44 protein-coding genes and 1 pseudogene (1 of these 45 running past the window's edge) are annotated in these 57,671 nt (G+C 68.3%); 29 read left to right on the forward strand and 16 right to left on the reverse strand.

Annotated features, from left to right (window positions below; all coding sequences use genetic code 11):
* Window positions 1-1,257, forward strand: a 1,257-nt coding sequence (locus PKD06_RS00005; RefSeq protein WP_324376466.1) for a heavy metal translocating P-type ATPase, incomplete at its 5' end; no start/stop codon positions are given.
* 567 nt (window positions 1,258-1,824) lie between these two features.
* On the opposite strand, the gene PKD06_RS00010 is transcribed toward PKD06_RS00005, so the two are convergent.
* Window positions 1,825-3,192, reverse strand: a complete 1,368-nt coding sequence (locus PKD06_RS00010) for an MFS transporter (RefSeq protein WP_324376468.1) — start codon at window positions 3,190-3,192, stop codon at window positions 1,825-1,827.
* Window positions 3,193-3,298: 106 nt separating this feature from the next.
* Between PKD06_RS00010 and PKD06_RS00015 the strand changes: the two genes are divergently transcribed.
* A complete protein-coding gene (locus PKD06_RS00015) occupies window positions 3,299-4,180 on the forward strand; it encodes a LysR family transcriptional regulator (RefSeq protein ID WP_324376470.1) in 882 nt (293 codons plus the stop codon).
* Window positions 4,181-4,413: 233 nt separating this feature from the next.
* On the opposite strand, the gene PKD06_RS00020 is transcribed toward PKD06_RS00015, so the two are convergent.
* Both PKD06_RS00020 and PKD06_RS00025 read right to left on the reverse strand, forming a co-directional pair.
* A complete protein-coding gene (locus tag PKD06_RS00020) occupies window positions 4,414-6,690 on the reverse strand; it encodes a S8 family serine peptidase (protein ID WP_324376472.1) in 2,277 nt (758 codons plus the stop codon).
* 88 nt (window positions 6,691-6,778) lie between these two features.
* Entirely contained in the window at window positions 6,779-8,002 is a 1,224-nt protein-coding gene (locus tag PKD06_RS00025; protein ID WP_324376474.1) for a hypothetical protein, read from the reverse strand.
* 327 nt (window positions 8,003-8,329) lie between these two features.
* Here PKD06_RS00025 and PKD06_RS00030 point away from each other — a divergent pair, with 327 nt between their 5' ends.
* From PKD06_RS00030 to PKD06_RS00040, 3 genes are all read left to right on the forward strand, one after another.
* Window positions 8,330-9,613, forward strand: coding sequence for a tyrosinase family protein (locus PKD06_RS00030; RefSeq protein WP_324376476.1), 1,284 nt, complete (start codon window positions 8,330-8,332; stop codon window positions 9,611-9,613).
* A 37-nt stretch (window positions 9,614-9,650) separates the two neighbouring features.
* The gene (locus PKD06_RS00035) at window positions 9,651-10,466 is read left to right on the forward strand and encodes a hypothetical protein (protein WP_324376478.1); all 816 of its coding nucleotides are present in this window, start codon (window positions 9,651-9,653) and stop codon (window positions 10,464-10,466) included.
* Window positions 10,467-10,528: 62 nt separating this feature from the next.
* A complete protein-coding gene (locus PKD06_RS00040; protein ID WP_324376480.1) occupies window positions 10,529-11,620 on the forward strand; it encodes an SCO family protein in 1,092 nt (363 codons plus the stop codon).
* A gap of 54 nt (window positions 11,621-11,674) precedes the next feature.
* On the opposite strand, the gene PKD06_RS00045 is transcribed toward PKD06_RS00040, so the two are convergent.
* Window positions 11,675-13,150 carry an amidase gene (locus PKD06_RS00045; RefSeq protein ID WP_324376482.1) on the reverse strand — a complete coding sequence of 492 codons (1,476 nt, stop codon included), beginning with the start codon at window positions 13,148-13,150 and terminating at the stop codon, window positions 11,675-11,677.
* Between the two features lie 265 nt (window positions 13,151-13,415).
* On the opposite strand from PKD06_RS00045, the gene PKD06_RS00050 reads away from it, so the two are divergent.
* Genes PKD06_RS00050 through PKD06_RS00080 form a run of 7 tightly spaced genes read left to right on the forward strand, consistent with a single transcriptional unit; the run spans window position 13,416 to window position 20,657 of the window.
* Window positions 13,416-14,837, forward strand: coding sequence for an amidase (locus PKD06_RS00050; RefSeq protein ID WP_324376484.1), 1,422 nt, complete (start codon window positions 13,416-13,418; stop codon window positions 14,835-14,837).
* 11 nt (window positions 14,838-14,848) lie between these two features.
* A complete protein-coding gene (locus tag PKD06_RS00055) occupies window positions 14,849-15,796 on the forward strand; it encodes an ABC transporter permease (protein ID WP_324376486.1) in 948 nt (315 codons plus the stop codon).
* Entirely contained in the window at window positions 15,793-16,650 is an 858-nt protein-coding gene (locus tag PKD06_RS00060) for an ABC transporter permease (RefSeq protein WP_324376488.1), read from the forward strand. Before PKD06_RS00055 ends, PKD06_RS00060 begins: the two co-directional genes overlap by 4 nt.
* A 1-nt stretch (window position 16,651) precedes the next feature.
* Window positions 16,652-17,635 carry an ABC transporter ATP-binding protein gene (locus PKD06_RS00065; protein WP_324376490.1) on the forward strand — a complete coding sequence of 328 codons (984 nt, stop codon included), beginning with the start codon at window positions 16,652-16,654 and terminating at the stop codon, window positions 17,633-17,635.
* Window positions 17,628-18,470: an ATP-binding cassette domain-containing protein gene (locus PKD06_RS00070; RefSeq protein WP_324376492.1), complete on the forward strand. Its 843-nt coding sequence runs from the start codon at window positions 17,628-17,630 to the stop codon at window positions 18,468-18,470. The genes PKD06_RS00065 and PKD06_RS00070 overlap by 8 nt, the downstream gene beginning before the upstream one ends.
* Window positions 18,467-19,966 carry an ABC transporter substrate-binding protein gene (locus tag PKD06_RS00075; RefSeq protein ID WP_324376494.1) on the forward strand — a complete coding sequence of 500 codons (1,500 nt, stop codon included), beginning with the start codon at window positions 18,467-18,469 and terminating at the stop codon, window positions 19,964-19,966. Before PKD06_RS00070 ends, PKD06_RS00075 begins: the two co-directional genes overlap by 4 nt.
* Window positions 19,967-19,985: 19 nt before the next feature.
* On the forward strand, window positions 19,986-20,657 hold the full coding sequence (locus tag PKD06_RS00080; protein ID WP_324376496.1) for a GntR family transcriptional regulator: 672 nt from the start codon (window positions 19,986-19,988) through the stop codon (window positions 20,655-20,657).
* Window positions 20,658-20,746: 89 nt separating this feature from the next.
* Here the strand turns inward: PKD06_RS00080 and PKD06_RS00085 are convergent, their stop codons facing one another.
* The 9 genes from PKD06_RS00085 to PKD06_RS00125 all read right to left on the reverse strand — a co-directional run bounded on the left by PKD06_RS00085 (window position 20,747) and on the right by PKD06_RS00125 (window position 35,071).
* Window positions 20,747-22,657: a RyR domain-containing protein gene (locus PKD06_RS00085; protein ID WP_324376498.1), complete on the reverse strand. Its 1,911-nt coding sequence runs from the start codon at window positions 22,655-22,657 to the stop codon at window positions 20,747-20,749.
* Complete coding sequence (locus PKD06_RS00090; protein WP_324376500.1) at window positions 22,654-23,328, reverse strand: VWA domain-containing protein; 675 nt, start codon at window positions 23,326-23,328, stop codon at window positions 22,654-22,656. The genes PKD06_RS00085 and PKD06_RS00090 overlap by 4 nt, the downstream gene beginning before the upstream one ends.
* Before the next feature lie 61 nt (window positions 23,329-23,389).
* Window positions 23,390-24,823, reverse strand: a complete 1,434-nt coding sequence (locus tag PKD06_RS00095) for a PrsW family glutamic-type intramembrane protease (protein WP_324376502.1) — start codon at window positions 24,821-24,823, stop codon at window positions 23,390-23,392.
* Between the two features lie 47 nt (window positions 24,824-24,870).
* Window positions 24,871-26,352 carry a PrsW family intramembrane metalloprotease gene (locus tag PKD06_RS00100; RefSeq protein WP_324376504.1) on the reverse strand — a complete coding sequence of 494 codons (1,482 nt, stop codon included), beginning with the start codon at window positions 26,350-26,352 and terminating at the stop codon, window positions 24,871-24,873.
* A 121-nt stretch (window positions 26,353-26,473) separates the two neighbouring features.
* Window positions 26,474-27,298, reverse strand: a complete 825-nt coding sequence (locus tag PKD06_RS00105) for a PP2C family serine/threonine-protein phosphatase (RefSeq protein ID WP_324376506.1) — start codon at window positions 27,296-27,298, stop codon at window positions 26,474-26,476.
* Complete coding sequence (locus PKD06_RS00110) at window positions 27,295-28,674, reverse strand: serine/threonine-protein kinase (RefSeq protein ID WP_324376508.1); 1,380 nt, start codon at window positions 28,672-28,674, stop codon at window positions 27,295-27,297. The genes PKD06_RS00105 and PKD06_RS00110 overlap by 4 nt, the downstream gene beginning before the upstream one ends.
* A 9-nt stretch (window positions 28,675-28,683) precedes the next feature.
* Window positions 28,684-33,288, reverse strand: a complete 4,605-nt coding sequence (locus PKD06_RS00115; protein ID WP_324376510.1) for a PQQ-binding-like beta-propeller repeat protein — start codon at window positions 33,286-33,288, stop codon at window positions 28,684-28,686.
* Window positions 33,289-33,476: 188 nt separating this feature from the next.
* The gene (locus PKD06_RS00120) at window positions 33,477-34,253 is read right to left on the reverse strand and encodes an SDR family oxidoreductase (RefSeq protein ID WP_324376511.1); all 777 of its coding nucleotides are present in this window, start codon (window positions 34,251-34,253) and stop codon (window positions 33,477-33,479) included.
* Between the two features lie 56 nt (window positions 34,254-34,309).
* Window positions 34,310-35,071: a GntR family transcriptional regulator gene (locus PKD06_RS00125; RefSeq protein WP_324376513.1), complete on the reverse strand. Its 762-nt coding sequence runs from the start codon at window positions 35,069-35,071 to the stop codon at window positions 34,310-34,312.
* Between the two features lie 95 nt (window positions 35,072-35,166).
* On the opposite strand from PKD06_RS00125, the gene PKD06_RS00130 reads away from it, so the two are divergent.
* The 15 genes and pseudogenes from PKD06_RS00130 (at window position 35,167) to PKD06_RS00200 (ending at window position 52,169) form a co-directional block, all read left to right on the forward strand.
* Window positions 35,167-36,417, forward strand: coding sequence for an ABC transporter substrate-binding protein (locus PKD06_RS00130; protein WP_324376515.1), 1,251 nt, complete (start codon window positions 35,167-35,169; stop codon window positions 36,415-36,417).
* 259 nt (window positions 36,418-36,676) lie between these two features.
* On the forward strand, window positions 36,677-37,552 hold the full coding sequence (locus PKD06_RS00135) for a branched-chain amino acid ABC transporter permease (RefSeq protein ID WP_324376517.1): 876 nt from the start codon (window positions 36,677-36,679) through the stop codon (window positions 37,550-37,552).
* Window positions 37,552-40,071: a branched-chain amino acid ABC transporter ATP-binding protein/permease gene (locus PKD06_RS00140; RefSeq protein WP_324376519.1), complete on the forward strand. Its 2,520-nt coding sequence runs from the start codon at window positions 37,552-37,554 to the stop codon at window positions 40,069-40,071. Before PKD06_RS00135 ends, PKD06_RS00140 begins: the two co-directional genes overlap by 1 nt.
* 31 nt (window positions 40,072-40,102) lie before the next feature.
* Entirely contained in the window at window positions 40,103-41,041 is a 939-nt protein-coding gene (locus PKD06_RS00145) for a 3-hydroxyacyl-CoA dehydrogenase (protein WP_324376521.1), read from the forward strand.
* A complete protein-coding gene (locus PKD06_RS00150; RefSeq protein WP_324376523.1) occupies window positions 41,038-41,478 on the forward strand; it encodes a hypothetical protein in 441 nt (146 codons plus the stop codon). Before PKD06_RS00145 ends, PKD06_RS00150 begins: the two co-directional genes overlap by 4 nt.
* A 48-nt stretch (window positions 41,479-41,526) precedes the next feature.
* Window positions 41,527-42,453, forward strand: coding sequence for a 3-keto-5-aminohexanoate cleavage protein (locus PKD06_RS00155; protein WP_324376525.1), 927 nt, complete (start codon window positions 41,527-41,529; stop codon window positions 42,451-42,453).
* Between the two features lie 189 nt (window positions 42,454-42,642).
* Entirely contained in the window at window positions 42,643-44,073 is a 1,431-nt protein-coding gene (locus PKD06_RS00160) for an FAD-linked oxidase C-terminal domain-containing protein (protein ID WP_324376527.1), read from the forward strand.
* The gene (locus PKD06_RS00165) at window positions 44,070-45,263 is read left to right on the forward strand and encodes an FAD-binding protein (protein WP_324376529.1); all 1,194 of its coding nucleotides are present in this window, start codon (window positions 44,070-44,072) and stop codon (window positions 45,261-45,263) included. The genes PKD06_RS00160 and PKD06_RS00165 overlap by 4 nt, the downstream gene beginning before the upstream one ends.
* A gap of 143 nt (window positions 45,264-45,406) precedes the next feature.
* On the forward strand, window positions 45,407-45,790 hold the full coding sequence (locus PKD06_RS00170) for a VOC family protein (protein ID WP_324376531.1): 384 nt from the start codon (window positions 45,407-45,409) through the stop codon (window positions 45,788-45,790).
* 86 nt (window positions 45,791-45,876) lie between these two features.
* Window positions 45,877-46,986, forward strand: coding sequence for an acyltransferase (locus tag PKD06_RS00175; RefSeq protein ID WP_324376533.1), 1,110 nt, complete (start codon window positions 45,877-45,879; stop codon window positions 46,984-46,986).
* A gap of 149 nt (window positions 46,987-47,135) precedes the next feature.
* Window positions 47,136-48,342 (forward strand): annotated as a pseudogene (locus PKD06_RS00180) (acetyl-CoA C-acetyltransferase).
* A gap of 58 nt (window positions 48,343-48,400) precedes the next feature.
* Window positions 48,401-48,670, forward strand: a complete 270-nt coding sequence (locus PKD06_RS00185; protein WP_324376535.1) for a type II toxin-antitoxin system Phd/YefM family antitoxin — start codon at window positions 48,401-48,403, stop codon at window positions 48,668-48,670.
* Window positions 48,670-49,113 carry a PIN domain-containing protein gene (locus PKD06_RS00190; RefSeq protein ID WP_324376537.1) on the forward strand — a complete coding sequence of 148 codons (444 nt, stop codon included), beginning with the start codon at window positions 48,670-48,672 and terminating at the stop codon, window positions 49,111-49,113. Before PKD06_RS00185 ends, PKD06_RS00190 begins: the two co-directional genes overlap by 1 nt.
* Before the next feature lie 54 nt (window positions 49,114-49,167).
* Window positions 49,168-51,378, forward strand: a complete 2,211-nt coding sequence (locus PKD06_RS00195) for an FAD-dependent oxidoreductase (protein WP_324376539.1) — start codon at window positions 49,168-49,170, stop codon at window positions 51,376-51,378.
* 104 nt (window positions 51,379-51,482) lie between these two features.
* The gene (locus tag PKD06_RS00200; protein WP_324376541.1) at window positions 51,483-52,169 is read left to right on the forward strand and encodes a fumarylacetoacetate hydrolase family protein; all 687 of its coding nucleotides are present in this window, start codon (window positions 51,483-51,485) and stop codon (window positions 52,167-52,169) included.
* 142 nt (window positions 52,170-52,311) lie between these two features.
* On the opposite strand, the gene dnaA is transcribed toward PKD06_RS00200, so the two are convergent.
* The 3 genes from dnaA to panC all read right to left on the reverse strand — a co-directional run bounded on the left by dnaA (window position 52,312) and on the right by panC (window position 55,813).
* Window positions 52,312-53,730 carry a chromosomal replication initiator protein DnaA gene (gene dnaA, locus PKD06_RS00205; protein WP_324376632.1) on the reverse strand — a complete coding sequence of 473 codons (1,419 nt, stop codon included), beginning with the start codon at window positions 53,728-53,730 and terminating at the stop codon, window positions 52,312-52,314.
* A 799-nt stretch (window positions 53,731-54,529) separates the two neighbouring features.
* Entirely contained in the window at window positions 54,530-54,799 is a 270-nt protein-coding gene (gene rpsT, locus PKD06_RS00210; RefSeq protein ID WP_324376543.1) for a 30S ribosomal protein S20, read from the reverse strand.
* A 165-nt stretch (window positions 54,800-54,964) separates the two neighbouring features.
* A complete protein-coding gene (gene panC, locus PKD06_RS00215) occupies window positions 54,965-55,813 on the reverse strand; it encodes a pantoate--beta-alanine ligase (protein ID WP_324376545.1) in 849 nt (282 codons plus the stop codon).
* Between the two features lie 352 nt (window positions 55,814-56,165).
* Here panC and PKD06_RS00220 point away from each other — a divergent pair, with 352 nt between their 5' ends.
* Together PKD06_RS00220 and PKD06_RS00225 are read left to right on the forward strand one after the other, a co-directional pair.
* Window positions 56,166-56,738, forward strand: coding sequence for a YbjN domain-containing protein (locus tag PKD06_RS00220; RefSeq protein WP_324376547.1), 573 nt, complete (start codon window positions 56,166-56,168; stop codon window positions 56,736-56,738).
* A 288-nt stretch (window positions 56,739-57,026) separates the two neighbouring features.
* Window positions 57,027-57,671, forward strand: partial view of an aspartate-semialdehyde dehydrogenase gene (locus PKD06_RS00225; RefSeq protein ID WP_324376549.1) — the 5' portion only. 390 nt of this gene lie beyond the right edge of the window; the window shows 645 of its 1,035 coding nt (coding positions 1-645); its start codon is at window positions 57,027-57,029; its stop codon lies off the right edge, out of view.

Here is a 57,671-nt window from a genome sequence, read left to right on the forward strand (position 1 = left end):
GCCGACAACACCATCGCGCGGGTCGTCAAGCTGGTCGAGGAGGCGCAGGAGGCGAAGGCGCCGACCGAGCGCTTCATCGACCGCTTCGCGACCTACTATACGCCGGCCGTTGTCGCGGTCGCGGCGCTGGTCGCCGTCCTGCCGCCGCTCCTGCTCGGGCAATCCTGGAGCGAATGGATCTACAAGGGGCTGGCGATCCTCCTCATCGGCTGTCCCTGCGCCCTCGTCATCTCGACACCGGCCGCCATCGCTGCAGCGCTCTCGGCCGGCGCGCGGCGCGGTCTGCTCATGAAGGGCGGCGCGGTGCTGGAAGGGATCGGGCGCATCGATACGATGGCGCTCGACAAGACCGGGACGCTGACGGCGGGCAAGCCGAAGGTGACCGACATCGTGGCCGTCGGCCGCCCCGAGCGGCAGCTCCTGTCGCTCGCCGCCGCTCTCGAGACAGGATCGAGCCATCCGCTCGCCCTTGCAATCCTCGATCGGGCCTGGGAAGCAAGCGTTCCTATCCCGCCTGCGGCGGATGCCTCCGCCATCGGCGGCAAGGGCGTGGCAGGGCGCGTCGGCGGCGAGCGCATCTTCCTCGGCTCGCCGGCCGCCGCGTCGGAACAGGTCGCCATCTCGCCCGAGCAGATAGCCCGCATCGAGGCGCTGAACGGGGAGGGAAAGACGGTCTCCGTGCTATTGGCGGACGATGCACTCGCCGGCTTCATCGCCATGCGCGACGAGCCTCGGCCGGACACGAAGGCCGGTCTCGACGCTCTCAAGGAGGCCGGCATCGCCCCTCTCATGCTGACGGGAGACAATCGCCGCACGGCGGAGGCCATCGGCGCCGATCTCGGCATCGAGGTCCGAGCCGAGCTGCTGCCGCAGGACAAGCAGCGGATCGTCCGCGAGCTTCAGACTCTGGGCCGCAAGGTCGGCAAGGTCGGCGACGGCATCAACGACGCCCCGGCCCTGGCCGCCGCCGATATCGGCATCGCCATGGGAGGCGGCACCGACGTCGCCCTGGAGACGGCCGACGCGGCTGTGCTGCACGGCCGCGTCCTCGACCTCGCCCGGATGGTCGATCTGTCGCGCCGCACGATGGCGAACATTCGCCAGAACATCGCTCTCTCGCTCGGCCTGAAGGCGGTCTTCCTGGTCACGACGATCATCGGCGTCACCGGCCTCTGGCCAGCCATCCTCGCCGACACCGGCGCCACCGTCCTCGTCACTGCCAACGCCATGCGGCTCCTCGCTTGGCGCGGAAGATAGGTGTCATCTCCGTTAGCGCGAAAACGCACACAGGCCGCTTGCAGCGAACCGGACCATGAAGCGAACCCTCCTGAAACCTCCAATCGTCGGAAGCGGCCGCAACCGAACCATTGTGCTCGCGCCCGCTCTCGGGCAGATACTTGGAGTCTGCTCCTAACGCAGCGCGGCAGCGGGTCTTGATCCGTCCTAAGGATCAGGCTGGATGGTTCGCAGACCGTTCCAAATGAACTCACCGCGAACGTCTCCCGCGATCCTCCCACTCCTCGCGCAGCAGCTTGGTCACGTGCTCGATTGTTTGCCTCCCATCGGCAATGCAACGGCTGGGAACATCGGCAACATGCCGATACCCGAGCTTCTGTTGCATTGCCCTGGACGCGTCGTTTCCATCGAAATACCCGTTGACCAAGGAAGTCAGCCCGAGATCACGAAAAGCGAATTCGATCTTTGCCTCGAATGCTTCCCGTCCGAAGCCGTATCCATGACGTGCGGAGGCAATCCAAATACCTCCACCTGCGGTTCGGCTAGGCATTGCAGCTCAGGCTCGATCTGGTCGCGCGTCGATCTCGATCAGTTGCCGCGCACTGCGGGCATAAGCCGCGCAAAACTGACGACGCTGCCGGCGGCGGCGATCGCCGAGCCAATCCAGATCGCAGTCTCGATACCTCCCGCCGGGGATATGGAAAGGCAGATGGCAACGATCGCGGCGCCGAGCGACTGACCAATGAGGCGCGAGGCAGCCAGGATCCCGCTCGCGCCTCCGCTTCTCTCCCGTGGTGCACTGCTCATGATCGCCTTCATATTGGGCGTCTGGAAAAAGCCGAAACCGATCCCGCACAAGATCAAGCGCCAAGCGATGTCGGATGCGCTTGCGGAAGAAGACAACATCGTCAGTGACGCGAGCCCGAGCGCCACGACGAACAACCCTCCTCCACCCAAAAGCCCGGGCTGCATCCGGTCGCCGAGAGGAGCCGCCACGAGCGTCATGACCGCGAGCGTCACCGGCCACGGCGTGATCAGGAAGCCGGCTTCGACTTGCGTGTAGCCCAGCTTGAACTGGAACAGGAACGGCAGCACAATGAAGATGAGGCCCTGAATGGTGAAGGCGCAGATGGACGTCAACGACGAAAGAGCGAAGAGCGGGATGCGGAACAGGTCGACGGCAAGAATAGGCGCAGTCTTGCCCGCTTCGCACCGCCGAAGGCCATAGCCGAACACCGCCGCGACGAAAAGCGCGATCGTCGCGACCTGCCATCCGCCCCGGTGCGCGATGCTTGCAATACCGAACAGCAGGCTGGCGAACATCCCCGCGCAAAGCAGTGCCGATAATCCGTCGAACGGGCGGATATTGCGTTCCGTCGCCGGAAGATCGCGCCGGGCAAGAGCGAATGTCAGAAGCGCCAGCGGGACGCTGGTCAGGAACAACCATCGCCAGCTTGCAATCGACAGAATCATCGAGGCGACCGTCGGACCGACCGAAAAGGCCACGCCGACCACCAGTGCATAGAGCCCAAGCCCTCGCCCGAGCCTCGAGGGAGGATAGAGCAAGCGGATCAGGGCTGGCGTCGTCGCGGCAACCGCGGCCGCGCCTATCCCGAGGATCGCTCGTGCGATGACCAGTGTCGGTAGCGAGACGGAAAGCCCGCAGGCGAAAGACCCGATCGCGAAAACCATCAGACCCGTGAAAAAAATTCGACGATGCCCATAAATCTCGCCGAGCGCGGCGAGCGGCAATAGAACAGCCACGACCGAGAGATAATAAATATTCACGATCCAGATCGTGCTCGCGGGATCCACATCAATTCCCGCGGCAATCGTCGGCAAAGCCGTACTGACCAACGAAGTATCGAGAGTGACGATCGTGACGCCGAGCTGAACCGCCAACAGCGCCAGCAGCGGTATCTTCTCGGATCCGACGTTTCCGCGAGGGGTGGTCATCGATGTCGTCCAATGAGGCTGGCGCACGACATAGCGTTGCCAATGCAAGAGCAAAAATTCTTAATTCTCTCCTGTTTGATGAGTAAATCTCATATATGATCATGGCATGTCGCTTCGATCGCTGCGGATATTGCGGGCTATCGCCCGTCACGGTTCCTTCGCCCGAGCCGGAGAGGCGATAGGGCTGACGCAATCGGCCGTGAGCTTGCAAGTGAAGTCCCTGGAGGAGGAGTTCGGCGTTCTGATCTTCGACCGATCGCGACGGCTGCCGGTGCTTACCGAAGCGGGCCAGATCCTCCTTGCAAGGTCGGAGGAAGTACTCACGCTGTACGACCAGATCGCGGAAGCCCTGAGCGACGAGCGCTCCCTGTCCGGCCGCCTCAAGATTGGAGCCATCCCGACCGCGCTGTCCGAAGTGCTTCCAGACGCCTTGGCGTTACTCTATCGCGCCCATCCGCGCGTCCGAGTCCATGTCGCCGCCGGTCTTTCCGGCGAACTCGCGCATCACGTCGCCGCCGGAGAACTGGACGTCGCGGTCACAAGCGAGCCGGTTCGGCCCCATCCGGCAAATTTGTTTTGGACGCCGTTGTATGAGCATCGGTTTTGGCTCGTCGCACCGGCCGAGCTTGGTCAGCAGGACCTTCGAAAATTGCTCTCCGAGCAGCCGTTCATCCGGCTGGACAATCGGGCCTGGAGCGGCCGCCCGATTGAGCGGGAGCTTGAGCGGCTGCGTGTTCGCGTTCGGGAAGAAATGATCCTGGGCAACCCGGAGACCATCATCAGGATGGTTCAGAAGGGACTCGGCATTTCCGTCATTTCGCTTTCCGAAGAGACCCGCGCGCAGCTCGACGTCATGTGCCTCCCTTTCGGGGAGCCGCAATTGACCCGATGGGTGGTGCTTCTCGAAAGACATGATCGAAGGGGAGGACGGCTGGCGAACGCGCTCGCTCAAGCCGTGACGGAAGTCACCCGAAATCGAGCCCGCTGATACTGTTCACCCATCTGCACAGGCGCCGTTGCGCGGGCTCATTGATGCAACGAGTGCAATCGGAGGAACAACCGACCGCTGGAGAAGGACCGATAGACCGCCTTCGTATTCGCCCAGTCCCGGCGGACCAGAGAGGGGCTGCCGCTGATCGCGCCAGCCATCCGCATCCATGGCGCACATTCGCCAGGAAATTCTTCACCAGGACCCAACATAATTCTTAAACAGCCATGCTTTTAGTCTAAATTCCGATTGATCGTCCCGGTGGCAACGACCGCAAATCCTTGTTTTTTGGACATCGTATTCGAAGCGGACACCTGAACGACGTAGACGCCCGGTGTTGCGGTGGGTATTATCACCTGCTCGACATTGTTGACCCGGTCGAGTTTCTCGAACGGGGCCCGGGCGAGATGTCCGTTGCCGATTGCGATTGCCCCGCCGGGCGCCACGACGGCAAGGTTCAAGTTGTGTTGCAATCCATGACTTGGCGGGTCCGGCCAGACAAGGGTCACCGAAAGATCTCCTTCAGCCGTGACCGTCACGCGGCGACGCCATATCGCGTGCTCCGGCCTGTCGTCCGAGAGCGCCGCATCTTCGCCGGAACCGATATCGGCGAAGGCCAGATCCCAGCTCCCGGGCGAGAAGGGAACCGTGCGTGACAGATCGAGCCGTCCGAACCCCTGATGAAAGTTCGGACGGCCGATCATAGGATCCGTCACGGACGGGCGATCGATCCAGACACAGCCGTTGATCAGCGTTGCCTTCAGCAAGGCGGCCGAGGGCGTCGCCTCACGCTCTTCGATATACCAGCGGCGAACCAGCGCGGCCGCGCCGGCCACGGCCGGGGCGGCCATGCTCGTGCCCGACATGAAGCAATATCGACCATTGAACTGGTCATAGGGCAGTCCTGGCGTGGATGCGGCGCTCGCCGCCGAGGCTACGGCGGTCCCGGGGGCGACGAGATCGGGCTTGACCCGGCTCTCGTCGGTCGGCCCGCGGCTGGAAAAGGCGGCGACGATGTCGGCATCGCCGCAGATCGGTTCATCCGAGGAGAGCGGCCTCGTCGGACCGGGGCCGGAACGTCCGTTCCAAGTGCTCCACGGCTTTCCCACATAGGGGCCGTCTCGCCGCGTCGAGCAACAGGCGCCCACGGTTAACGCATTCTTGCTCGCGGCGGGCGATTGAAGGGAATTGAGATCCATGCGGCCCTGAGGATCATCGGTCTGCCGGCCGGTATTCCCTGCCGCGATGATGATCAGAAAGTCCGGGTGCTCGTAGGCGAATTGATCGACCTCGAAGGCGTCGATCGTGTACAGCCCTCCGGCCGCCACCCCCCAGGAGTTGTTATGGATGCGCACGCCCGCGTCGTAAGCCTCCTGGAACAGGGTTGCGAGATCGACGGGGATGCCCGTGAAGCGACCGTCGTCGTCGGCGATGGCTTGAACGAACAGCCTTCCCCGCGGCGCGATCCCGGTAATGGCGTTCGCCGAGGCCGTTCCGTCGCCGCAGATGATCCCGCAGACATGCGTGCCGTGCCCGTTTGGATCATCCGGGCTCGCCGACCGCTCCCAAAACTCGACATTCGCGACCCTCGCCGTCAGGTCCGGGTGGTCCCTGTCCACGCCGGTATCGGCGACGCCAATCAGCTCGCCCTCACCCCCCGTGGAGCCTGGACGATCCCCACGAAACGCCGGAACCGCCATCACCTCGCGCACGAAGGCGGCGTCTGCCGTGGGGACCTGAAAACGCTCGATCACCGAGACCTGCGGCAGGGCGGCGACATCGGAAACCAGCGAATTCGCATCGGCGGCGTCGCGGACGTGGATTCGGAGACGGTTGCGGCCTCGTTCCAGGCGGGCCACCCGTTGATCCTGCTCCAGGACATCCTGAATCCTCGAAAGATCGTTCGGCTGATGGCATGTGACGTCGTAGATCGGAGGCTCCGCCGGCATCGGCCCGTCCGCCGCGACGCCCGTTCCGCCTGCCTTCTCGGGCGCAGGCGTCCCGCCGCGCCGGGCTTGCGACTGCCTCTCCACCAAAACCGCGCGTCGCAGGGTCTGCTCGGGGCCGTACGGCACGACGCGGCGCACGCTCGCAACTTGCTCGACCGCCTGCTTCTGCTCCCGGACCAGAGCGGCCTTGTAGGCGAATTGCGGCACGTAGCCGCCGAGGGTCACGCCGAGGGACTCGATCTCCTTGCGCCATTCCGGCAGGAGCGGTCCGGCGAACTGGATCACGTAGCGTTCGGGCGCTTCGCGCGCCAAGGTTGCCAGGGCAGGATTCGCGACTCCGCCAGCGAGTACCGTGGGCGCAGCCGGCAGCTTGCCTGGTTCGAGCCATCCGATCCCGCCCGCTTCCGGGACCACCTCGACGATGCTTCCGGCATCCTGCATCGCGGCCACATCCTCGTCCGCCGCACGGCCGAGAAGGAGGGCGCCGACGGTCTCGACATCGCCCCTCGCGGCCATGCGGGCCCAGGCGACCGCCGCCGCCTCGTCGCTCGTGGGCAGCACACTGACTCGGCGTGTCTTCATCCCGAACCTACCGGTAGAAAGCTGCGACGGCGCCCGGTCGGCAAGCCCTCCGGCTCAGGGCGCGGCATCAGGCGACCATTGCCCAGACCGCGATGGCACTGTTGACGCTCGTCCAATAGCCGTAGGTCTCGTAATACCAGACCGCCCAATGCGCCTGCATGTTGAGCTTGCGGCGCATCGGCCCGTCGATCTCCGTGTCGGTCCGGTCGGGCAATGCGCCGTTGATCTGCGGATCGGACGCGTTGCGGATCACGAGCCAGTCGGGGGCGTCCTGCCCGGCCTCCGCCAGTTCCCGGCAGACCATGCCGAGCACGGCGTCACCCATCTCGACCCCGCACCCCTCCTGCTCCAGGCCGTTCGCCGAGGTGCCGAACTCGAAGAAGTCGGTCGTCAGGATCGGGTGGAAGGCCGGGAAGTCACGCCCGTCGATATGCAGGTCCGGCGTATTGCGGTGGCCGGAAACAAGCCCGGGGAGAGGCCAGCTATACTTGGCGTTGGGCGGTCCGAAGCGCGGCTCCGTGAGCTTGCTCGCATGGACGGCGAGGAGCCGCCTGGCATCATCGAGCCGCCCGTTCGGAATCTCGAAGCCGGACCGGTATGCTTCGTGAGCGAAGGCTTCGTTGGCGAATTCCTGCGAGAGCCGGAACTTCGCTCCGCGGGTAATGATCACGTCGCCGAGTTCATGCGGCCGGCACGTCATCCCCTGGAGGTCGATCGACCGCTCGGGCGGGAACGTCGCGCCGGCGGTTCCGACGGTGATGACCAGCGACGGCTTCACCTCCTCGATCATCTGGCGGAAGAGGTCCCTGACCGGAAGCGTCGCCGTTCCGTGTCCGGTCCGCACGCCGTCCTGGTTCAGGTGCAGCTCGGACTTGAACAGCAGCACGCGGCGGCCGGCAATGTCGACCGGGTAGTACGAGCCGAGCCGCCGCGCGGCGAGGGCCGGCGCGCCCGAGCGGATGAGGGGCCGGTAATGCTGCTCGAAGCGGCGCGCGTAGCGATACCAGGAATTGCGCGGGACGCCCGGGCTCAGCGTGTCGGCGAGCGCCTCGACCTCCGCCACCGTCCAGGTCACGACGAGCACGTCCGCCTCCGGCAGCGCGTCCTCGACGTCGGGCTCCGGCTCGACGGCGCGCGGTCTCGGCGCCTGCCCCGCGGGCCAGGGCAACCCGAGATCGGCCAGGGCGCCCGCGACGGCGCCCGGCGCCAAGCGCGGTCCGAGGTCGGCCTCGGTCGCGCCGTACTCGATGATGCGTCGCTCCAGGTCGGCTTGTGGATCAAGTGGCGGCATGGCGATCTCGAAAGGTCAGTCGAATGTCAGATCCGCGCCGACATCTTTCGCAGCCGGATCGACGCTGCGCAACACATTCCTCCCATCAGGCAAGTCAGCCAAGCAATCTTCGGAAAAATGACTGAAAGCGTCACGCAATGCCGTCAATTATTCCTCCCTTGCCCGTTCGATTGCTTGTCTATTTATAAAGACGATCTTCAATAGATTATAGCCAAAAACATCTCCCCGCGCAGCTTCAATGAAGCTCGCCGCCAGATTGTGACCTGCAACGGAGTGTTGTATGATAATTCAAAAGAAGTAAAGATGCCGGAATGGGAGGATTCTCGCATGCAAGTGGAGATCGCGATTTCGAGCGCCGAGGGTGACGGTCGCGTCTTCCTGGCATGGACGCCGGTGCAGGCCACCATCCGGCTGCTCGACGGGCCGGGCGCCGGCCAGTCCATCGGCGTGCTCCTGCGCAATGCAGGCCCCGGCGGGCAATTGCTGTTCGACCTGGAGCGCAGCCACGCAGGCTCGTCCGAATTGCCGCTCGACCTTCCCGGCGACGGTTCGCCCGTGCGCTTCTGGATCGCGGGCGAGTTCGAGAGGGCGAGCGAGGATTTCGGCGATGCGGTCCTCGAGGTCGTCGAGGCGACGACCTCGGCGCCGCTCGGCCGCTCCGAGATGATGGTGCGCGTTCGCAAGGACGCCCAGACGCTGTCCGCGGCGGAGCGGGACCGCTTTCTGTCCGCGTTCGGTATCCTGAACGGCCACGGGACGGGTCGCTTCCGCGAGTTTCGCGATATGCACGTCCGGTCCTCGCTGCGCGAGTCACATGGCAATTACGGGTTCCTGCCCTGGCACCGCGCCTATCTGCTCGATCTGGAGCGCGAGCTTCAGGCGATCGATGCACGGGTGAGCCTGCCCTACTGGCGCTTCGACAAGGCGGCGCCCAATCTGTTCACGCCCGAATTCATGGGACGCGCGAACGAGGTCGATCGCGTGATATTCACGTCGAACCATCCGTTCAATCAATGGATGACCGACGGAGACCTCGGGATCGTGCGGCAGCCCTTGTTCCCGATCGACAGGGCGCCGAGCCTGCGCAGCGAGGAACATGCCCTCGACTTCGGCAGCGGCGTATTCTCGCGGTTCAGCGTCATCACGCGCGACCAGAACAACGAAGTCATCGCCCGTCGAAGCGGGATCGAGATCGATCCGCACGGCTACGCGCATACGAGCTTCATGGGTCCGATCCAGTCTCCGCCGACCGCGCCCAAGGACCCGCTCTTCTTCATGCTCCACGCCAACGTGGATCGGATGTGGGCAAAGTGGCAGTGGTTCTATCGGCGAACCTCCGACTCCGATCCCAACGCCTATCCGCGCGACGGCAACCTGCGGATCGGACACGGCATCAACGACACGATGTGGCCTTGGAACGGTGTGACGGGTGATCCGCGCCCGGCGACGGCGCCCGGCGGCGCCCTCGCCGCCTCCACCGTGACGAGCGCCCCGGGACCGAGCCCAACGGTTCGCTCGATGATCGACTACCAGGCCAAGCAGGGTGGCGCGCATCTGGGCTTCGACTACGATGACGTGCCGTTCGAGATGCCGGAAGTTCCGGTCGCCTGACGGGACCGTCCGGGTCACGCGTCGAGGGAGGACAGCCGTGAAAGTCGAGGATTACCGCAAGGCCTATGCCGAGGAACTGGATCGCGTGTCTCGCGCTCCGCTCCCGGCGGATGCCGACGCAGATTCCGGGCAGACGCTCGACAGCGCGATTGCGACGATCGCCGACGCTTCGAAGCCGTCCAAGGCCCGGCTCGCCGCCCTGCGGACCGTCCAGGCCTCAACCTTTCTGGGGCCGGCCTTCGACCCCTACCGGGCTGCGTATCTCGAGGCGTTGCGGACGGCCCTTGCCAATGGCGACGAAGCGCTGCGCATGCAGGCATTGTCGCTGCTCGCCAGCGAGAAGGACGATGTCGCCCGCAAGGTGCTCCTCGAAGGGTTGAACGATCCCGCCAAGGCCATCGTGCCTCCCGCCAAAGCCATCCAGCTGCTTGCGCAGGACGATCACGGGGTCGCCGTGCCGATCGCGCGCAAGCTGCTCGACGAGAGCGCGGACGCGCGCGTGAAGGAAGAGGCTTTGCGGGCTCTCGCGGCGGACCCGAAGGCGGGCGACATCTTTGCCGGGGTCCTGTCGGACAAGACTCAGCCGCCCGATCTTCGGGCCGTTGGCGCGGCTGGCCTGCGCATGATCGATCCGCGACGTTTCGCGCACGAAGTTCAGCGGATCATTGCCGACGATACGGACAATGAGTCCGTCAGAGTGCGCTGCCTCGGAACGCTCGCGCATTTGCAGGGGCAGGGACTATCCCGGATGAATCCCGCTCTCGCCACGCAACTGACGAAGCTCTCCGGGCCCGATGTGTCCGAACCGCTCAGGGCGGCCGCGCAAAGCGTGCTGGACCGGGTTTCACGGTGATCGATCGCGAACACCAGGCCGGCATGAGTCCGAAGGCTGCCGAGCGGACGGAAGCGGCCGCGATGCAGATCGACCTCTTGCGTGCTGCCCCGGAGCGTCGGGACGAGCTGGTCGCGCTGCTCGACGAGCAGGCGGCGCTCTATCAGGGGCTCGGCACGCGGGACGCGGAACGCCTGCGCGGCTACGTTCTGGCGAGCTTCGAGACGGTGGGGCTCCCGCGAGAGGCCCTTCCGTTCGTTCTCGAAGAATTGGAGACCGGGCTGGATCCCTATCCGGTCGCGGCGGCGGCGAAGGCGCTCCGCGGCGCCCGGGAGGTGCCCGACGCCGCGATCCGAGCCCTGGCGAAAGCGTTGCGCCGGATCACCTCGAACAACGACTATGTTCGATACGATACCTTCGCGCTGGGCGGAGCTTCGGCTTCCGGCACAACCGCTCTCGACGAGCTGGTCCGTACGGCCGGCGCGCTCGCATCGCGCTCCGCGACGCTCGCGGAGGCGTTCGAGAGCGCAAATGCCGATCGGGACAGGTTGCCGCAAGGTCCGGGAGCGCTCGATCCGTCACGACCCGCCGAGGCGGGGCCGGCGTCTTGCGGATGCTGCGGCGCGCCGGAAGGCCGGCTCGCATCGCCGGTCGATTCCGAAGCGGTCGCCGGCCTGCTCCTCGAGGACCAGGCCGGCAGGACCTTCGCATTCGATGCGTTCTTCCCGGGGCGGCCCAGCGTCCTGGCGTTTTTCTATACGCGATGCATGAACCCCGAAAAATGCTCGCTGACCATCACGAAGCTCGCGCGTCTGCAACGCCTGATTCGCGAAGCCGGGCTCGAAGACTGCGTCAACGTCGCAGCCCTGACCTACGATCCCGCCTATGACGGCCCCGACCGGCTCCGCGCCTATGGGGCCGAACGGGGAATGCGGTTCGATGCGCGCAACAAGCTATTGAGGACCCTCGGACCATTCGAGCCTGTCAGAGCATTGTTCAATCTGAAGGTTGGCTTCGGGCCGGCCACCGTGAATCGGCATCGCGTCGAGGCGCTCATCCTCGACGAAAGGGGCCGATCGCAGCGATATTTTGCAGGAACACAGTGGCTGGAGACGGATATCAGCCAAATCGTCATATCCATGGCAGGACAATCGGCCGGAACTCGGCGCGCATGACCGTATTCCAGCCCATCGGCTTGCGTCGGCCGGCGGCGTCCGCGCGGTCGCCGGTCAGTGAACCTTCACGCCTTCGCTGCGGCAATCCGACTGCGTATTCTTCAGCGCGGCGAAGTCCGGGACCGGCCGCGCCAGCTTGGCGTCGGTCGCGAACAGGCCCTCCAAGGCATGGGCCGCGCTGAGGAGTTGGCGATCTCCATAGGCCGGTCCGATGATCTGGATGCCGAAGGGCAAGCCGAACTCGTCCTTTCCGCAGGGCAGCGCCACGACCGGATGACCCACGACGGTGATCGACGCCGTCAGGCCGAGCCACGCCATGTAGTTCTGGACCTCCTTGCCGTCGACCTCGCGCGGATAGAGGTCCTTCCAGGGGAAGGGCGAGACGCTCGTGCCGGGGCAGATGACGAGATCGAACGCATCGAAAAGGGCCTGGAAGCGCTGATAGAGTTCCATCTGCCGGCTGCGCGCCTTTGCGATCGCCTCCATGGGCATCGCGAGCGCCGCCTCGTAGCTGCGCCGGATATTCGGGTTGAAGCCCGCATCGTATCCGTCGATGTCGCGGTGGTACTTGGCGACGAAGAGGTCGCTTCGCAGATGCCAGTCGACCATGGGCGCATCGCGCAGGTCGATGTCGCACCACTCCACCTTCAGCGGGTAGGATGAGAAGCGCGCGACCCTCTCCTCGAAGACGCGACGGGTCGCCTCGGACACCATGACGCCGCCGAGATCCGCCGAAACCGCGATCCGCAGCCTGGAGATATCGACCGGCTGGAGGCGGCCGAGTTCCGCCGCGTCCAGCGGAAAGGCCATGGGATCGAGGCGGTTGCGGCGCTGCGCGATCACCGACAGGAGAAGCGCCGCGTCCAGGACCGTACGGGCGACGGGCCCTTCGACATTGTAGAAGGTCTGGGTGATCGACCGTTTCCCCACGGGCACCGTTCCCGGGGTCGGACGGTAGCCGACCACCCCGCAATAGCAGGCGGGAATCCGCAGGCTGCCGCCATGGTCGGAGCCCGTGGCCAGAGGGGCCATCTCGGTCGCGACGGCGGTCGCCGCGCCCCCTGAGGAGCCGCCGCAGGTGCGCGTGACGTCGAAGGGGTTTCCCGTGGCGCCGAACAAGCGGTTGACCGTGTTGGCGCCGATGCTGAGTTCCGGAATATTGGTCTTGCCGAGGACGATGCCGCCCGTCGCGCGGATCGCGGCGACGATATCGTCGTCGGCCGTCGGGATATTGTTTTCGAAGAACCTGGAACCGTAGGTCGTCCGAACGCCCTCCGTCGCCTGCATGTCCTTGATGGCGACCGGCAATCCATGCAGCGGACCGAGTTCGTCTCCCCGCCGGACCGCCGCCTCGGCCGCCTCGGCTTCGGCGCGTGCCCGCTCGTAGGAGCGCGTGATCATCGCATTGACCGCGGGATCGACCGTCTCGATCCGCTCGATGCAGGATTCCAGCAGTTCGAGGGGCGACAATTGCTTCGCGCCGATCTGCCGGCGGGCCTCGACGGCGGTGAGTTCGCTTGGACGGGTCACATGGATCTCCTTGCCTCGGACGTCTGCCGCAAGCGGGCGGGCCGCTGCCGTTTCGGACATTTCACCGCGCGATCGACACCGCTCGAAGCGATCATGCTCCCGCCTGGAACATGATCCCCGCGAAGCCGGGCGTCGCGCCGTCGCTTGCGGGGACCGCAATACGGTTGACTCCCCGCCTCCCTCTCAATAATCGCCATCTTTGGATACAGAATGCATAAAACAGAATTCAAGGTCCATACGCACCGCGCTCGAGGCCGGAGGGAGCATGCCTGACGACATCGGCGATCTGAGCGCCGTCAGCCTGGCGCAGGCCATCCGGGCCAGGAAGCTTTCGCCCGTCGAGGTGGTGGGTGCCGCCCTCGCGCGGGCCGAGCGGCTGCAACCGGCTTTCAACTGCTTCATCGAGATCTGCGCGGACCGCGCCATGCGCGAGGCCCGGCTGGCCGAGAAGGCGGTGATGGTCGGCGACGCGCTCGGCGCCCTGCATGGCTTGCCTTTCTCGGCCAAGGACCTGGTCACGACGGAAGGCGTCCGCACCACCTTCGGGACGGTGATGTTCAAGGACAACGTCCCGAAGGAGGACGCCGTCTCGATCAGGCGGCTGCGCGATGCCGGAGCCATCCTGATCGGCAAGACGACGACGCCGGAATTCGGCTCGAAGCCCTTCACGGACTCGCCGCTCTTCGGCCGGACGCGGAACGCCTGGAGCGCCGGGCGGACCAGCGGCGGCTCGTCCGGCGGCGCGGCGGTGGCGACCGCGATCGGGATCGCGCCCCTGGCGGTCGCGACCGATGGAGGCGGATCGACGCGTATCCCCGCCGCCGCCAACGGGGTGGTCGGAATCAAGCAGACGATCGGCCTGATCCCGCACGATTCCGCCCAGGACGCGATCGGAAACCAGACCTATGTCACGCCAACCACGCGCAACGTGGCCGACACCGCCCTGATGTTGCAGGTCATGGCGGGCGAGGCGTCCTGCGACCCCTGGTCGGTCGGACAGTCGCGGGACTTTCCCGTGCCCGTGCCTCACCAGGGCGCACTGCGAGGCTGCCGGCTGCGCATGAGGCTGACGCCGAACGGCGAGCCGGTCTCGGACGAGGTCGCCCGGGTTTTCGGCTCGGCCCTGGCCCGGCTCGGCGAGGCCGGCGCCCGTGTGGAGGAGATGCCCGCGCTCGGCATCGACATCGAGCCCGTCTGGCGCATCATCAACCACACCAACTGGCGCGCGCGCTTCGCCGCTCTGGTCGAGCGCGATCCGGCGGGCTTCAGCGCGACCTTCCGGCGCCAGCTCGACTCGGCCGCCTCCTATGCGGCGACCGAGTTCCAGGAGGCGATGTTCCGGCGCACCGCCTTGTTCAGGCGTGTCCAGGAGCTTCTGGAGGGCGCCGACCTGCTGATCATGCCGACCCTCACCAGGACGGCGCTCGATATCGACGGAGATATCTTCGACAAGATCGAGATCGACGGCCGGACATTCGACAGCATCCGCGCCCATTGGTATCCATGGACGATGCCGTTCAACATGACGGGCCACCCCGCCATCAGCATCCCCTGCGGGCTCGCGTCGGACGGATTGCCGGTCGGGATGCAGATCGTCGCCCGGCATCGCCAGGACGCCTACCTGCTCCGCGTCGCCGCCGCGATCGAGGCCATCCTCCCTATCGACGCCCGACCGGCCCTTCCCTGACGGCGGAACGGATGGCCTACGAGCTTCTGAAGCGCCTGGTCGGCTTCCTCGCGACCCTGCTGGCCGCCGTTCTCGTCGTCTTCCTCGTCCTCGAGGTTCTGCCCGGCGATCCGGCCGCCGTCATGCTGGGGCCCGATGCGACTCCCGAAATGATCGCCTCGCTGCGCGCGGAACTGGGGCTCGACCAGCCCGCAATCTGGCGCTTCCTCCATTGGCTCGGGTCCATGGCGACGGGCGATTTCGGCATCAGCTATTCCTACCGCGTGCCGGTCAGCGGACTGATCCTCGACCGTCTCGCCGTCACGCTGCCGCTTTCGCTCATGGCGATCGTGCTGACGACGGTCCTGGCCATGCTGATCGGGGTCTATGCCGCGGCCAACAGCAACAGGCTCAGCGGCCATCTGGCGATGGGCCTCACCCAGATCGGCATCGCCATTCCGAGCTTCTGGCTCGGCCTCGTCCTCGTGCTGATCTTCTCGGTCGGGCTGCGCTGGTTTCCCTCCAACGGCTTTCCGGGATGGCGCAACGGCCTGTGGCCCGCGATCCATGCCCTGATCCTGCCGGCGGTCGCCCTGGCCGTGGTTCAGGCGGCCGTGCTCGCGCGCGTGACCCGCGCCTCGCTGCTCGAGGTGCTGCGCGACGACTTCACGCGGACGGCGCGCTCGAAGGGCCTCACGCGGCGCCAGATGCTCTGGAAGCATGCATTGCAGAACGCGCTGATCCCGATCGCGACCATGATGGGGCTGCAATTCGCGCAGCTGATGGCCGGCACCATCGTCATCGAAAGCGTCTTCGCCCTTCCGGGGCTCGGCAACCTGATCTTCCAGGCCGTCGGGCAGCGGGACCTCGTCGTGATCCGCAGCGTCGTCGTCGTCCTTGCGGCGATGGTCATCGCGATCAATTTCATCGTGGACATCGCCTATGTCCTGATCGACCCCCGGCTGCGGGTGCAGGCATGAGCCGCGCGCCCGCGACCGACCGGCCTTTCCTCGTCCCACGGGTCTTCCGCTGGAACCTGTGGTTCGGCGGGATCGTCGTCGGCATGACCTTCGCCGTCGCAATCCTTTCGATGTTCTGGACGCCTCATCGGATCACCGGCGTCAACATCCGGGCGAGATTGCAGGGGCCGAGCTGGGGCCATTGGCTGGGAACCGACGCCTTCGGCCGCGATATCCTGTCGCTTCTCATGGCCGGGGCGCAGAACGCCCTGTTCATCGGCGCGGCCTCGGTGCTCCTCGCCCTGGTGGTCGGCGTCACCCTCGGCCTGATCGCGGCGGCGCGCGGAGGATGGCTGGAGGAGGCGATCATGCGCGCGAGCGATTTCGTCTTCTCCTTCCCGACCGTGCTCAGCGCGATCATGCTCGCGGCCATCTGGGGCCCGGGCAGCCTGAACAGCGTCGTAGCGATCGGAATCGCGAGCATTCCCATCTTCGCGCGCGTGGCCCGCGGCTCGGCGAAGTCGATCTGGGCGCGCGAATTCGTCATGGCGGCCCGCGCCTCCGGCAAGGGCCAATGGGCGATCTCGGTCCGCCATGTCCTGCCGAACATCGTCAATATCATCGTGGTCCAGGCCACCATCACCTTCGCCGTGGCCATCCTGGCCGATGCCGCCTTGAGCTTCCTCGGCCTCGGGACGCCGCCTCCCGCGCCCAGTTGGGGGCGGATGCTGAAAGAGGCGCAGACGGTGATGATCGACAATCCGCATGTCGCGATCTTCCCCGGCCTCGCCATCGCCTTCGTGGTGCTGGCGCTCAATCTCCTCGGAGACGGCCTGCGGGACCTTCTCGACCCGCGCTTCGCGTCGGAGCGCTGACATGGCGCGGCTGAACGTCGAAGAGCTTACGGTCCGCATTCCGACGCCGGAAGGCGGAGGCTATGCGGTCGAGAAGGTCTCGTTCGAGGTGAGGCGGGGCGAGGTCGTGTGCCTCGTCGGCGAATCCGGTTGCGGCAAGTCCACGACGGCGCTCGCGATCATGCGGCTGCTTCCCGACAGCGTCCTGCTGTCGGGGCGGATCGAGCTGGAGGACCGCGATCTCCTGGCGCTTCCCGAAGAGGAGATGTGCGCGATCCGCGGGAACCGGGTGTCGATGGTGTTCCAGGAGCCCATGACCGCCCTGAATCCGGTTCGGACGATCGGCGCGCAAGTTGCCGAGCCCCTGGTCGTGCACGGCAAGGCCACACGCGAGGAGGCGCGGATCCGGGCGGTCGAGCTGCTGGAGCGCGTCGGGATCGCCCATGCGGCCGAGCGCGCGGGCCATTACCCTCATCAATTGTCGGGAGGGCAGCGGCAGCGCGTCGTCATCGCCATGGCCCTGGCCTGCGGCCCGGATTTCATCGTCGCCGACGAGCCCACGACCGCGCTCGACACGACGGTCCAGCGTCAGATCCTGAAGCTCCTGCTCGAGCTGGTGGACACGACGGGGGCCGGGCTCGTGGTCATCACGCACAATCTCGCGGTCGTGTCGCAAATCGCGGACCGGGTGCTGGTGATGTATGCGGGCGAGATCGTGGAGGCGGGCCCCGCCGCCGGCGTGTTCGGCGACCCCTCCCATCCCTACACGCGGGGGCTTCTCGCCGCGCTTCCGAGCGGCCGCCGAAGCAAGCGCCTGAACGCGATCCCCGGAACGGTTCCGTCGTTGTCGGCACGGGGATCGGGCTGCGGCTTCGCGAACCGCTGCGGCTTCGCGACGACGCGATGCCGGGACCGCAAGCCGCCTCTCGTCGAAATCGGCGCCCTGCACGAGGCGAGATGCTTCCACATCGATCGGGTCCGGGCCGGCGGGGGCGCCGATGTCTGAAGGCCCCGTCCTGCGCGTGGAGAACCTGAGCGTCCACTATACCCTGCCGAGGCGGAGCCTCTTCGCATCGCCTTCGGTCCTGAAGGCGGTGCGGAACGTGAGCTTTCAGGTCGAGCGCGGACGCTCCCTGGGGCTCGTCGGGGAATCCGGCTCGGGGAAATCGACCACCGCCCGCGCGGTCATGGCGCTCGAGCGCATCACGTCGGGGAAGGTGCATATCGCCGGAGAGGAGATCACCGCGCTCTCCCCGCGCCGGCTGCGCGAGCATCGCCGTCACTTCCAGATGGTCTTCCAGGACCCCTACGGCTCGCTCGATCCGCGCTACACGGTCGGGCGCGCGATCGCCGAGCCGGTGCAGGACCTGCGGGGCGCGCCCCTGCGCGAGCGGATCGCGGAGACGCTCGAATCCGTGGGCATCGGCCCGGATGCCATCGACAAATACCCGCACCAGTTCTCCGGCGGCCAGCGCCAGCGCATCGCGATCGCCCGGGCTCTCATCACGAGGCCGGCGCTCATCGTCGCGGACGAGGCCGTCTCCGCCCTGGACGTCTCGGTCCAGGCGCAGGTGCTGAACCTTCTGCGCGATCTCCAGGAAAGCGCCGGGATCTCCTACCTGTTCATCGGCCACGACCTGAGCGTCATGCAATATGTCTGCGACGACATTATCGTGATGAACGGCGGCGAGATCGTGGAATCGGGGCCGGCCGACCAGGTCATCGGACATCCGGCGCACGAATACACGCAGAAGCTCGTCGAGGCGACGCCGAAGCTCGGCGTTCCGCTGCGGACGCGAGGCTTCGTCGACACATCGTTCGGTCAGGGGAGGAACACATGAATCCGACACGCCGCTCCGCCATCAAGCTGGGAGCCGCCGGGCTCGCCGCGGCGGCATTGCCCATGCCGCCCGCCATGGCACAGGCGGGCTCGCGGGTGGTTTTCGCCATCTCGAACGAGCCGCCGACCCTCGATCCGACCTCGCAGCCCGCCCTCGCGGTGAGCGAGGTCTCCCTGCTCAACATCTTCGAGGGCCTGACCCGGATCCACGAGGACGGGTCGATCGGGCCCTGCCTGGCGACGAGCTGGACCAGCGCGGGCAGCCGGGACTACACCTTCCATCTGCGCAAGGACGTCGTGTTTCACGACGGAACGCCCTTCACGGCGGCCGACGTCAGGTTCACCTTCGAACGCAACGCCTCCCCCAAGTCCACGAACAAGCGCAAGCGGATCTTCGCCAATATCGGGACCCTCGAGACGCCGGACGACCACACCGTCGTCATTCGCCTCAAGACACCCTCGCGGCTCTTCCCGGACTTCCTGGCCGAATTCACCGCCTCGATCGTCTCGCAGAAGACAGCCGACACCAACGCGACCCAGCCCGTCGGCACGGGCCCCTACCGGCTGACGAACTGGGTGAAGGGCTCCTCGGTCTCGCTCGAAAAGTTTCCGCGGCACTGGAACGCGCAGAGCGCGCAGATCGAGTCGGCCCAGATCCGCTTCATCTCCGATGCCAATGCGCAGGTGAACGCGATGCTGGCGGGCGATCTGGACGTGCTTCCGGCCTTCCAGGCGCTGGATCTCGTCTCGCGTTTCCAGAACAACGACCGCTTCGTCGTGACGAAGGGGGCGAGCACCGACGTCCACCTCGTCGCCTTCAACAACAAGTCGCCGAAGCTCAAGGACGTGCGCGTCCGCAAGGCGCTGATGCAGGCCGTCGACCGGCAAATGGTGATCGAGGCGGCGACGAACGGATATGCCACCCCGATCGGCAGCCAGATGGCGCCGATCTATCCGGTCTATGTCGATACGACGCAGGTCTCCCCCTTCGACCCGAAGGCGGCCCGGAAGCTCCTGGCCGAGGCAGGCCATGCCAACGGCCTCGACCTCAACTTCGTGGTCCCCTCGACCCTGATCTACATGCGCTCCGCGGAAACCATCCAGGCCTATCTGGCGGAGGTCGGCGTCAGAGTGAAAATCGACACTGTCGAATGGGCGCAGTGGCTGGATATCGTATTCCGCCGCAAGGCTTACGAGCTGGCCATCGTCACCCAGCCCGATCCGTGGACCATCTTCAACTATCTCGATCCGAATTACTTCTATCAATACGAGAGCGCCGATTTCAATCGGCTCCTCGCGGAAGCCGAATCGGCGGAAACCGCCGAGGCTTTCGCGGAGGCCATGCGGAAGGCGCAATTCAAGCTGGCCGAGGACCAGCCGAGCGGCTGGCTGTTCTCGGTGTCCAACATGGTCGTCCGCAACAGCAGGATTTCCGGGGTGTGGAAAAACGGTCCCAACAAGATCAACGAGGTCGCAGCCTGGCGAATAAAGCCCTGACCTTGCTGCGGCGCTGAGCATGGAACGCGAATCGTCCGAACCGCCGTTTCCCTGGAGCCAACGCCAGACCCTGGCGGGCGAGATCGCGCAGGTGCTGCGCCAGCGCATCTTCGCGGGCCGATATGCGCCGGGCCAGCCGATGCTTCAGGTTCCGCTGTCCGAGGAACTCGAAGTCAGCCGCACGCCGCTGCGGCACGCGCTGTCCATGCTGGAAGCCGAGGGACTTCTTCAATCCGCCGGGGCCCGCGGGCTGATCGTGGCGAAGCCGAACCTGAACGACATCGAGCAAGCCTATCTGCTGCGCGAGGTGATCGACGGACTTGCGGCGCGCCTGGCCGCCGAGAGGGCCGAGGCGACGGGCATCCGGCGGCTGCGCGACATCGTGAGCGAGCAGGCCGTCAACGTGAAAACCTGGCGCCCCGATGCCTACACGCATCTGAACGTCGAGTTCCACGCCGAGATCATCGCATGTTCCGGCAATAGCTACCTGGACTCGCAGCTCCCCCTGGTTCGCCTGACGTCGCTGGTCTTTCTGCCGGCCTTCAGGCTCAGCGAGGCCCGCGCGATAGATGCCGTCGGCGAGCATTCGAGCATCGTCGATGCCATCGAGCGGCATGACGGCTCGCATGCCGAGACACTGGCCCGCGCCCATATTCGCAGGACTCTGAGCAAGATACGCGAGCTGAGATAGGATTGAGCGGCGCGTGGGATTCCCCTGTCATTCCCAGCCGAAGCGGAGGGGAATGACAGGGAGACGCCTCACCCGGTCGCCCTGCGCGATCAGGCCGCCTCGGCGAAGATCGAGGCGGCGTCGATGATCGCCGCCGCCCGCTCTGCCACGTAATCGGCGATCGCTTCCGCATGCGGATCGGGCGCGCTCGGATCGGCCCACAGGTCGGCGGGGGCCGAGACGCCGCCAATCGGCGCGAACAGGGTCGTCGGGCGGGCGAGCAGATCCTTCAGGATCGCCCGGTCGTCCTCCTCGACGATGGCCCGGACCTCGCGGTTGTCGCGGGAGATCTCCGGCACCACGAGGCGCCAGGGGCGCCCCGCCCGGGCCAGCTCGCTCCCGAGCCGGGCGAGCGCGCGGCATTCGGCCGGATCGACGAGCGCCGACAGGACCACGAGCGGGCGCCATTCCTCCTTGGCGGCGAGGACAAGGGCCGCGCCGACATCGATGCCGGGCGTCGCGCCGGGCGTCGCGAGGATGCCGATCACGAGGGGGCTCACCGCCCCGTCCGGCGCCGGCCTGACGACGGTACGGAACAGGAAGCGGACCTGGTCGGCATCCTTCTCGATCTCCACATCCGTCAGGCGTGGATCGTCGAAGGGAACGAGGAGCGGGTGGATGCGGCGGGCATCGTCGCGCACCTCGCCGAAGCGCCAGCCGTCCAGGCGCCGCTCGGCGCACCAGCGGTCGTGCTCGATCCGCGACAGCCGGCGCAGAAGCGCGTCCTCGGCCGTGCTCTCGGCGCAGGGCATGATCACCTTGGCATGGCTGTGCGGATCGACCAGGAAGGGATCGGACGAGCCCCCCGGCTCGCGCAGCCCGATCGTCCAGAGCTTCACCGGCAGATGGTCGGCGGCGCGGCGATTGGCGCGGCGATAGGTTTCCGGGAGCCGCGCCCAGGGCGCGCCCGCCGGCCCCGAGGAGCCGAAGCGCGCGCGATAGGTGTCGTGGATGCGCTCGGCCAGCTCGTCCGCCCGGCGGGCGAAGAGGTCGACGAGATCGGGATCGGATTCGACGCCGCCCCGGACGATCCAGCTTCGCCCGAGATCGCGGGCGCGCCCGGCGGGCTTCGCCAGCGTGAGCAGCCCCGCCTGGCGCTCGGAGACGACGAGGCAGGAGGCGACCGCCTGGCCCTCCCCCTCCTGCATCCGGGCGATCGCCGTCATCACCGAGAGCGCCGCAGCGTCGTCGTCGAGCGCGATGACGATCAGCGTCAGAGGCGCGACGGCGGCGGCCGCCGCGATCGGCCCGTCCGGGGCGGTCAGGGTCAGGGGATCGAGGGCCGCGATCCCGATATCGGCGGAGAGGTCGATCTCCGGCATGTCCCGGTCGAGCCATTTGCGCGCCGCGAGCGGCTCCGGGTCGAGGATGGTGATGCGCGGCTTCGCCAGCCCGCCCGCGATGCCGGAAAGGACCAGTTCCTCGAAGCAGTCGCGCCCGAGCGGCGAGAAGCCGACGATCACGGCGTGGACACGCTCCTGGCCACGCCAATAGGCGATGTCGTAGGGCCGCACAGCCGCGACGGCGCCATGGGCGGCGAGCGCAGCGGTCGCGACGAGCCGCGGGCGGGGCTCGACCCCGGCGGCGAAGAGGTTCTCGTCGACGACGCGGCGAAGCGCCCGGTCGCGGATATTGGCGATGATCTGCGGCCGGGGCCCGCCCTCGGTGAGCGCGACCAGGGCGGCGAGGGAGGCCACCGTCTCGGCGTCGCCCGCAAGGTCGATGACGACCAGCCGCGCGGCCGCCGAGCCGGCGGCCCGGTGGACGGCTTCCGCATCCTCGCCCAGGGGAATCTCGACGACATCCCCTTCCGCGAGCGGATGGCGGCCGGCATGGACAAGACGCCCCGGGCGCCCCTCCTGCCGCGCCAGGGCCCGCGCCACGCGGCTGTCGCCGAGCACGACGACGTGATCGCGCAGGAGGCCGCCCGCGGCGGGGGGGAAATCGGAAGCCTCTGTCACCACAGATCCTCGTCTTCGTCCGGCTTGCCGTGAGTCGTATGGGAGGGGGCGCCCTGCGAGAGGGCCGCCGCGACCGGGCCGCCCGCCACCCATTGCATCCGCCCGACCAGCATCTCGACATCGGGCGAGCGGAGCGGCGGCAGGGCCGGATCGCTGGAGAAGCTGCGCAGCAGCGCCATGTCGGCATCCTGGCCGATGGCGATGGGAACGCGGACGGCGCGCCGGCCGGGCCCGGTCGCCAGCAGCGCCTCGAGCCCCCCCGCCGCATCGTCGCTCGGATAGCCGTCCGAGAAGAGCACGACGACCGGGGGCAGCGTCTCGCCGGCCTCCTCCTGCGCGGCGAAAGCCCGGGCCAGCAGCCGGAACGCCGCCCCCATGTCGCTTTCGCCCGAGGCGACGAGATTGGTCCAGGCGAAATGCTCGACCGGCTCCGGGCGCGGCGCCGTGAAGGCCGCCCCCGTTGCGAAGCGCAGCACCCGCAGGCGCAAGGCGACATCCGGGTGATCCTCGGCATGGGCGCGCATCGTCGGGACGACCGTCTTCGCCGCCCAGTTGAGCGCGCCGATGCGCTCGCCGGTCATGGAGCCGGAGCAATCCACCACGAAGACGACGTCGAGCACGCGCCTCGCGCCCCCCTCGCCCGCCCCGTCGCTCGGCGTCGTCTGCGCCACCTGTTCCGTCCTCCAGCTTCGATTCCCCGTGGCCCTCGATCCCGGCCGGCGCGAGGCGCCGTCAATAGGCGCCGATGCCGAGGACCGCCCCGCCCAGCAGGAGCGTCGTGCCCGCGAGGGCCGGCACCTCCTGTCCGGGATGGACGGGCTGCGCGCTGCCATCCGGCATCGCCGCCGACCAGACGACGCTGCCCGTGTTGCAGATGGCCATTCCCCCTCCCGGCATGGCGACGATTGCGGCCGTGCAGCCCGGCGGGGCGCCGTCGGCCGCGAAGAGGGTCGAGAGGTCGACCTGCGGATTGGGCACGAGAGCGTAGCGGACATTGGCCGTGCCGATGGCGAGGCCGCTCGCCGGAACGGCCGGCTCGGCCGGGGCTTCGGTCGTGCGGCTCGTGACCCCGACCGAACGCTCGATCGCGGTCGCGGCACCGGCGAGAACCCCGGCAATACCCGGAGGCGCCGGCGGCACGATCCCCGCCGGCATGATCGGGCCCGGCCCGTAACCCGGCGACAGGGCCAGGATCGACTGGCCGTCGATGGCCCCGCCCGTCCGGGAGGCTTCGAGCTGGCGCGCCTTCATGAGGCAGGCGAGGAAGACGAGGGCGATCAGGGGACCGGCGATGAAGGAGCCCCATTCGGTACTGATCGTGTCGGCCGAGTTCCAGAAGGCGTGAAGCAGGGCGGCGGTCACGATCCCGACCGGGACGAGCTTCCAGGCATGGCGCGGATGGGTCGCCGCGAGCCCGATGAAATAGCCCGAGATGCCCGCATAGCCGATATGGCCGATCACACCCTTGATGATGCGCGGGAAGAGCAGCATGAACCCCATGATCACGCCGTATTTCGTATCCTTGTAGGCGCCGATCCGCTCGGGGACGTATTGGAAGACCGTCTCCAGGAAGATGAACATCGCCCCCGCCGCCGCTCCCGTCAGGAGGCCGTCCACCGGCCCCCTGAGCGCGAGGCCGCGCGTCAGCACGTTGCCGGGCGAGCCGTTCCCTCGCAGGGCGAGCGCAAGGGCGAGGGCAAGCAGGGCCGGCACCGCCTTCAGCACCTCCTCCATCAGCCCCGCCCCGAAGAACATCGCCCGGAAGGTGGCGGGAAAGCCCCGCACCCCGTCCGTCTTCCCCGGCAGAATTTCGCGGAAGACGTGGATGTACTCGCCGAGGAAATAGACGAGCTGAACATAGGTGATCGCCGCCGGCACGGCATACCAGGCAATGGCCTTGCGCTCCCCGGAATAGACATAGAGGGCGACGAACATCGTCGCCAGCAGGCAGGCCGAGACGATGGCCATGTAGAGGAGGACCTGCCTGATGTCCTTGACCTCGCCCCACCGGAACAGGACGAGGCTCGTCGCCGTCACGAGGACGATCGGGATCAGGGCCTTGCTGCGCCACAGCCTGACCTTGGGCGAGATCACGGGGATGAGATCGGAGCGGGACAGCTCCGGCTCTCGCTGAGGCGGCTGCGGCGGAAGCGGGTCCTGCGGCATGGCCCCTCCGGGCCGGGAGGAGGCGCGCCGGGCGGCGCGCCCTCCCGTCAGTACGAGGCGATCTCGATCGTCGCGGTGCCGAGGAGCAGCTTCGCCCCCGCGAGCGGCCGGAGCGAGGCGCCCGGCTGGACCGAGGCCGTCGCGCCGTCAGGCGTCGCATAGCTCCAGGGGGCGCTGCCGGTATTGCGGATCTCGAGCCCGCCCTCCGCAGCCGGCAGGATCGCACCGAGGCAGCCCGGCGGCACCCCGGCCGCGCCGAAGAGCGCGGAGAAGTCGATCGCCTGGTTCGGCGCGAGGGCATAGCGCGCGCTGGCATTGCCGATCGACAGGCCGGCCGCCGGCATCGGGGCCGGCGCGACCGGAGCGGCATCGGCCGGGACGGCGCCGGGATTGGGCACGGTCGTGCGGGCCGCGACGCCGGCGAGCTTCTCGGCGGCGGTAGCGACGCCGGTGAACATCCCGGCGATCCCGGCGGCCGGGGGCGGCACGACGCCGGCCGGCCCGACCGGCGCGGTGCCGGGGGGCGGCGAGACGGCGAGCACGGAATGGCCGTCGATCGGCCCGCCGAGGCGCGAGACTTCGAGCTGCTTGGCCTTGAGCAGGCAGGCGAGGAAGAAGAACAGGGTCAGCGCCGCCGACACGTACCAGCCCCAGAGGCCGAGCAGATAGGCGACGGAGTTCCAGAAGGCGTGGAGCGAGGCCGCGAGCACCCAGCCGATGGCGAGGAGCGTGAACAGCGAGCGCCTGTGGCTGACGGCGAGGCCGATGAAATAGCCGAAGATGCCGGCATAGGCCATGTGCCCGACGAGCCCGTTCAGGACGCGGGGGACCATCAGGAGCAGGCCGTGCAGCGCCTGCAGGGCGGCGTTGCCGCCGGGACCCCCGCGCATCGCGCTCGGGACATATTGCAGCATCGTCTCGATGGCGATGAAGCCCGCCCCGGCGGCCACCCCCATGAGAACGCCGTCCAGGGGGCCTTGAAGCGCGAGGTTGCGCGTCACCCGGTTGCCCGGGCTGTTCTTGCTGCGCAGGCGATAGGCGAGGAAGAGGGCGAGCAGCGTCGGCACCGCCTTCAGCAATTCCTCCATCAGCCCGGCCCCGAAGAACATGCCGATGAAGTTGGGCAGGAAGGTATCGCCCTTCATGTTGCCGGGAAGAAGGGTCCTGAACACGTAGAAATACAGGTGCAGGATCGGCGACACCAGGAGCTGTATCACGACGACGGCGGCAGGAACGAGATACCAGAGCATGCCCTTGCGCTCGCCGGCATAGAAATAGATCGCGGCGAACATGGCAAAGAGCATGAACGCGCAGAGCACGTTCATGTAGGCGACGACGTCCTCGGTGGTCTGGAGGCCGATCTTCAGGACGAAGAGCGCCACGCAGGTCACCGCGAGGGCGATCAGCGGCACCAGCATGCGCGACTTGCGCAGGCTGATCTTGGTCGAGCGGAAGGGCATCAGCTCGGACCGCGTCAGGCCCGCGTCCTCGCGGATCGGCTGCTGCGGCAGGGGGGGCATCTCGGCCATCAGGAACGTCCTTCCTCGAAGGAATGGAAAGCAATCGAAGGAAACGCGGCGGGCGCGCGCCCGCTGCCATGACGCGCCGCCGCCCTTCCGGCAAGAGCAAAGCCGGGACGAGCCCGCACCGTCATGCCGGCACCGTGTAGAGCGCGACGGTGATGTCGTCGCGGCTGCCTCGCCCGGAGCATTCCGCGAGCCAGGGCTCGAGGCTGCGCAGGAACGAATCCAGGGGCGCTGAGCGCAGCGACTTGCGGAAATGGCGCGCGACCGCCAGGAAGTCCTCGTCCCGCGGATAGGATTTCGAGAGGCCGTCCGTTCCCGCCATCACGAAATCGGGGGCGCTCAACGGATGCGGCGCCGTGAACAGCCGCAGATGGGTGCGGGCCACGGCATCGGGCTGGCACAGCGAATAGGTGCCCGCCCCGACGAGATGGGGATCGAGGGGCACGACGCGGTCCACCTCTCCCGTCCGGGAGGAGGCCAGGACGTCGCCGTCCCCGATCTGGAGGAAGAGCGAGCAGCCCGGCCCGATCGCGGCGGCGACGCAGGTCGAGCCATAGACCGCATGGCTCTCGAAGCCCGGACGCTCGGGAATCGGCCAGAGGCGGATATCGGCCTCGACCCGCTCGCGCCAGCCGGCCACGAGATCCTGCGCCAGGGTCGCAAGGACGCGGCCGGCGCCGCCCGCCTCCATCTCGTGCGCCGCCCGGCGGAACAGCGAGAGAACCGTCGCCACCGCGAAGGCCGAGCCGCGGTCGCTGCGGTAATGGCGCGCCGAGCCGTGGCCGTCCGCCACCGCGAGGAAGGTCCAGGCCCCCGCCCGCTCGTAGGCGAGCGCATCCTGGTTGGGCAGGTTCCCGAGGGCGTGGGAGGTGCCGCGGACGGAGGCCCCGCCGACCGAGGGCTCGGGCTCCGGCGAGGCCGGCGGAGAGAGCCGGGCCGCCTCGCTCACGCCGCGCTCCTGTCGAGCGGATCGGCCCCGGCCACGACGCCCTCGCGCCGCCCGGCCGCGCGGCCGAAATCGATCCCGAGCCCGTCGAGGATGCGGACGGTGCGCCCCGGCACGATGGTGATGGGCTTGCCCTCGCTCGTGCGGCCCTGCCAGGACGCCTGGGTGAGGTTGCGCAGGCCGATGATGGTCTCGTCGGTCGGGTGCCTGTCCACGGTCGCGACCGAGTCGCGCAGGGCGACCGGCGCCGCCGGCTCGACATGATGCGCATAGAGCTGCCGGTCCGGCCGCATGGCGACGAGATAGCGCCCGAGCGTCATGCGCACGGGGCGCGGGACGGAGCCGCCGCAGAGGGGACAATGGGGCGTGGCCGCCGCCGCGGCGACGTCGAGCGGAATCTCGAAGCGGCAGGCGGGACAGGGCGTGACCGCGTCGCGCAGCCGCGCCATGGCGGAGCGCCATTCGGTCTCCAGCACCCGCGTATCCGGCTCCGAGAGGCCGGCCGTGAAGGAGCGCACGAACAGGTCCCGCAGGAAGGCCGGCATCGCCTTCCAGCGCGCGACCACCCAGTCATGCCTCCCGGCCAGGGGGCCGTTGGCGTCGTTCTGCGGATCGAAGATGAAGAGCGGATCGCGCCCGTAGAGCTGAAGCTGCGTCTCGGGCGTCCGCTCGCCGAGCGCCGCCTCGCGCCGCCCCTCCAGCGGATGCCACTGGAACAGCGCGTAGAAGAACAGGACCGCCATCGAATAGAGATCGGTGCCCGAGGAGGGGATGGCCTCCCGCCGCACCACCTCCGGCGCCATGAATTTCGGCGTGCCGAGCACCCCGCCGAGCAGGCCCTCGACCGTGATGTTGTCGGCGTCGCAGATGAGGACGCCGCCGCGGATCGGGTCGACGAAGAAGGAGCCGAAATTCAGGTCCTGGTAGCAGAGGCCGCGGATATGAAGCTGCTGGAAGCTCTCGGCGATCTCGTGGCAGGCCGTGGCCCGGGCCTCGAGAGTGAGGTCGAGGCGCTTGGGCGGAGCGGCGAGGATGTCGCTGAAGGGCCGGCGATCCTCCGAGACCACCGGCATCACGTAGCCGAATTCAGCCCGCCCCTGGATGGTGGCGAGGTCGAAGGGAAAGAGGAAGCGCTTGTCCGGCGGCCCTTCCTGCACGAGCCGCTCGATCCGCTCGCGGAGCGTCGTGTCGAGCTGGACGACATGGGGGTGATACCATTTGAGCGCGAGTTGGCGCCCGCCGACATCGACGAGATAGACCGCCCCCTGACCGCCGGCGCCGAGCTTGCGCCCGACGATGCCGCTCGTGCCCGCGCCCCGAAGGCGGAATTCCTGGCCGACGGGCAGGTCGCCGCTGCCGGAGCCGAAGAGGCGCAGCATCGCCCCGCCTCAGTTCGTCTTGGCCGAGCGGAGCGAGCCGTCCGGCAGGCGCGGGGCCAGCCGGTCCAGCTCCGCCTTGGCGGCTTCGAGCGCGGAGGCCCGGTCGAGGGGCAGCTTGTGGAAGGCGACGGCGCTCGGCGTCTCGCGCATCAGGGCGTGGAGCGCCCAGGTGCTCGCGATCCTCTCCTGCCCGTCGAAGCTGACCGTCGAGGGCACGCCCGCCGTCCAGGGCGGGGTGAGCTGCGTCAGGAACTGGCCGGTCGCCGCGTCGTGCAGGTCGATCGCCAGCATGCCCTGGCGCAGGATGGCGAGATGGCCCGCCTCGGAGAGCGCGAGCTGCATCACGGTGCCGTGGGGCTTCTGGCCGGGCATGGCGTTCATCTCGAAAGTCGCGTCGGCGGCCGGGTTGAGGCTCCAGAGGGGCTCGCCCGCCGCATCGACAGCCACGACCCGGCCGTCGTCAAGAGCCAGCACGACCCTGTCGCTGCCGGACGCGATCGCGATGTGGATGGGCATCGCCTTGCCGAGGCGCGGCGCGAGCGGAGCCACGGTGCCGCTGGCGAGGTCGAGGCGCCGCGCGCCGTCCGGGGAGGCGAAGATGACGACACGCCGCCCCGCATCGATGGCGAAGGCCCCGCCTTCCACCATGCGGACGGGCCAGGAGCCCTTGATGCGGCCATCGGCGCCATCGAAGGAATAGACGGCGTCGCGCGTCGCCGCGACCACCTCGCTGCCGTCCCGGCTCATCGCCGCCCCGGCGAGGCCGGCGAGGCCGGGCGCCGCCCAGACGGGCTTGCCCGAGGCGAGGTCGTGGAGGACCAGCCGGCCCTCCTGGAGCAGGATCACCCGGCCGCTTTCCGCCAGGATCGCCGCAATCGCGTCCTGCGGGGGCAGCGCCGTCTCGATGCGGTTGCCGTCGAGCTTCAGCACCTGCACCTTGCCGGGCGCGGAGGCCGTCACATAGGCGCCCTCAGCGGCACCAAGGCGCCAAGTCTCGCCCCAGGCCGGATCGCCGTCGAGCTTGCGGTTGCCCGGAAGGATGCGCAGGCCGTCCCGCGCGCCCGCGAGAAGCCGCCCGTCGGGCAGGATCGCGGCCGAGCTTTGCAGGAGGATGGCCGAGGCGAGACGCGCGTCGCGGTGCTTGCCGCCGAGGACGTGCCAGACATGAACGCCCTGGCTGGTCTTCCCATTGTAGTGGCAGGCGAGGAAGTGATTGCCGCGCGTCAGCTTGCAGCCCTGGATCTGCTCGTTGGCGAGGTCTGCCGCCGAGACGCGGAAGGTATCGTAGCGAAGCGGCTTCTTCTCCTCCGAGACGAAGGAGATGCGCATCTCGTAGCCGGATTCGGTCTGCACGCCCGTGATGGCCACCGGATCGCCCGTATTGTCCGGGCCGGTCATGTTGAGCCCGAAGACGGATTCGGCCGTCTCGCGATCGTAGTCGTAGCGCTTGCTGTCGCGGTGAAAGGCCGAAAGATGCAGCGCCGAGAAGGTGAGGACGCGGTTGCGCGCCGGGTCCGGCCGCAGCTCCGTCATCACGACCAGCGCCGGGGCGGAGACCTTGTCGACGAGATCCCGGCCGATCCCCACCGCATCCGCGGAGAGGTCGAAGGGCAGAGGCTCGCTCCAGGCGCCGCTGTCGCGGTCGTATTCGCGGATCTCGGCCCCGTAGGTGACGAGCACCTTGCGAGCGCCCGGCAGGAAGCGGACCTGGCCGACGAGATAGTTCGGCTTCGGCTGCGGGACCGGGACCAGCCCCCCCTTCTCCGGCTTGTCGAGCGAGACGAAGGCGATGGAATGCCCCGTCCCGATCGCGGCGGTATGGGTCTTCTCGTCGATGTCGAGCGCGCCGATGCGCTCGTCGAATCCGACCTGGGCGCGAATCCTGGCGGATTCGACCTCGATCACGAAGAGATTCTTGACGCTCGTCATCGCGACGAGGCCGAGCGGGGCGATGCCCCGCACATAGAGCGGCATCGTGTCCTGCGGCAGGGGCGCGAGGCGCCGCACGCGCCCGCCCGGCAGGTCGGCCATGAGGATGCCCGCCTGCATGTCGGCATAGACGAGCGCATCCTCCCCGTAGAAATCATGCGGCAGCATGTGCCAGCCGCTCTTCGGCCGGTCGAGATGCAGCACCTCGCGCTTGTCCGCCAGGGCGCGCAGGAGGGCGGGCAGGCTCGCGCTGCGCTCGCCCGGTGCCAGCACGTCCGCCTCGGTCTCGCCGGCCTCGACCGCGAGGTCGAGCGCGCGGTGAATCTCGGCGCGGGCGGCGGCGCCCTCGGCCTGGGCCGAGAGCGTGCGGGCCGTGTTGCGCTTGGCCTCGCGCAGGGCGGCGATCGCCCTCGCCTTCTCGGCATCGGCGCGGTCGCGCTGGCTCTCGGCCTCGCGGCGCGCCTCGCGCTGCGTCTCCTCGGCCGCGCGGGCGATGGCGGCCTGCTCGTCGGCGCGGCGCCATTGCAGGCTGGCCAGGGCGGCGATGCCGGCGAAGATCACCGCGAGGATGCCCGCGGCCACCGCGAAGCGGCGGCGGCGCCAGCTATCGGCGGCATGCGACTGGGCCACGAAGGCGCCGAGCGCGCTGTCGGCGGGAATGCCCCAGCGCCGCACGAGATCCTGCCCCTCGGCGAGGTTGAGGGAAGTCAGGAGCGCCGTCTTGCGCTCGGCCGGGGTGGCCGCCTCCTGCCAGCGGCGCTGGAGGGTCTCGAGCCGCGCGCGGGTCTGGAGGTCGCGCCGGTCGATCGCGATCTGCTCGCGCGCGCTCGGCCAGTTCTCCAGCAGCGCCTCGTGCGCGATGCGCATTTCCGCGACGCCCTCGCGCTCGGAGGCGACGAGCAGCCGGTTCTCGGGCGCGAGGAAAGCGGTGACGAGCCGGGCCTCGGGGCTCCCCGGAGGGAAGCTGTCGAGCCGGGCCGGCCGCGAGGTCGCCGTCCCGTCGCCCGCGGCCGTGACCAGCGCCCGCAGCACCTCCGGCAGGGCGGCGGCCGCCTCCGGGTCCTGGGCCTTCAGGCTCTCCAGCGCCTGGTCGGCGCGCCGCGCGATGGCCCCTTTCAGCTCGCCCAGCGCCCGATAGCCGGCAAAGGTGAGCGCGCGGCCATGTCTTTCGACGATGTCGCGCTCGAAGAGCGACTGCATCATCACCGAAAGGAGAGGCAGCGCGCCGGGCTCCTCGGAGGCGGCTCCGGCGATCACGGCGTCGAGCCCGACGCCGCTCTCGGCGTCCTTCTCGAAGACGAGGCCCGCCGCCGCCGCCGGGCGGCGCACGATCTCGATGATCTCGGCGCCTCCGGGCGCCGGCAGGTCGAGCCGCGCCCCCGACTCGACGAGATCGACCAGGGCCGGAATCTCGGCCGCCCGGTGCCACAGGTCGTTGCGGACGGTGGCGACGATCCAGACGACGCCCGAGCGCGCGAGCCCCGCGAGGATGCGCACGAAGAGGGTTCGCCGCTCGGGATCGAATTCGCGCGTGAACAGCTCCTCCACTTGGTCGACCAGGAGGACGAGCCGCGCCTCCTCGTGCGGCAGGAGTCCCTGGCGCGCCCGCGCCTCGCGCGCGACCGAGGCGAGCGCCTGCCGGAAGGGGAAGGAGGGATCGTCCGGGGCGGCCTGGAGATGGGCGGCGAGGGCCTGCGGCCCCATGCCGGTCGCATCCAGCTCGGGCAGCCCCTCGCCCGCGGCCGGGTTGCCGGCGACGAGGGCCTTGGCGAGGCCGAGGACGGGGTCTTCCCCGCCCTCGCCCGGCCGCAGGATCACCCGCCGCCAGAGGCCGACGCCCGGCACCGCCTTGGCCGCGAAGAGCGCCGGCAGGAGGCCCGCGCGGGCAAGCGAGGACTTGCCGGACCCGCTGGCGCCGAGGATGAGCAGGAAGGCGGTTCCGCCCTCGGCCGCCGCCTGGAGGCGCGTCGAGGCTTCGCGGATCGGCTCGTCCCGGCCGAAGAAGACCGGGGCGTCGCGGAACTCGTAGGAGGCGAGGCCTGGATAGGGGCTGCCCTGGAGCCAGGTCGCCTCCTCGTCCGCGCCAGAGAGGTCCTGGAGTCCCTTGGCGATCCGCGCCTCGATCAGCCGGACGAGATCGCCTTCGAGCTTGGCGTCGAATTCCTCGAGCGCGGCGAAGCGCGAGCTGCCGGCCAGGAAGACCCCGGCCCCCTCGAAATGGCGCTGCCAGAAATCCTCCAGCGCCTGCCATTGGCGCTCCTGCTCGGCGCGCTTGGCCGCGTCGGCGAGCGAAGTCTGCGGGTCGCCCACCTTGCGATAGGCGAGGAGATCGGGCGCGCCGCGCTCCCGATGCGCCTCCAGCGCCTCCTCGAATTCCCATTCGGTGCCGGTGACGGGCGCCCGCCCGTCGAGGCCGCGATACTCGCGCGCCGCCGTGCGCTCGGGCAGCGGAGTGCCGAGCCGCGAATAGACGACGAGCACCATGATGTCGGACCGGCTCGGCGGCTCGATCGCATCCTGGAAATGGCCCGATGCGAGCATCGGCTCGTATTCCCAGAGATAGGGCTCGATCTTGAAGAAGCGCTGATAGTCCCGCGCCAGCTTCTGCACCACGAGATGGGCACGCAGCCGCTCCTCCTGCACGTCGCCGGGCGAGGAGATGAAAATGCGAAGGGTCTTACGCATCGGTCGAAGCGGCGGTCTCGAAGGCCGGGAAACGCCGGTTTAATGCGAGGGAGACATGCGGCAAAGGCGACACGGAGTCCTGTTCGGTTCGCCTCCTCAATGATCCGGCATTGTTTCGCCCGGATGTCGAGGGCCCTGCGCCGCCGGTAGCGCAGAGCGATCGGCTGAAGCGCCCTGCGCGGTGTCCGTCAGGCCAGCGTCTGGAGATCGGAATCGATCGAGAGGGCTTGGCCCGAGATCGTCCGGCCCCTGGGCGAGCACAGGAACACGATCTGATCGGCGAGTTGGCGAGCGGTCACGTATTCCCGGATCGAGCCGTTGGCGAGCACGCGCGCCTCCATCTCTCCGAAGGAGAGGCCGAGCTGCTGGGCCTTCGCCTCGATGACGCGGCGCTGGCGGTCGCCGGCCACGGCGCCGGGCAGGATCGCGTTGACGCGGATGCCCAGGGGCCCGAGTTCCCGCGAGAGCGACTTCGTGAAGCCGATCACGCCCCATTTCGCCGCCGCGTAGGGAGAGCGCATGGCGAAGCCGAACTTGCCCGCGGCCGAGGAGAGATTGACGATCGAGGGATTGGCGCTCTCCCGGAGCAGGGGCACGGCGAGCCGCACGCAATTGAACTGGCTGGTCAGGCAGACCTCGATCGTCCGGTCCCAATCCTCGACGTTGATCTCCTCGACCCGCCCGGTCGGGCCTGCGATGCCGGCATTGTTGACGAGGACGTCGAGGCCGCCGAGCGCCGCCTTCGCCTCCTCGAACAGGGCCGCGACCGCCGCGCGGTTCGCCACGTCCGTCCTGGAGCGCGTGACGGAGGGAAGGATCCCCGGCAGGGCCGCGAGGGCCTCCTCGTCCACGTCGCAGACATGGACCCGCGCTCCTTCTTCCGTGAAGGCGCGCGCCACCTCCAGTCCGATCCCCCCCGCGCCCGCCGTCACGAGCACCCGCAGGCCCTTGATGTCCAGATCCATGGTTCCTCCCTCGCCGCCGCCTTGCGCGGCCTTGAAATGACGCGACCCCGAAGGGCTCAGGACGCCCCGAGCCGCCCGATGCCGACGATATATTGCGCAGCGGTGCGGATATCGGTCTCGAGCGCCTCGCGCGCCGCGGCCGGGTCTCGGCCCCGCAGGGCTGCGACGAGCGTCGCATGCGCGTGGACCGCCCTCCCCCCGCGCAGGCGGCGGGGCTCGTCGCGCATGTCGAGATTGAGGACCGGGCCGACCCTCAGCCACAGTCGCTCGATGATCTCGGTCAGCATCGGCAGCTTCGCCGCGTGGTAGACTGCGAAATGAAGGTCGCGATTGGCGCAGACCGCCTCGATCGCCGCCGGAGGCTCCCTCTCCGTGGCCTCCTGGAAGGCGCGCTCGAAACCCGCGATCAGGCCGAGATCGGCCTCGTCCCGGTTCCGGGCGGCCTCCTCCACCGCGTAGCCTTCCACCGCGAGGCGAACCCGCGTCAGCTCGTCGAACTGCGAGAGCGTCAGGACGGGGACGCGCACCGCCCTCCCGGGCAGCACCTCCAGCGCTCCGTCCGCGGCGAGCCGCGCCACGGCCTCCCGCACCGGCATCATCGAGACGGACAGCGATTCGGCGACGCTGCGCAGGGAAAGCTTGTCTCCCGGCGCCAGCCGCCCGGCGATGAGGAGGTCGCGCAAGGTGCCTGCCACCTGCTCGCGCAAGGTCTCGCGGGACGGCGCGCCGGGGACGACGCGCTGCCGCGGCGCGGGACGGCGCTTCAGCCCAGGGCGCGGGCTCGATCCTGCGAGAAGGGGCTGGACAGGTGGAACCACATCTGCAACCCTAACTGTGATCACAGACTGCGACAAGCGGAAAGCAATCCGCGACGCTTCAAGCCCGCAATCGGGCGCAGCAGGGAGGGACATCCATGGGTGACGGACAGGTTTTCTCGCGCCGGCAGGCGCTGGCCGGCCTCGGGGCGGCGAGCGCGGCGGCGACGCTCGGCATGCCCGCGATCTCCTACGGCCAGAGCGACGTCATCCGCATCGGCCACCTGACCCCCATCACGGGGTTCCTCGGGCCGGTCGGGGAATATGCCCAGATGGGCGTGCGCCTCGCGGCCGAGGAGATCAACGCCTCGGGCGGCGTTCTCGGCCGCAAGATCGAGCTCGTCATGGAGGACAGCGTCAACCCGCAGACCGGCTCGGCCAAGGCGGAACGCCTGATCGAGCGCGACAAGGTCGCCATGATCATCGGCGAGATCTCGTCGGCGACGGCGCTCGCCATCGGCCAGGTCGCCCAGCGCAACAAGTCCGTCTTCATCAATACGGGCGCGAATTCCGACGCCATCCGCGGCAAGGACTGCAACCCCTTCATGTTCCACATCGAATCGACGAATTCGATGATGGTGACTGCCGTCGGCACCTATCTCAAGAAGCAGAACATGGTGTCGGGCAAGAAGTGGTACATGCTGACGGCGGACTACGCCTTCGGCCACGATCTGCTCAAGGTCGCCAAGAAATTCGTCACCGGCAACGGCGGCGTGATGGCCGGGGACGACCTCGTCCCGACCGACTCGACCGATTTCAGCCCCTATCTCCTGAAGATCCGGCAGGCCAAGCCCGACATCGTCGCCTCGAACCTCGCCGGCAACCAGATCACCAATTTCATCAAGCAATATGCCGAATACGGGCTGCAAATGCCGATCGTCGGCTTCGCCTTCGACACCATCCTCGCCTGGGGCGCGGGCCAGGGCAACTTCGCCGGAACCTGGCCGATCATCTGGCACCATCTCGTGGACGCGCCCTCCTCGAAGAAATACGTCGAGGCTTTCACCAAGAAATACGGCAAGCCGCCGGAGAACCAATCCTGGGGCGACTACAACGCGCTGAAGCTCGTGGCGCAATCCTTCGCCGAGCTGAAGGCGACCGATTCCGTGAAGCTCCAGGAGCATCTGCGCAAGGGCGCGAAATTCGACATCCTCAAGGGGCGCGAGGGCTATTTCCGCCCCTACGACAACCAGATGATCCAGGAAATGTACGCCGTCGAGGCGAAAGATCCCGCCAAGATGAAGGACAAGTGGGACATCTACGTGCCGCTCGGCACGGTCCCCGGCCCGGGCGAGGATCTGGAGATCCTGGCGCCCGAGAAGGACGGCACCTGCAAGATGCCGGCCTGACGCCACGCCCCCCTCTCCCCCCACGAAGTGGCGGGGAGGGTCGAGCCGAAGCGAAGCGGAGGACCGGGGCGGGGGGCGGCTCCGCCTGCTACCCGGCCGGGTGCTCGCGTCGAGGCCCTCCAACCCGGTCGCGCCTTTGGCGCGACTCGACCCTCCCCACCGCTTCGCGGGGGAAGGGTGAACCCGCGGCATATCGCGAACGAACTCCAAACGGTCCCGGATCGCGGCCTCGCCTCGTCCGGGATAACAGGCGTCGCCGATGCAACTCCTCTTCCTCTTCGAGCAGGTGCTGAACGGGCTTCTCGCCGGCGCCTACTACCTTCTCATCGCGCTCGGCCTGTCGCTGATCTTCTCGCTCGGCGGCATCGTGAACCTCGCCCATGGCGGCTTCTACGCGATCGGCGCTTATCTCGCGGTCGCGCTCGCGCCGACGATCGGCTTCGGGGGCGCCTTCGTCGCCTCCCCGCTCCTCGTCGCGCTCCTCGGCGTCGCCGTCGAGCGCGTCTTCTTCCGGCGCTTCTACCGCTCCGACCCGATCCTGAGCCTGCTCCTCACCTTCGGCCTCGCCATGGTAATCGAGCAGTCGCTGCGCATGATCTTCGGAGCGGCGCCGCAGCCCTTCTCGATCCCGCCCGCGCTGCGCGGGCAGATCTTCATGGGCGACTTCATCTATCCGCGCTACCGCCTCATCATCTTCGCGGTCGCGATCACGGCCGTGCTCGCGACCTGGTTCGTCGTCTACCGCACGACCTTCGGACGCGTCGTGCGGGCGGGCGTGCAGAACCCCGACATGGTCGGCGCCCTCGGCATCTCGCTCCAGCCCTACATGACCGCCATCGCCGCGCTCGGCATCGGGCTCGCCGGGCTCGCCGGCGTGCTGCTGGCGCCGATCTCCGGCGTGCATCCGGCCATGGGGGCCGAGATCCTGACCGCCGCCTTCGTGGTCGTCGTGATCGGCGGGCTCGGCTCGTTCTGGGGCGTGATCATGGCCTCCGCCCTCGTCGGCGTCGTGCGCGGCGTCACCATCTTCTTCAACCCCTCCTGGGGCGAAGCCTCGATGTATCTTCTGATGGCCATCGTCCTTCTCGTTCGGCCGCGCGGCCTTCTCGGCGAGCGCATCATGAGGTTCGAGTGATGCGCTCGCATTTCCCCGTCCCGCTGCTCGTCGCCGCCGCCGCGCTCGTCGTCCTTCCCTTCGCGCTCGATCTCGTCGGGCTGCCGCTGCGGACCTCGATCGACGTCGTCGTCTTCGCCATCGCCTGCCTCGGCCTGAACGTGCTGGTCGGCAATACCGGCCTCGTCTCCTTCGGCCACGGCGCCTGGTGGGGGCTCGCCGCCTATGCGGCCGCCCTGTCGCAGAAATACTGGTTCCCGAACCAGGTTCTCCTGCCGCTCCTCTTCGCGATCCTCTTCGCGATCGTCGCCTCGGCCCTCGCCGGGGCGCTGATCCTGCGCCGGCGCGGCGTCTATTTCTCGCTCCTGACCCTGGCCCTCACCGCGCTCCTCTTCGCCATCGGCTATCGCTGGACCGACCTCACGGGCGGCGAAAGCGGACTCGGCGGCATCACGCGCGCCACCGTGCTCGGCGTCGATCTCGAGCGCGACGCAGCCTATTACGTCTTGGTCGCGGCGATCGGCTTCGTCGTCACCTTCCTGCTCTGGCGCTTCCACGCGTCGCCGGTCGGGACGGTGCTCGTCGCGATCCGCGAGAACGAGCAGCGCGCGCGCTTCGTCGGCTATCCGACCAACCGCTACAAGCTGATCGGCTTCGTCGTCTCGGCGACCCTCGTCGGGCTCGCGGGCGCTCTCTCGGTCTTCAACCACCGCTTCGCCTCGGCCGATCCGCTCTCGGTCGCCTTCTCGGGCGAATTGATCGCGATGGTGGTCATCGGGGGCATGCGCAGCTTCCTCGGGCCGGCCCTCGGCGCCGTCTTCTACATCCTGTTCCGGGAGTTCCTGTCGATCTGGACCTCGGCCTGGCTGTTCTATTTCGGCATCCTGTTCGTCGTCTTCATCATGTTCTCGCCGACGGGGCTCGTCGGCGTCGCGCAGCGCGTCCTCGCGCCCCTGCGCAAGAAGACGACGGAAGACGCCGCCATGGCCGCGCGCAAGGTCTCCGACGAGCCCCTGCCGGACTTCCTGCGCCCGAAGACGCATATCGAGGGGCCGCTCCTCGTCGCGAAGGGCATCAAGAAGAGCTTCGGCGGCATCGCGGCGGTCCAGGGCGTCGACATCGCGGTGCGCGACCGCTCGCTCCACGCGCTGATCGGCCCGAACGGAGCCGGCAAGACGACCGCCTTCAACCTCATCTCCGGCATGTTCAGCCCGGACGAGGGCACCGTGACGCTCGCCGGCAAGCCGATCCAGGGCCTCTCGCCCGAGCGGATCACGGAGGCGGGGCTCGGCCGATCCTTCCAGATCACGAACCTCTTCCCCGCCCTCACGGTGGAGGAGAACCTGCGCCTCGCCGTCCAGGCGAGCCATGCGGAGCGCTTCGGATTGTGGGCAGATGCCCGCTCCATCGAGGAGATCAACCGGGAGGTGGCGGCCCTGCTGCGCTATCTCGGCCTCGCGGGGATCGAGAGGGCGGAGGCCGGCTCGCTCTCCTATGGTGGCCAGAGGCTGCTCGACATGGGCGTCTCGGTCGCGACGAAGCCGCGCATCCTGCTCCTGGACGAGCCGCTGGCGGGCCTTTCCGTCGCCGAGCGCCAGCGCATCGGCGACCTCATCAAGCGCCTGTCGGCCGATCTTCCCGTGCTCCTCGTCGAGCACGACATCGACCGCGTCTTCCAGATCGCGGATGCCGTCACCTGCATGAACGAGGGCCGCGTGCTCATCGACGGCACGGTGGAGGATGCGCGCTCGAGCCCGCAGGTGCAGGCGGTCTATATCGGCTCGGGCGTCGCCGCCGTCGCCTCGAAGCCCCGCGAGGCCATCGCGATCGGCGAGACGGTGCTCGCCGTGAAGGACGTCAACACCTTCTACGGCAAGAGCCACATCCTCTCGGATGTGAGCTTCGATCTCGGCCGGCACGAGATCCTCGCGCTTCTCGGCCGCAACGGCGCCGGCAAGTCGACGCTGCTGAAGTCGATCGTCGGCATCGCGCCGGCCGCCTCCGGCTCGATCAAGCTGGCCGGAACGGAGCTGGTGGGCCTCACCTCCGCGCAGATCGCCCGCCAGGGCATCGGCTTCGTGCCCCAGGGGCGCGGCCTCTTCGCGGGCATGACGGTCGCGGAGAACCTGGAACTCGGCAAGCTGCGCCGGCGCACGGGCAACGGCATCCACTGGGAGACCGACAAGATCATCGAGTATTTCCCGCGCATCGGCGAGCGGCTGAAATCCCCCGCCGACTATCTCTCCGGCGGCGAGCAGCAGATGGTGGCGGTGGCCCGCGCCCTCTCGGGCGACGTACGGGTGCTGCTCCTCGACGAGCCCTTCGAGGGGCTCGCGCCCGCCGTGGTCGAGAGCCTCTTCGAGAGCTTCGACAAGCTGCGCCGCGAGGTCTCGATCATCATCGTCGACCACAATCTCGACCTCGCCCTCGCTCTGTCCGACAATACGGTGGCGCTGGAGCGGGGCCGGGTGATGCATCGCGGCCCCTCGCGCGACCTGCGCGAGGATCTGGAATTGCGGCGCAAGGTGCTGTGGCTATGACAACCCCCTGAAAGCTGCGGGAGAGAGACACGTGAGCACGGTCGCCATCGTCGGAGCGGGCCTCATCGGCCGGGCCTGGGCGCAGGTCTTCGCGCGGGCCGGCTGGAACGTCCGCATCGCCGACCCGCATGGGCCGACGCTCGAGGCGGCGCTGGGGCTGATCCGGGAGGGCCTGGAGGACCAGGCCACGCATGGCCTCGTGGCCGATCCGGCGGCCGCGGCGGCCAGGGTCTGCGTCGCGAGGAGCCTCGCGGAGGCCGCCGAGGACGTCGATCTTGTCCAGGAGAACGGGCCGGAGACCGTCGAGGCGAAGCGCGCCATCTTCGCGGAGCTGGACCGGGCCGCGCCGAAAGACGCGATCCTCGCCTCCTCGACCTCGGCCATCGTTGCCTCGCTCTTCACGGAGGACCTGCCGGGGCGGGCGCGCTGCCTCGTCGCCCATCCCGTCAACCCGCCCCATCTCGTGCCGATCGTGGAGCTGTGCGGCGCCCCCTGGACCTCGCCGGAGGCGATCGCCCGCGCCCGCGCCATCTACGAATCCGTCGAGCAGGTGCCGATCACCGTCCATCGCGAGATCGAGGGCTTCGTGCTGAACCGCCTCCAGGGCGCGCTGCTGGCGGAGGCGTTCCGGCTCGCCGGGGAGGGAATCGTCTCCCCGCAGGATCTCGACAAGACCGTCTCGGACGGGCTCGGCCTGCGCTGGTCCTTCCTCGGCCCCTTCGCGACGATCGAGCTGAACGCGCCGGGCGGCATCCCCGATTATTGCGCGCGCTATACCGACTTCTACAAGCGCGTCGCCGACGAGGCCGCCGGGCGGGAGGTCTATGACGGCCCGAATGTCGAGAAGATCGTCGCGGCCTGGGGCGGCACGCCTTCGCCCGCCGAACTCGCAGCGAAGGCCGCGCGCCGCGACCGCCGCCTCGCGGCCCTCGCCGCCCACAAGAAGCGGCAGAAGCAGATCGAGCCGTGACCGATCTCACCTGGAGATCGGGCCGCAACGACGACGTCGTCTGGCTGCAATACGGCGATTTCGCCGCTCCGCAGGCGGAGGCCCTTCTCAGCCTCGTGCGCTACCGGGAGGCCGGCAAGGTCGAGATCCAGCTTCGGCTGCACCATCTCGACGGGGCCGCCTCGCGCGGCGTCGAGATTCCCCGCCGCGTCCGCTTCTCGCTCGGGGCGGGCGAGCCCGAGCCGCTCGCGATCGAAGGTGTCGGCTTCGTCACCGAGACGCGGGACGGCCGCGCCTGCTTCACCACCGGGCAGGGCCGCGCCGACGAGGACCTGTCCCCCTTCCGCCCCGTCCTCGACCGCATCGGGGACGGCTTCGAGATCACGGTGGAAGGCGACACCTTCTTCTTCCCCATCGACGCGAAGAGCCGATCCACCCTGATCGCGCTCTTCTCGTAGAGAGCCATCCCGGATATCCGACCCCGAGCCCAAGGAAGGAAAGTCACCATGGCCCGCAAAGTCATCATCACCTGCGCCGTGACGGGGGCGATCCATACGCCCTCGATGTCGCCCCATCTTCCCGTCACGCCCGAGGAGATCGCCGATGCCGCGATCGGGGCGGCCGAGGCCGGCGCCGCGATCGTCCATCTCCACGCCCGCAATCCGCAGACCGGCCAGCCCGACCAGTCGACCGAGATGTTCGACCGCTTCCTCGGCGTCGTCAAGCAGCGCACCAACGCCGTCCTGAACATCACGACGGGCGGCGCCCCCACCATGCCGCTGGAGGAGCGGCTCCGCCCGGCCTCCCATTTCAAGCCCGAGGTCGCCTCGCTCAACATGGGCACGATGAATTTCGGCCTCTATCCGATGCTGAACCGCTTCAAGGAGTTCAAGCACGACTGGGAGAAGCCGTACCTGGAGGGCTCGCGCGACCGCATCTTCAAGAACACCTTCGCCGATATCGAATACATCCTGACGACCTGCGCCGAGAACGGCACCCGCTTCGAGGTCGAGTGCTATGATATCGGTCATCTCTACACCCTCGCCCACATGGCGGAGCGGGGCGTGATCAAGCCGCCCTTCTTCGTGCAGAGCGTCTTCGGCATCCTGGGCGGGATCGGGGCGCACCCAGAGGACGTGGCGCATATGAAGCGCACGGCCGACCGCCTCTTCGGCGACCAGTATCGCTGGTCGGTCCTGGGGGCTGGCCGCAACCAGCTCCCGATCGCGGCGCAAGCCGCCGCCATGGGCGGCAACGTGCGCGTGGGCCTCGAGGATTCGCTCTGGATCCGGGCCGGCAAGTTCGCCGAATCGAATGCCGAGCAGGTGCGCGCCGCGCGCCAGATCATCGAAGGCCTCGGCCTCGAGATCGCCACCCCGGACGACGCCCGCGCCACCCTCGAGCTGAAGGGCGCCGACCGGACGAACTTCTGAGTGCCTTCCCGCGCTCGCACCTCCCTCCCCCCCCGCTTGCGGCGGGGAGGGTTCCGCCGCGAGCCGCCGACGCCCTATGCGACAACCCCCGTCATTCCGGGTCGCCGAAAGGCGAGTTTGAAACATCCGAGCACCCTCGCTCTCCTCCCACGTTCGACGTAGACTTCCACCGACCGACAGGAGGCTCCGATGTCCATCGCGTTCCCGACGCCCGACCCGGGCATTCTCGCCCGGCGCGAGGAGATCATCGCGGGCCTCGGGCGGCTCGTCCCGCCCGGCGCTCTGATCGTCAGCGAGGACGAGCGGCGCCCCTTCGAGACCGATGGCCTCACCGCCTATCGCAGGATGCCGCTCGCGGTGGTGCTGCCGACATCCACGGCCGAGGTCTCGGCCGTCCTGGCCTTCTGCAACGCGAACGGCGTCAAGGTCGTGGCGCGCGGCGCCGGAACCTCCCTCGCGGGCGGCGCCATCCCGCAGGAGGACGCCATCATCCTCGGCGTCTCCAAGATGTCGCGGGTGCTGAACCTCGATTTCGAGAACCGGACCGCGCGCGTCGAGGCCGGGATCACGAATCTCGCCATCTCGGCCGCCGTCTCCCACGAAGGCTTCTTCTACGCCCCCGACCCGTCGAGCCAGCTCGCCTGCACCATCGCCGGCAATATCGGCATGAATTCGGGCGGCGCCCATTGCCTGAAATACGGCGTCACCACCAACAACGTGCTCGGCGTCACCCTGGTCCTGCTCGACGGCACCGTGGTCGAGATCGGGGGCGATCATCTCGATTCGGGCGGGCTCGACCTCCTCGGGTTGATCGTCGGCTCGGAGGGGCAACTCGGCATCGTCACCGAGGCGACCGTGCGCATCCTGCGGGCCGCCGAAGGCGCGCGCCCGGCGCTCCTCGGCTTCCCCTCGCCTGAGGATGCCGGCGCCTGCGTCGCAGCCATCATCGCCTCGGGCATGGTGCCCGTGGCGCTCGAATACATGGACCGGCAGGCGATCCGCATCACCGAGGATTTCGCGAAAGCCGGCTATCCCGACGTGTCCGCCATGCTGATCGTCGAGGTGGAGGGCTCGGAGAGCGAGATCGACGAGCAGCTTCGCCGCATCGCCGCGATCGCGGAGCGCCACAAGGTGATCGAGGTGCGGGCCGCGAAATCCGAGGCGGAGGCCGCCGCCATCTGGAAGGGGCGCAAGGCCGCCTTCGGCGCGACCGGCCGCGTCTCCGACTATATCTGCATGGACGGCACCATCCCGACCGGCCAGCTCTCCTTCGTCCTGACGCGGATCGGCGAGATCGTCGAGCGCGAGGGGCTGCGCGTCGCGAACGTCTTCCATGCCGGCGATGGCAACCTGCATCCGCTCGTCATGTTCGACATCAACAAGCCCGGCGAGATGGAGAAGGCCGAGCGCGCGGGCGAGGACATCCTCAAGCTCTGCGTCGAGGTCGGCGGCTGCCTGACCGGCGAGCATGGCGTCGGCATCGAGAAGCGCGACCTCATGCCGGTACAGTTCGGAGAGGCCGACCTCGCCCAGCAGATGCGCGTGCGCGCGGTCTTCGATCCCGCCTGGCTGCTCAACCCGGCCAAGGTCTTCCCGCTCGAAGGGCGCGTGGCGGCGTGACCGGGATCGTCTCTCCCGCAACCGAAGCGGAGGCCTGCGCCGCCGTCGCGGAGGCCGCCGCCTCCGGCATTCCTCTCCTGATCGAGGGCGGCGGCACCAAGGCCGCCATCGGTCGGCCGATCCAGACCGGTCGGACGCTCTCCTCGCGGGCGCTCTCCGGCATCACGCTCTACGAGCCGGCCGAAATGGTGATCTCGGCCAGGGCCGGCACGCCGCTCGCCGAGATCCGCAAGACGCTCGGCCTGCGCAACCAGGCGCTCACCTTCGAGCCCATGGACCATCGTCCGCTGCTCGGCTCCTCGGGCGAACCCACGATCGGGGCCGTCGCGGCTGGCAACGTTTCCGGCCCGCGCCGCATCCAGGCCGGGGCCGCCCGCGACAGCCTGATCGGCATCCGCATGGTCAACGGCCGCGGCGAGGCCGTGAAATCGGGCGGGCGCGTGATGAAGAACGTCACCGGGCTCGACCTCGTGAAATTCGTCTGCGGCTCCTGGGGCACGCTCGGCTTCCTGACCGAGGTGACCTTCAAGGTGCTGCCGAGCCCCGAGCGGACGGCGACGCTGCTGCTGCGCGGCCTCGACGACGGGCGAGGGATCAAGGTCCTCTCGGCGGCGCTCGGCTCGCCCTTCGACGTCACGGGCGCGGCGCACCTGCCGGCCGTGCTCGGCCGCGGCGGCTCTCAGACGCTGATCCGGCTCGAGGGCCTGGGCTTCTCCGTCCATCACCGCATCGGCGAGCTTCGCCGTCTCCTGCGGCGGGAGGGGCCGGCCGACCTCATCGAGGGCGAGGCGGCGGCGGCGCTCTGGCGAAGCATCCGCGACGTCGAGCCTCTCGCCGAGCCCCGCGAGGCGGCCATCTGGCGCATCTCGACCGCCCCGTCGCGCGCGAGCGATCTCGCGGGCGTGATCGGGCGGCTCATGCCCGGCTCGCGCTGGTATTTCGACTGGGGCGGGGGGCTCGTCTGGCTCGCCTGCCCGGCCGGCAGCGACGGAGGGGCAGCGGCAGTCCGCGCTGCCGTCCACCAATATGGCGGACATGCGACGCTGATCCGGGCCCCGGAGGAAATCCGCGCCGCGATCGACGTCTTCGAGCCCGAATCCGAGCCGCTGCGCAAGCTGACGCGCGGCCTGAAGGCCGCCTTCGACCCGAAGGGAATCTTCAATCCCGGCCGGATGTGGGCGGGGATATAGCCTCACCCGATCGCGCTCTGGGGAATAGAGGGCGAGCCCTGCGCCCTGCGCCTCCCGCGGATGCGCCGCATCGCTTGCACGGGGGCATGGGCCAGGGCACGAATGCGGGCACCCGCCCGCGCGGGCGGGTCGGGAGACAAGCCATGTTCAGCCACGTCATGGTCGGCAGCAACGATATCGACCGCTCCAAGATCTTCTACGACGCGCTGTTCGAAGCCGTCGGCGCCAAGCCGGGGCGGCGGGACCCCAAAGGCCGCCTCGTCTACGCCCATAACGGCGCCGCCTTCATGGTGTCGAAGCCGATCGACGGCAAGGCGGCCACCCACGCCAATGGCGGGACGATCGGCTTCGCCCTCGACGGGCCCGAGCAGGTCGAGGCGTGGCACAAGGCCGGGGCCGCGAACGGGGGCACCGCCGTCGAGGATCCCCCGGGCATCCGCCAGGGCAGTTCCGGCCCCATCTACCTCGCCTATCTGCGCGATCCCGACGGCAACAAGCTCTGCGCCGTGCACCGGATGGCGGGCTGAGGCCAGCCCTCCCCTTTCGCGAGGAGACGAATCTTAAAGGCCCGGACCTCAGAATGCGCTTTCCGCAAGACAGCGCGAGGTCCGGTTTGCCCGCTTCAGGTTCGAGCCGCTACCCTGCGCTGGACAGCTACCGCTTCCTCGCGGCGAGCGGCGTGGTCCTGTATCACTACGACGCGGATTTCCTGTTGGGGTTCTCGGCCCGGCTGCGGACGGTCGGGAACCTCTCCTGCATGGTCGATTTCTTCTTCGTCCTGAGCGGCTTCGTCATCATGCAGGGCTATCGGGACCGCCTCGGCTCCCCGGGCGCCTATGGAAGCTTCCTGAGGGCGCGGCTGGCGCGCATCTATCCGCTGCATCTCGTCATATTGGCCGCCTATGTCCTGCTTGCCGTCGCGGCGCACCTGCTGAACGTGAGGCCGAACCATCCCGAAATATTGGCCCCGTCCGGACTGCCGGCCAACCTGCTCCTCGTCCAGGCATGGGGCTTCCTCGACCATCCGAGCTTCAACGTCCCGGCATGGTCGATCAGCGCCGAATGGTTCGTCTATCTGCTGGCGCCTCTCGTCTTCATGATCGTCCGCCATGCCGGCTTCCTGTCCAGCATGGTTCTCGCTTCCGTCCTGGTGGCCGTCATGATCGCGGTCCGACATGCGCTCGGCGCACAGGACTGGCTGGATTCGACCTATCATTTCGGCATGTTGCGCGCCCTGCCCAGCTTCCTTGCCGGAGCCGCGATCGCCGAGGCGATGCGCCGGGGCCATCTGCGCGGCCGGCCGTCCTGGTGGATGGCCCATGCCCTCGCGGTCGGCGCGCTGGCCGTGCTCGGCCTCGACGTCCCGCGCGAGCTGGTCCTGCCGGTTTTCGCCGCGCTCATCATCTGCACGGCCCTCGCCGATGCGGGAGGCGCTCCGACGATGATGAAGCATCCGATCCTGCTGGCCCTCGGGGAAGCTTCCTACGCCCTCTATATGCTGCATGTCCTCGTCAGCATCCCGCTGCTGGCCGTCATGCGCTCCCTGCACCTGATCGACACGCCATGGAGATTCGCGTTTGCAGCCGCGGCCTATGCGATTTCCATCGCACTCTCGCTTCTCTCGTATCGGTATTTCGAGCGGCCCGTCCGAAACTGGCTGACGGGCCGGCCCGCGCCTTTCGCTCCCGCAAGGCAATCGCATCCCGCATTGCGAGGTTCGTGAGCGGTGCGAACGCGATAGCCTTCCCCTGAGACGAAGGCGTCAATCCCCCGCCCCTCCCCAGGCGGCCCGGCAGGCGCTATGGTTCGCGCAAGCCCCATCCACCGCCAGCTTCGCGGCAGCCGCGCCGTCGAAGTCCGCGAGGCCGCGCCATGACCAAAGCCTATATCTACGATCACGTCCGCACCCCGCGCGGCCGGGGCAAGAGCGACGGCTCGCTGCACGAGGTCACGGCGCTCCGGCTCGCCGAGACGGCGCTCCGGGCGATCCGGGACCGCAACGGCCTCGACACGAAGCTCGTCGACGACGTCGTGCTGGGCTGCGTCGATCCGGTCGGCGAGGCGGGGGGCGACATCGCCCGCGCCGCGGCCCTCGTCTCCGATTACGGTGACCATGTGCCGGGCGTGCAGATCAACCGCTTCTGCGCCTCCGGCCTCGACGCCGTGAACTTCGCCGCCGCCCAGGTGATGAGCGGCCAGCAGGACATGGCGGTCGGCGGCGGCGTCGAGTCGATGAGCCGCATCGGGCTCGGCGCCTCGGGCGGCGCCTGGCCGGTCGATCCCTCGATCGCGGTGAAATCCTATTTCATGCCGCAAGGCATCTCGGCCGACCTGATCGCCACCAAATACGGCTTCTCGCGACGATGTCGACGCCTATGCGGTCGAGAGCCAGAAGCGGGCCGAGCGCGCCTGGAAGGAAGGGCGCTTCGCGAAGTCCGTCGTGCCCGTGCGGGACGTCAACGGCCTCGCTCTCCTCGACCACGACGAGCATATGCGCCCGCAGACGGACATGCAGTCGCTGGCGAGCCTCAAGCCCTCCTTCGTGCAGATGGGCGAGATGGGTGGCTTCGACGCGGTCGCGATCGATTCCCATCCCGAGATCGAGGCCGTGAACCACGTCCACCATGCCGGCAATTCGTCGGGGATCGTGGACGGAGCCGCCGCCGTTCTGATCGGCTCGAAGGATGCGGGCAAGGCGGCCGGGCTCAAGCCCCGCGCCCGCATCCGGGCCTTCGCCAATATCGGCTCCGATCCCGCCCTCATGCTGACCGGACCGGTCGATGTGACGCGCAAGCTCTTCAAGCGCGCCGGCATGAACAAAAAGGATATCGACCTCTTCGAGGTGAACGAAGCCTTCGCCTCGGTAGTCCTGCGCTACCAGCAGGCTTTCGACCTCGATCCCGAGAAGATCAATGTCTGCGGCGGTGCGATCGCGATGGGCCATCCCCTCGGCGCGACGGGCGCGATGATCCTCGGCACCGTGCTCGACGAACTGGAGCGCCGGGACAAGTCCACCGCCCTCGTCACGCTCTGCATCGGCGCGGGCATGGGCACGGCGACGGTGATCGAGCGGGTGTGAAACGAGGAGACCCGGACCGCCATTGACGAAGGTAGTGACGTCACTACATTCTTGCGGCATGAGGATCGTCTCCGCGGCCGACGCCAATCGCTATTTCTCCCGGATCCTCCGCGACGTGCGGGCCGGGGAGACTGTCGTCGTGACGTCGCGGGGCGAAGCCGTCGCGCGGATCGTGCCCGCGGGCGATGCCGAGCGGGCCGAGGCGGAGAAGATCGAGGCCGAGCGCCAGAGAGCCTGGAAGCACCATATCGCCCGCCTGCGCTCGCAGCCCGTCCTGAACATCCCCGTCACCTGGTCGCGGAGCGACATCTACGACGACCACTTCTGATGCTCGCCCTCGACACCAATGTCCTGGTTTATGCCGAGGGGGTCGGCGATCCGGCGCGGATCGCCGCTGCCCGGGACCTGCTGGAGGCGATTTCCCGCAAGGACGTCGTGATCCCGGTCCAGGCGCTCGCCGAACTTGCCCATGTGCTGGCGCGGAAAACGCCTCTCGCCCTGCCCGACATTCGGATGCGGGCGGAGGGCTGGGCAGGCCTGGGGCGGCTCGCCCCGACCCTGGAGAGCACCTTCTCCTCCGCCCTGTCCCTGGCCGCCGGGCGGCAATTGCAGATCTTCGATGCGATCGTTCTCGTGGCCTCCGCGGAGGCGGGCTGCCGCCTGCTCCTGTCGGAAGACATGCAGGACGGCTTCGTCTGGGCCGGCGTGACGGTCGCGAACCCGTTCGCGGCGAAGCGCCATCCCATGCTCCTCGACCTTCTGGCGACCTGACCCGGCTTTCACGCGGCTCCCTCTCCGGCTAGATTCGCGCCAGGAGAACGCCCCATGAACCTGACGCAGTTCCGCTTCGAGACAGATGCCGACGGCATCGCGACCGCGACCTGGGACATGCCCGGCCGCTCCATGAACGTCATCACCCCCGAGGTGATGGCGGAGCTGGCGCAGATCGTCGAGACGGTCGCCTCGGACCCCGCCGTCAAGGGCTGCGTGATCGCCTCCGGCAAGGAGGCTTTCTCGGGGGGCGCCGATCTCGCCATGCTCCAGCGCCTCGGCGACGAATACAGGACACTCGCCGGGGAGAAGGGCGAGGACGAGGCCATGCGCTTCTTCTTCGAGGAATCGCGCCGGCTTTCGCTCATCTACCGGCGGCTCGAAACCTGCGGAAAACCCTTCGCGGCGGCCGTGCACGGGCTCTGTCTGGGCGGCGCCTTCGAGCTGGCGCTGGCCTGCCATTACCGGGTCCTCTCCTCGGACGAGACGACCCGCGTGGGCCTGCCGGAAATACTGGTCGGGCTCTTCCCCGGCGCCGGGGGCACGCAGCGCATGCCCCGCCTCATGCAGACGGGCGACGCTCTTCAGCTCCTCTTCAAGGGCAGCCAGACCAAGGCGCAGATGGCGAAGGCCATGGGCCTCGCCCACGAGGCGGCCCCGCGCGAGGAGATCGTCGAGAAGGCGAAAGCCTGGATCAAGGCGGGCGGCTCGCCCGTCGCGCCCTGGGACCAGCCGAAATTCAAGGCGCCCTCGGGCAAGGTCTATTCGCCGGCCGGGATGATGATCTGGCCGCCGGCCAACGCCATCTACCGCCGCGAGACGCACGACAACTATCCTGCCGCCAAGGCGATCCTGCAATCGGTCTACGAGGGGCTCCAGCTTCCGATGGACGCGGCCTTGCGCGTCGAGAGCCGCTATTTCGCGAAGATCCTGCGCTCGCGGGAAGCGGCGATGATGATCCGCTCGCTGTTCCTGTCGAAGGGCGAACTGGAGAAGGGCGCGCGCCGGCCGAAATCCGTGCCGCCGACGAAGCTCGGGACCGTGGGCATCGTCGGCGCAGGCTTCATGGGCGCGGGCATCGCCTATGTCACCGCCAATGCCGGCATGGAAGTCGTCCTCCTCGACCGCGACATGGAGGCGGCCGAGAAGGGCAAGGCCCATTCGCAGAAGCTCCTCACCGACCAGGTCAACAAGGGCCGCACGACGAGCGCCCGGCGCGCGGAGGTGCTCGGCCGCATCACACCGAGCGCCGATTATGCCGACCTCGCCCCCTGCGACCTCGTCATCGAGGCGGTGTTCGAGGATCCGAAGGTCAAGGACGAGGTGATCCGCAAGATCGAGGGGGCGATCCGGCCCGACTGCATCCTCGCCTCGAACACCTCGACGCTGCCGATCTCGGGCCTCGCCAAGTCGTCCGGGCGGCCGGACGAGTTCATCGGCATCCATTTCTTCTCGCCCGTGGACAAGATGCTCCTCGTCGAGATCATCCTGGGCAAGCGGACGGGCGATGCGGCCCTCGCCGCCGCGCTCGACTATGTACGGGCGATCAGGAAGACGCCGATCGTGGTCAACGACAGCCGCGGCTTTTTCGCCAATCGCTGCGTGACGGCCTACATCCTCGAAGGCCACCTCATGCTCGGCGAGGGCGTGCCGCCGGCCATGATCGAGAACCTCGCCAAGATGGCCGGGATGCCGGTCGGCCCGCTCTCGCTGAACGACGAGGTCGGCATCGATCTCGCGCTCAGGGTGCTGCGCGCCACCGAGGCCCAGATCGGCCCCGAGGCGATCAATCCGATCCAGCGCGAGATCCTTCTCGCCATGGTCGAGAAGGAAGACCGGCTCGGGCGCAAGAACGCGAAGGGCTTCTACGACTATCCCGAAAAGGGCCGCGGGCCGAAGCGCCTCTGGCCCGGCCTCTCGGCGCTCCAGCCGAAGACGCTCGACCCGGATTCGATCGACCAGCGGGAGATTGAGGACCGCTTCCTCGTCGCCCAGGCGCTGGAGGCGGCCCGCACGGTCGAGGAGGGCGTCGTGACCGATCCGCGCGAGGCCGATGTGGGCTCGATCCTCGGCTTCGGCTTCGCGCCTTTCACGGGGGGCGCCCTCTCCTATATCGACGGCATGGGCGCGAAGGCTTTCGTCAAGAAGGCGAAAGCGCTGGAGGCGAAGCACGGCCCCCGCTTCAAGCCGGGCAAGCTGCTGCTGGACATGGCCGAGAAGGGCGAGACCTTCTACGGGCGCGCCGCGGAGAAACGCGCCGCCTGAACCTCTCCCCGCCGGCGGGGAGAAGCGGGAGGCGGTGGCAGGCCCTTGGACTTTCGGCTAAGCCGCCGACGCGGCCGAGCCGCACCTTGAGGGAAGAAACCCCGATGTCCTATGTGATCGACCCGTCCCCCGTCGCCTCGCTGCCGATCGAGGGGGAGAGCAGCCGCTTTCCCGTCCGCCGCATCTATTGCATCGGGCGCAACTATGCCGATCACGCCCGCGAGATGGGCCACGATCCGAACCGCGAGCCGCCCTTCTTCTTCCTCAAGCCGGCCGACACCATTCTCGAAGCCGGACGCGACTTCCCCTATCCGCCCGGCACGACGGACGTCCACCATGAGATCGAGATGGTCGTCGCCCTGAAATCGGGCGGCCGGGACATTGCCGAGGCCGATGCGCTCAGCCATGTCTACGGCTACGGGATCGGCCTCGACATGACGCGCCGCGACCTTCAGGGCGAAGCCAAGAAGCTCGGCCGGCCCTGGGACGTGGCGAAGGGCTTCGACCATTCCGCGCCCTGCACCGCGCTCGTTCCCGCCGTCCGGATCGGCCATCCGACGAAGGGCCGCGTCTGGCTGAACGTCAACGGCGAGACGCGCCAGCAGGGCGACCTCTCGGACCTGATCTGGTCGATCCCGGAGATGATCGCCTATGTCTCGCGCCTCTTCGAGCTGAAGGGCGGCGACATCATCATGACCGGCACTCCGGCCGGCGTCGGGGCGGTCCGGCGCGGCGACGTCATGGAAGGCGGCGTCGAGGGCGTCGGGACGATCAAGGTCAAGGTCGTCTGATCCAGCCGCCATTGCGGTGCGGGCTCCGGCCCCCTGCTCCCTCGCTCAGATCGGCCCGTTCTCTCGCGCACGTCATGGCCGGCCTTGTGCCGGCCATGACGTGCGCGAGAGAGCAGGCTAGGCCGATCTGCCGGATTTCGTCTCAGTCCTGAAGCATGCGCTTGAGAAGCTCGACCTCCTCGGAAAGGGTCGCGTCGCCCGAAAGCGCCTTCTCGATCTTGCGCACCGCGTGCAGCACCGTCGTATGGTCGCGCCCGCCGAAGCGCCGGCCGATCTCGGGGAGCGAGCGCGGCGTCAGGACCTTCGACAGATACATGGCGATCTGCCGCGGCTTGACCACCGCCGCCGTGCGCCGCTCGGACAGGATGTCCGAGCGCGAGACGTTGTAGCGGGAAGCCACGAGCTTCTGGATGTCCTCGATCCGCACCCGTTTCGGCTCGCGATTACGCACGAGGTCGCGGATCGCGACCTCGGCCGTCTCCAGCGTCACCGCCGAGCCCGTGAGGGTCGCGTGGGCGAGGAGCCGGTTCACGGCCCCTTCGAGATCGCGCCCGTTGGTCGTGATCGCCCGCGCCACATAGGAGACGACCGCCGCGCTCGCCTCGAAGCCGGGATGGGCCGCCCGCACCGCCGCGAGGCGCTGCGTCAGGATCCCCACCCGCAGATCCTCGTCGAGGGCCGAGATCTCGACGACCAAGCCCCCCGCGAGGCGCGAGCGGACGCGCTCCTCGAGGCTTTCGAGTTCGTTCGGCGGCCGATCCGCCGCGACGATGACCTGCCGCCCGGCATCGATCAGCGCATTCAGCGTATGGCCGAATTCCTGCTGCATCGTCTTGCCCTGGATGAACTGGACGTCGTCGAGAATCAGGAGGTCGATGCCCCGAAGCCGCTCCTTGAAGGTATGCGAGGTCTGCGCCTTCAGCGCCGCCACGAAATTGTACATGAAGCGGTCGGCGGTCAGGTAGATGACCCGCCGCCCGCCGAGGCGCGCGGCGCTGCCCGCCGCATGCAGCAGATGCGTCTTGCCGAGGCCGACGCCGGCCTGGAGATAGAGCGGGTTGTAGAGCGCGCAGCCGCTGTCGTTGCGGGCGATGCGCTCGGCGGCGGCCTGGGCCAGGGCGTTCGAGCGCCCGACGACGAAGCTCTCGAAGGTCAGCCGGGCATCGAGCGGGGCTCCCGTGATCTCGCCGCGCTCCTCGCCGGAGGGCTGCGGGACCGGGGAGGATGGGCGCGACGGCTCGCCCGCGGCGGGCGAGGCCTCGGGCGCCCGCGCCGGCGCCGGACGGCGGAGAACCGCGGAGGGGTCGCGCAAGGCGTTGCGCACGAGGATGGATACGGCCGCGACGGCCGGAAGCTCGCTCTGGAAGGTCGAGAGGATGCGGTCGAGATAATGCGCCTCGATCCAGCTCTTCAGGAAGCGCGTCGGGACGCTGAGCGAGGCATGGCCCTCGTCGAGGCCCGCGAGTTCGAGCCGCGCGAGCCAGCTCGTGAAGACATCCTCCCCCACCTCCGCGCGCAGCCGTCTCTTGACCCGCGCCCAGGCACGGGCCGCCTCCTCCATGTCGGACACGTCGCTCTGGCTCCAATAGGCTCGCGCCGCCGCCGCCTCGTCTCGCATTCCCACCGCCAAACCCCCGCCAGGCTCAAGCGCAGCGCGGCCTGCCCGCCCCCCTGTCGGACAACCCGCGCAACCACACATTATAGGCAAATCGTCTCGGCCCGCCCGGGCCGCTGCAATACCCGTCCCTATGCGGAAGGATTGCCGAAGGACTGGCTGGAGCGCCTATCGTTCGCCCGATAACAATTCTTTATCAGACAAACGAAACTCATCGCTCAAACTCCATACAAGTGAGCATCAACAGCATTTATTACTTGAAGAGGGTCCAGAGCTTCCCTCCAGACGAAAAGAACTTACACGGGGGCGGGCTGGGCTGGCAACCCGATTCGCGGCGCCGGGCCGTGATTCGGAAGCCGGCGAAATCGCCTCCCACGTCCTCGATCCGCATAAAGCCCTGTGCACGCTTCGATTCAGGAGGCGGTGCGTACCCGACTTACGGATGAAATTTTTTTAACGCGCCCATGACGGCCGAATCCCTTCGCAGGACGGACGGGACGGCGCGGCTGGCGCTTAGCCGCCAAGCCGTTGGGATTCAATTGAGTTTCATGAGCGGCCGAAGACGGCCCGGCATCCGCGCGCAGCATCGGCCCGTCAAGCGGGAACGTTCGGAGAACGGCAATTGCGGGCCGTCCTGTGGCTTCGGGCACGCAGCCGGCAAAAGCCGGCCGGGACTCGAAAGGCCAGCCTGGAATCAAAAACGCCCGGCCGGCGGCCGGGCGTTTCAGCGACGATGTCGCCGGGCTCAGGCGCTGCGGAGCGCGTTCACCCGTGCGGCAAGCCGGGAGACCTTGCGGGAGGCGTTGTTGCGGTGAACGATCCCGTGCTGGGCCGCCCGCATCATCTCCGGCTCGGCCGAGCGGAGCGCGGCGAGGGCGACGGCGTGATCGCCCCCCGAAATCGCCTCCTCCACCTTGCGGATGAAGGTGCGGACCCGGGAGCGGCGCGCCCGGTTGACCTCGGTCCGGCGGGCGATCTTGCGGGCCATCTTCTTGGCCGACGTGGTGTTGGCCACGGCTGTCCTCATCATGGGCGACCGCCGGGCATTGACGCCGTCGACCGGTCGGGAACGTTCGGAAGGAAGCGAGCCCGCGGCTGTTGCTCGCGGGCTTGCAATCGCGCGCTTATAGCGCCTGGGGAGCCGAGTTCAAGCAGGTTTTGCGACTGGTCGCGAAACCCCTCACCCGGGCACGGGCATGTTGTCGAGCAGCCGGACGGGTCCGAGGCGGATGGCGGCGACCAGCCGCGCCGGGCGGCCGGAGGGCTCGTCGCGGGGCTCCATGGTCTCGCCGTCGACCACGGCCAGATAGTCGACCGGCCCGAGCCCGGCCGCCGCGACGGCCTGCCGCGCCGCGGCGAGCTTCGCGGGCCAGTCCCCGGCGCCGAGCCCCGCCACGGTCTCCCGCAGGATGCCGTTGAGGCGGCGGGCGACCGCGAGCTGCTCCTCCGAGAAATAGGCATTGCGCGACGAGAGGGCGAGGCCCTGCTCGTCGCGCACGATCGGATGGCCGATCACGGCGAGGGGAAGGTCGAGGTCGCGGACCATCCGGCGCACGACCTGGAGCTGCTGCCAGTCCTTCTCACCGAAGATCGCGACATCGGGCGCGACCTGGATGAAGAGCTTCGAGACGACGGTCGCGACACCGTCGAAATGGCCGGGGCGCAGGGCGCCCTCGAAGCCGGCGCTCGGCCCGGCGATGCTCACGGTGGCGCAGAAGCCCGCCGGATACATGACCTCGGGCGCCGGCGAGAAGACGAGATCGGCAAGCCCTTCGAGGAGCGCGCGGTCGCGCTCGGCCGCGCGCGGATATTTGGCGAAGTCCTCGCTCGGTGCGAATTGCTTCGGATTGACGAAGATCGAGACGACGACGCGATCGGCCTCCCGGCGCCCGCGCCGCACGAGCGCGAGATGACCCTCGTGGAGGGCGCCCATGGTGGGAACGAGCGCGATCCTCTCCCCCCTCCCCCGCCAGGACGCGACACGCTCGCGCAAGGCCGGCACCGTCGCCACGACATCTGGAAGCGTCATGTGAACCTCTGGGAAAGCTCCGGGGCGCCCGGCGCCGGACATTCGGCGGCCGGGAGCCGCCGAGGGATCGGCGCGCCGTCCGGGGAGGCGGCCCTGCCGATAGGCCCGGCCGCGGATTTTCAGGTCCGGCGCCTTTCCGTCAAGCCCGCAGGGCCCTCCGATTCCGCGCGGGCCTCTCCGGCGCGTGGCGACGCATTCGGCTTGAAACTTCCGCGCGATAGGCATTCTTCTGGACATTCGGCGGATCGATCCACCCGACAGGACGCCCGGACATGCCGGGCTCCGCGGAACGGACGGTCGTGGCCGCAAGCCCCGAAGACGAGTGCAGCAATCCGGCGTGCGGAGGTTCCAGATGAAGATCACCCAGGCGGCAGCCCTCTTTCTCCTGGCCGGCGGCGTCGTCGCCGCCCAGCAGGCGACCCTTCGAGACCCGCAGGACGCCGCCCTCCAGATCCGGCTCGACCGGCCGGCGGGCGGTGGCAGCGGAGGAGGGGGCGGCGCGGCAGCGCCCTCTTCCGGGCTCGTCGCGGACGTCACCGCCGAGGATGTGGCGCGGATCATAAAGGGCTTGAACTACACATCCGTCAGCGCCCAGAAACAAGACAAGTTTACTTTCGTCAGAGCCGATATCGGCGATCAGCCGACCTATATCATGCTCAACAATTGCGGCGACAATGGCCGTTGCAGCGCTTTATATTTCATTGCCTATCTAGGAAAGCAAGATTCCGTCGATGCCGAGTTCATGAACGATTACAACAGGAACACGATGTTCACGAAAATGGCCAAGAACAAGGATGACGAGCTACAGGTCACCATGGGCGTGAATCTCGCCCGCGGCGTCTCGGAAGAGTATATCCGCGGCATGGCCGAGAACTGGATCACCTGGTTCAAGCAGGCGATCGAATACAAGCCGGAAGGCCATTGAGCCCCGACCGGCCCTCCGGCACGAGGCGTGACAGGCCCGGCGGCTCCGTTCCGCCGGGCTCACCTTCGAAAACCTTGACAGATCGCCCCGTCCGTGATGGACAGCCGCGTCAGGCAGACATGGTATGAGCGCGATCCCCGCCATCACGACGCAGATTCGCCCGACGCGGCGGCTGAAACGCATCGGCTGAGCCGCCGCGCCGCCTGCGCGCATGCGTCCGTCCCGGGCGCCTTTGAAGATCCGCCCGCCATGGGGCGCAGATGAAGTCTCGACAATCAGGAGAGTGAGATGGGCTACAAGGTTGCCGTGGTCGGCGCGACCGGCAATGTCGGGCGCGAGATGCTGAACATCCTCGCCGACCGGGCTTTTCCGGCCGACGAGGTGATCGCCCTCGCCTCGCGCCGCAGCGTCGGCACGGAGATTTCCTTCGGCGACAAGGTGCTGAAGTGCCGCGCGCTCGAGGATCACGACTTCTCCGACACCGATATCTGCCTGATGTCGGCGGGCGGCGACGTGTCGAAGGTGTGGTCGCCGAAGATCGGCGCGCAGGGCTGCGTCGTCATCGACAATTCCTCGGCCTGGCGCACCGATCCCGACGTGCCGCTGATCGTGCCCGAGGTGAATGCCGATGCGGTCGCGGGCTTCTCGAAGAAGAACATCATCGCGAATCCGAACTGCTCGACGGCGCAGCTCGTCGTGGCGCTGAAGCCGCTGCACGAGGCCGCGACCATCACCCGCGTCGTCGTCTCGACCTACCAGTCGGTCTCCGGCGCCGGCAAGGAGGGCATGGACGAGCTCTACAACCAGACGAAGAGCGTCTATTCGCTCTCGCAGATGGAACGGAAGAAGTTCCCCAAGCGCATCGCCTTCAACCTCATCCCGCAGATCGACGTCTTCATGGAGGACGGCTTCACCAAGGAAGAGTGGAAGATG

This window comes from Enterovirga sp. (assembly GCF_035325185.1).
Classification (GTDB): Bacteria; Pseudomonadota; Alphaproteobacteria; order Rhizobiales; family Beijerinckiaceae; genus Enterovirga.

Excerpts from the sequence above, each read along its gene's own strand:
- PKD06_RS00010 (WP_324376468.1), bottom strand. The coding sequence starts at position 3,192 with ATGACCACCCCTCGCGGAAACGTCGGATCCGAGAAGATACCGCTGCTG.
- PKD06_RS00015 (WP_324376470.1), top strand. The coding sequence starts at position 3,299 with ATGTCGCTTCGATCGCTGCGGATATTGCGGGCTATCGCCCGTCACGGT.
- PKD06_RS00025 (WP_324376474.1), bottom strand. The coding sequence starts at position 8,002 with ATGCCGCCACTTGATCCACAAGCCGACCTGGAGCGACGCATCATCGAG.
- PKD06_RS00030 (WP_324376476.1), top strand. The coding sequence starts at position 8,330 with ATGCAAGTGGAGATCGCGATTTCGAGCGCCGAGGGTGACGGTCGCGTC.
- PKD06_RS00040 (WP_324376480.1), top strand. The coding sequence starts at position 10,529 with ATGCAGATCGACCTCTTGCGTGCTGCCCCGGAGCGTCGGGACGAGCTG.
- PKD06_RS00050 (WP_324376484.1), top strand. The coding sequence starts at position 13,416 with ATGCCTGACGACATCGGCGATCTGAGCGCCGTCAGCCTGGCGCAGGCC.
- PKD06_RS00055 (WP_324376486.1), top strand. The coding sequence starts at position 14,849 with ATGGCCTACGAGCTTCTGAAGCGCCTGGTCGGCTTCCTCGCGACCCTG.
- PKD06_RS00060 (WP_324376488.1), top strand. The coding sequence starts at position 15,793 with ATGAGCCGCGCGCCCGCGACCGACCGGCCTTTCCTCGTCCCACGGGTC.
- PKD06_RS00065 (WP_324376490.1), top strand. The coding sequence starts at position 16,652 with ATGGCGCGGCTGAACGTCGAAGAGCTTACGGTCCGCATTCCGACGCCG.
- PKD06_RS00070 (WP_324376492.1), top strand. The coding sequence starts at position 17,628 with ATGTCTGAAGGCCCCGTCCTGCGCGTGGAGAACCTGAGCGTCCACTAT.
- PKD06_RS00075 (WP_324376494.1), top strand. The coding sequence starts at position 18,467 with ATGAATCCGACACGCCGCTCCGCCATCAAGCTGGGAGCCGCCGGGCTC.
- PKD06_RS00080 (WP_324376496.1), top strand. The coding sequence starts at position 19,986 with ATGGAACGCGAATCGTCCGAACCGCCGTTTCCCTGGAGCCAACGCCAG.
- PKD06_RS00095 (WP_324376502.1), bottom strand. The coding sequence starts at position 24,823 with ATGCCGCAGGACCCGCTTCCGCCGCAGCCGCCTCAGCGAGAGCCGGAG.
- PKD06_RS00100 (WP_324376504.1), bottom strand. The coding sequence starts at position 26,352 with ATGGCCGAGATGCCCCCCCTGCCGCAGCAGCCGATCCGCGAGGACGCG.
- PKD06_RS00110 (WP_324376508.1), bottom strand. The coding sequence starts at position 28,674 with ATGCTGCGCCTCTTCGGCTCCGGCAGCGGCGACCTGCCCGTCGGCCAG.
- PKD06_RS00115 (WP_324376510.1), bottom strand. The coding sequence starts at position 33,288 with ATGCGTAAGACCCTTCGCATTTTCATCTCCTCGCCCGGCGACGTGCAG.
- PKD06_RS00120 (WP_324376511.1), bottom strand. The coding sequence starts at position 34,253 with ATGGATCTGGACATCAAGGGCCTGCGGGTGCTCGTGACGGCGGGCGCG.
- PKD06_RS00130 (WP_324376515.1), top strand. The coding sequence starts at position 35,167 with ATGGGTGACGGACAGGTTTTCTCGCGCCGGCAGGCGCTGGCCGGCCTC.
- PKD06_RS00135 (WP_324376517.1), top strand. The coding sequence starts at position 36,677 with ATGCAACTCCTCTTCCTCTTCGAGCAGGTGCTGAACGGGCTTCTCGCC.
- PKD06_RS00140 (WP_324376519.1), top strand. The coding sequence starts at position 37,552 with ATGCGCTCGCATTTCCCCGTCCCGCTGCTCGTCGCCGCCGCCGCGCTC.
- PKD06_RS00155 (WP_324376525.1), top strand. The coding sequence starts at position 41,527 with ATGGCCCGCAAAGTCATCATCACCTGCGCCGTGACGGGGGCGATCCAT.
- PKD06_RS00160 (WP_324376527.1), top strand. The coding sequence starts at position 42,643 with ATGTCCATCGCGTTCCCGACGCCCGACCCGGGCATTCTCGCCCGGCGC.
- PKD06_RS00170 (WP_324376531.1), top strand. The coding sequence starts at position 45,407 with ATGTTCAGCCACGTCATGGTCGGCAGCAACGATATCGACCGCTCCAAG.
- PKD06_RS00185 (WP_324376535.1), top strand. The coding sequence starts at position 48,401 with ATGAGGATCGTCTCCGCGGCCGACGCCAATCGCTATTTCTCCCGGATC.
- PKD06_RS00190 (WP_324376537.1), top strand. The coding sequence starts at position 48,670 with ATGCTCGCCCTCGACACCAATGTCCTGGTTTATGCCGAGGGGGTCGGC.
- PKD06_RS00195 (WP_324376539.1), top strand. The coding sequence starts at position 49,168 with ATGAACCTGACGCAGTTCCGCTTCGAGACAGATGCCGACGGCATCGCG.
- PKD06_RS00200 (WP_324376541.1), top strand. The coding sequence starts at position 51,483 with ATGTCCTATGTGATCGACCCGTCCCCCGTCGCCTCGCTGCCGATCGAG.
- dnaA (WP_324376632.1), bottom strand. The coding sequence starts at position 53,730 with ATGGAGGAGGCGGCCCGTGCCTGGGCGCGGGTCAAGAGACGGCTGCGC.
- panC (WP_324376545.1), bottom strand. The coding sequence starts at position 55,813 with ATGACGCTTCCAGATGTCGTGGCGACGGTGCCGGCCTTGCGCGAGCGT.
- PKD06_RS00220 (WP_324376547.1), top strand. The coding sequence starts at position 56,166 with ATGAAGATCACCCAGGCGGCAGCCCTCTTTCTCCTGGCCGGCGGCGTC.